We start from the raw sequence: 56370 nt of genomic DNA, 5'->3' as shown, positions 1-56370 counted from the left end.
AAGACGTTGTCGTCCTTGAGGAAGTCCAGCGGCGTCTGGTCGAGGCTCGAGATGGTCACGGTTTCCAGCGTGAGGCCGTTCTCCTGGAGGTCCTGGGTGACGATGCTCTGGACGGCGGAGGCGAACTCGTCGCGCTTCATGTGGAGTTCGATGAGGGGCTTGGTGGCGGCGACGGTGCGCAGCGACGAGATGAGCTTCTCCATCACCAGCTCGCGGATGCCCTCCTCGGAGACGGACTTCTCGCCGAGCGAGCGGGCGGCGTTGAGGATGTCGTCGGCCTCGGGTTGCACCTTGATGTAGAACTCGGCCGCGATGTCCACGCGCAGGTTGTCGCCGGTGATCAGGGCGTCCTCGCCGCGGCGCGAGACGTCGAGCCGCATGGTCTCGAGCGACACGGGCACGACGCGATGGACGATGGGGATGACGAGCGCGCCGCCGTCGAGCACGACCTTGGCCTTGCCCATGCCGGTGCGGACGAAGGCCTCGTTGGCCGTCGTCTTGCGGTAGAGCTTGGTGATGGCGACGAGGATGCCGGTGAGCAGGACGACGACGGCGCCGGCGCTCACCAGGATGATGCGGGTCATGATCTCGAGCCTCTCGACGGCGAAGCCGGCGGCGACGAGGCCCGCGCCGATCAGGATGCCGATGAAGGCGGCCATGCTTCCTCCTTCCTTGCGACGGTGGGGGCCGGACGGGATGGGGGCCTGGGAGTCGGGCCGGTCCTGGACAAACACCTGCTGCGCCGGCACCGGCCTCTGGACCTGGCCCGCGGCGGGCAGCGGCGGGCGCTGGGCCGGCCGACGCGACAGGCCGCCCGGCGGCCCGGGGGCGGAGCTAGGGGGCCGGGACATGGTAGGGCTCCACGACGTAGTAGCCGCCGGGCCGGCGGCCGGGCTCCTTCACGGGCACGTAGCGCACGAGGAGCACGGTGCTGCCCTTCGCGATGGGCGGGGCATCCTCGCGCGCGCGGCAGAGCACCTTGTGCAGGGTGCCGTACTCGTCGCGGACCAGCGCCGTGCCGAACTGGGCCGTGATCGTGAGGCTGGCCGTGGCGATGCGGCCCGCGAGCTCGCCGCGCCAGAGCGCCGCCGACTCGATGGGCCGCAGGTAGCGGCCCACGGTGGCGGCGAGGGCCTTCGTGCTGCCCAGGCCGCAGGCGATGGCCGCCGCCAGCGAGATGGGGAAGAACGCGATCGGCGCGGCGAGCGCCGGCTCGAGGAGCTGGTTGGCCGCCCAGCCCACCACGCCGAAGGTGATCAGGAACGTCATCAGGATCACCGAAAGCGGCACCTTGCCGATGCCGAAGAACGACAATGCCTGCTCGAACAGGCTCGGGGCGCTCTCCACGTGGACGCCGTGGTCCACGTGCAGATCGGGCAGGTGCTCGGCGTCGAGGCTCGCCCCTCCGGCCGCGGCGCCGAGGTCCACGTCGTGGTCCGCCTCCAGGTCGGCGCCCGACAGGATGCCGCCGTGGCCGCCGAGGCCGAAGGCGTTGAGCGCCGCGTACACGAAGGCGAAGAACACGGCCAGAACGAAGACCAGGTTCCACCAGTGGAGTATCTCGGGCATACCGGGCACCTCCGTCCTGAGTCCCCCGAGACAGAAGGCGTGGGAGCGCAGCCGGCGTCTTCCGCCGATGGGACTTCAGGACTCGCGGGTCTCCGCGTCGGGCTCGCCCGCCGGCAGCCGGCCGGCGATGCGTTGCTTGAGCTCGAGCAGGCGGTTCTCGACGGCCCGCCGGCGTTCGAGCTCGCGGAAGCGGGCCTCGGCGTCGCCGCCGCTGAGGTCGAGGGCGACCTCCGCGTAGGCGCCGGCGCGGGCCTCGGCCTCGATGACCTTGTCCTCCATGCGAGCCACGGCATCCAGGATGCTGGCCCCCGAGCCCGCCTCGATGCCGGCGAGGACCTTCTGGACCTCGGCCTGGCTCTTGGCGGCGCGGGCGCGGGCGAGGATCTCGTCGCGCCGGCGCTCGAGGGTGTGCAGCTTGTCGTGGAGGTCCTGTCGCGCCTCGCGCGCGCGGCTGGCGGCCACGCGGGCCTGCTCGAGCGCCCGCTGGAGGTCGGGCACGCGCTTCTCGCCCGCCATCTGGCCCTCGATGGCCGTGCGGGCCAGCGCGTCGTCGCCGTCGCGCACGGCCAGCTCGGCGCGCTGCTCCCACTTGGCTATCTCGGCCTGGAGGTCGTCATACTCCTGCTGTCGCCGCTTGAGCGCCGCGACCGCGATGGCCTCGGCGTCCACGGCCTTCCGGCACTCGTTGCGCAACTCCTGCACGAGCTGCGGGAAGATCTCTTCGGGGTTCTCCACCGCATCCAGGAAGGCATGGATCTTGCCCATGGTAATGCGGCGCACACGCTTCAGAAATCCGGCAGCCATGGCGGCTCCTCCTTTCTTCCGGGCTCCCTGGGAGGCTAATCCCGGGATCACCCCTGCACGCCGCGGGGTTAGCCGCGGCTACGCACTCCCTCGCCTGGAGCACCACTCGGTGGCTGCGCTCCCACTCGAAGCGTGGTGTCCGCGGCCGGGCACGGAGTGCTTGGCTCGGCCGTCCATCAGAATCATACCACACGCGGGCTGATTGTCAACCGGCCGCGGCCCGATTCGCCCTAACTGCCCGTTTCAGGCGGGCTTGCGCCTTGATCCCCCGCGCGCCCACGGCTATAATGCATGATGAGGGCCGACGGGTTACCACGCCGGAGAACCACGTGATCGGTTGTACCAAGCTGTTGTGCGGCACCGCCACCATCGCCGACCTGATGCGCCACGACGCCGGGCAGAAGGCGCACCTGCTCCAGTTCACCACCGAGAACCGCCCGCTCGTCGTCTGGAACACCACGCGGCGCTGCAACCTGGCCTGCGCCCACTGCTACCTTGATGCCAGCGACCGCGCGGCCCGCGACGAGCTGACGACCGAGGAGGCCCGGGCCTTCATCACCGACATCGCGGCGATGCGCTGCCCGGTGCTGCTGTTCTCCGGCGGCGAGCCGCTCCAGCGGCCCGACGTGTTCGAACTCGGCCGCTTCGCCATCGCGCAGGGCCTGCGAGCCGTGCTCTCGTCCAACGGCACCCTCGTGACGCCCGAAGTGGCGCGCCAGATCGCCGACGTCGGCTTCTCCTACGTCGGCGTATCCATTGATGGCACGGCGGCTACCCACGACGAGCTGCGGCGCAAGAAGGGCGCGCTCGAGGCCGCGCTGACCGGCATCCAGAACTGCCTCGCCGCGGGCGTGAAAGCCGGCATCCGCTTCACCCTCAACCGCCGCAACGTGGCCGACCTCGACGCCGTGCTCGACCTCGTCGAACAGCGCGGCGTGCCGCGCTTCTGCCTCTACCACCTGGTTTACGCCGGCCGCGGCCGCGAAATGGTCGCCGACGACCTCGACCCCGCCCAGACCCGCCGCGTGATCGAGCACCTGCTCGACCGCACGAAGGACTGGCACCGCCGCGGCATCGAAACCGAGGTGCTCACCACCGATAACCACGCCGACGGCATCCTGATCGAGCAGCGCCTCGCCGCCGAGGCCCCCGCGCGCCTGCCCGAGGTGCGCGAACTCCTCGCCCGCCACGGCGGCTGCTCCGCCGGCACCAAGATGGCCAACGTGGACGCCAGCGGCAACGTGCACCCCTGCCAGTTCTGGAGCCACGTCACCCTCGGCAACGTCCGCGAGCGGCCCTTCTCCGCCATCTGGACCGACGAGAAGAACGAACTCCTCGCCATGCTGCGGCGCAAGACGCAGCACCTCAAAGGTCCCCGGTGCCGTTGCTGCCAGTACAACGGCCTCTGCGGCGGCTGCCGCATCCGCGCCGAAGTCGTCCACGGCGACCCCTGGGCCGACGACCCCGCCTGCTTCCTCACCGACGAGGAGATCCGCAAGACGTGATGCGTGCCGTGTCCCGCGTGAGAAGCCCAAGAGATGCCTGAATTCCGCACTCCGCACTCCCCACTCCCCACTCTAGGCCGCCGCGCCTTTCTCAAGACCAGCCTCGCCGTCGGCGCCGCACTGCCCGCCTGGGGCCTCGCGGCGGATGACAAGAGCCGCGTCGTCGCCGCCACGAGCAGCAAGGTATTCGGCGATGGCAATGCGCTCAAGCAGGACGCGGCGCAGGACCTGGTGGACGCCGCGGTGTGCTCGCTCACGGGCGAGAAGAGCGCCGCGGCCGCCTGGCGGCACTTCGTGAAGCCTAACGACACGGTGGGCATCAAGGCCAGTTGCCTCGCCGGCGAGCGCCTCTCTACCCGCATCGAAATCGTCCGCGCCATCGCCCGCGGCCTCCAGGCCGCCGAGGTGCGCCCGCAGCGCATCCTCGTGTGGGACCGCAAGCTCAGCGACCTCACGCGCGCCGGCTACCCCGCGGAAGGCGGCGACGACTTCCGCCTCGTGGGCAACGACGACCGCGTGCTCGGCTTCGCCCCGCCCCTCATCGAGGTCGGCGAGATCGGCTCGTTCTTCTCCAAGCTCGTCACCGACACCTGCTCCGTCATCATCAACGTCCCCGTCCTCAAGGACCACGACCTGGCCGGCGTGACCGTCTGCCTCAAGAGCTTCTTCGGCGCCATCCACAACCCCAACAAGTACCACTTCGCCAACCTCCACCAGGCCATCGCCGACGTGAATCGCCACGACGACATCCGCCGCAAGACCGTGCTGCACCTCTGCGACGCCACCTTCGGCTGCTACCACGGCGGCCCCACGCCGCCGCCCAAGTGGATCGAGCGCCTGGGCACCCTCTATGCCAGCCGCGACCCCGTGGCCCTCGACCAGGTGGCCTGGCAGAAGATCGAAGAACTCCGCAAGGCCAACAACCTCGAAACCCTCCTCGGCTCCAAGCGCGAGCCCAAGCACATCGCCCTCGCCGCCGAGGCCAAGCTGGGGACGAATGATCCGAACCGCATCGAGCTAGTGAGGGCGGCCGTCTGACGCGTGACGTGTGACGCGTGAGAAGGGACCGAAATGCCCGCAATCCGCAACCCGCAATCACCGGTCCGCAATCTGTCCCGCCGCGAGTTCGTGCGGCACTGCGCCCTGGGCGGCTGCGCGCTGGCCGCTGGGGCCGGCGCCACTGCGCTGCTGCGCCCGGCCTCGGGCCAAGACGAGCCTGGGCTCGCCACGCTCGGCGGCATCTGGCAGGCGCCCGAGGCCCGCTTCTACGAGAAGCTGCCCGAGGGGCGCGTCCGCTGCACCCTGTGCCCCAACCTCTGCGAAGTGGGCGACCAGGAGCGCGGCTACTGCGGCGTCCGCGAGAACCGCGGCGGCGTCTACCACACGCTCGTCTACGGCAACCCCTGCGCCCGCAACGTGGACCCCATCGAGAAGAAGCCGCTCTTTCACTTCCTGCCCGGCACCTGGGCCTACTCGATCGCCACGGCCGGCTGCAACGTCGAGTGTCTGTTCTGCCAGAACTGGGAGATCTCGCAGGTGCGGCCCGAGCAGACGCGCAACCTCAACCTCCCGCCCGACGCGCTCGTGGCCGACGCCGCGCTGCCGCGCCGCAGCTACTTCACCGACGGCCCGCTGCGCGCCCGCACCATCGCCTTCACCTACACCGAGCCGGTCGTCTACTACGAGTACATGTTCGATACGGCCAAGGCGGCCCGCGCCAAGGGCATCGAGAGCGTGATGATCTCCAACGGCTACATCACGCCCGAGCCGATGGAGAAGCTCTGCGACGTGCTGAGCGCCGTGAAGATTGACCTCAAGGCCTACACCGAAAGGTTCTACAAGAAGCTCGTCCACGGCAAGCTCCAGCCCGTGCTCGACACGCTCAAGCTCCTGGCGAAGAAGAAGATGTGGTTCGAGATCGTCTACCTCGTCATCCCCACGCACAACGATGACCCGAAGGAAGTGCGCGAGATGGCGAAATGGATCTGCGGCGAGCTGGGCCCCGACGTGCCGCTGCACTACAGCGCCTTCTTCCCCACCTACAAGCTGCGCGACCTCGAGCGCACCCCGCCCGAGACCGTTGAGCGCCTCTGGGAGGTCAGCCGCAAGGAGGGCCTGCGCTACGTCTACGTCGGCAACGTCTCGCGTCCCGGCGGCCATCCTGGCGAGAGCACCCGCTGCCCCAAGTGCGACCGCTATCTCATCCGCCGCGTGCGCTACAGCATCGGCGCGGTAGAGCTCAAGGACGGCAAGTGCCCGGGCTGCGGCACCCCGATCGCGGGCGTGTGGGCGGGCGTGGCGGGGAAGACGGAGAAAGGCTGAAGTCGGCAGCTACCAGTCGGCAGCGCGGAGGGCAGGGAGCTGGAGACCCATCGGCTGTAGGCAGGCGCGACCAGATCATGTCATCGTGGCTTGAGTTCCCACCCGATCCCGCGAGAGAGGATACGGCAACCGAGGAGATCCCGAGCCCGCATCCTGCCGACGGGCTGATGCGCTCGGGCGAGCGGCGGTTCTACGAGGGCGAGTTCGAGGCGGCGGCCCGCGACTTCCGCGCGGCGCGGCGCCACGACCCCTCGCTCTTCGAGGCCTGGGCGGCCGAGGCGGACGCCTGCCTGCGCGCCGGCGACCTGCCCCGCGCCGACGCCGTGGCGACCGAGGCCCTGGCCTCGTACGGCAAGGTGCCGCTCTTCTACGCCGCCAAGGCCCTCGTGCTGGCACATCAGGGCCACTTCGAGGCGGCCTACCACCACTCCGACATCGCCGTGAAGCACCAGGGCGCCGGCCTGTTCACCTGGCTCGCGCGCGCCGAGGTGGTGCTGGCCACCAGCGTCTGGGGCACGATCGAGAGCGCCGAGGCGTGCTTCGAGAAGGCTCGCCAGGCCGACCCGAGCCACTGGCGGGCCGACTTTCGCGCGGCCCTTTGCCTCATGCGATGGGGCCGCCACGGGCGCGCGCTCGAGCGGCTCGCGCTCGCCGCCCAGGCCGTGCCGGCCAACCCCTTCGTGTGGAAGCTCACGGGCGACTGCCATCGCGCCCTGGGCCACCTTGCCGCCGCGCGCGACGCCTACCGCCAGGCCCTGGCCCGCCGCCCGGGCTATGCGCCGGCACTCGAGGCGCTCGACGAAATGACCGCCTGGGGCCGGTTCCGCAAGTGGGCGGCGCAGATGTTCTCCTGGCAGCGACTCGCGAAGGCGACCGGCAGTCGGCAGTAAGAGAAGGACCACTGTTACGGGGGGCAGAAGCGCTCCGGGCGTTCGATCATGCCGCCCAGCATTCGGCCCACCTCTTCGTAGCCGGTCACCAGTTCATTGCGCTGCTCCGCGCTGATGTAGCCACAATCGCGCAAGAAGTCCAGCCACACTTGCGTCTCGGCAGCCTCGCCATCCGAGTCGGTCAGCTTGAGCACGAAGACGTTCACGTACCTGCGCTTGCGATAGCCTTCCGCGATGTTGGCCGCCACGCTTCGCGACGTTCGGCGAATCTGGTCCGTGAGCGAGTACCGTTCCGCAGGCGGGAACCTCTTGGTGATTCGGAAGATCTCCATGGCCAGTTGGTATGCCCGCTGATAGACCTTGAGACCCCTGAAGCCCGCCGCGCTCCCTCGCTCAGGCATCGGGTCATCTCCTACCGTCAGGGATGCATTCTTGATCTTGCTGCTGACCGCTGCCTGCCGACTGGTCTCCGCTATCGCGGCAGCTCTCGTTTGATGTTCAGCCCGCCGTCGTGCTCCAGCGTGATGCGGTAGGTGGCGCCGGGCACGGGGCGGATGCCCACGGCCTCGATCTGGGCCACGCGGATGCCCTCGGCCTCGGCCTCGTCGGGGTGCTCGGCCCAATGCCAGAAGCGCAGCCACAGGGCCTGCTCGAAGGCCGAAGGCGCCGCACCCGAACGATAGGCGTCGGGCACCACGCTGCCCGAGGCGGCGAGCATGGGGCCCTCGCGCGGCTCCTGGGCCGAGCCGAAGGCCCGGCGGAAGAAGTGCAGCGACCGCCCCCGCAGCGGGTCCCCCACCTTGACGAGATCGTCGGTGAACTTGATCACGAGCGCGTCGAAGTACACCTCGGCGCCGCGCACGGTGAGCACCTTGGCGGCCAGCGGCTTGCCCGCGCGGTCGTTCTCGGTGAACTCGAAGGTCCAGAGCGGCACGTTCTGCGAGTCGAGGCGCTGGCCCACCACGCGCACCTGCGCCACGCGCGATTCGGCGCCCAGGCGCGCCACGAAGGTGCGTAGCTCGGCGTTCTGGGCCTCGAGCTGGCGCACGGCGCGGCGCAGGGCGTCGTTGCGCTGCCGGAGGTCGGCAACGGCCTCCTCGAGCTCCCGCCGCTCGCGGTCCAGCCGCGCCTGGCGGTAGCTGGCCATCAGGTAGGTGATGCCGATGTACGAGAGGGTGAGCAACACGACGACGGCCAGGAGGTTCGTGGGGCGCAGCAGGTCGCGCAGCAGGGCGCCCATTCCGTTGATCGCGGCTCGCGCGCGGCTCAGGGGAGCGCCCATGGCTCACTCCTTGACGGCCGGCGTGGCGGCGGCCGGCGTGGCGGGCGCCTCGGGGGGCGGCGCGTAGGGGTCCTTGATCTCGAGCAGCAGGTCCCACACGGCGCGCGGCTCGATGTGCTGGGTGGCGCGGGCGTGGGCGGGGTTGGTGGCGTGCCAGGCCTGGGGCGTTTCGAAGGCCCAATAGGGCTTGTCGGGCTCGACGGCCCAGGTCTGGTAGTAGGCGCCGAAAGCGGTCTGAAGGGCATTGGCAACGAGCTCCTGGTCGCCACGCTGGCGGCCGACGTGGTAGAGCGTGGCCGCGAGGCGGTAGGTGTCGGCCACCGAGACCTCGAGGCAGCGCCCGATGCCGGGCGGGCAGCGGTCGGTGCCGACGACGTTCAGGGCGCCCACGTCGGGCGCACCGTCGCCGGTGGCGTCGCGGAGCGGCTTGACGCAGCGCAGGTAGACCTGCCGCAGGTGCGGCTGGAGGCGCTCGGCGGGAAGCAGGGGGGGGAGGCCCGCCCCCTGGGCGAAGCGAATGCCCGACAGGGCGCCGGCGGCGATGGCGTCGGACTGGCGCGAGTGGGTGTCGATGGCGTAGTAGCCGAGCCGCGGGCGCCAGAGCTGGCGATCGAGGTTGGCGCGGGCCAGGGACGCCAGGCGGCGGATGGCATCGGCGTCGCGGTCCTCGCAGGCCGTGGCGAGCTGCGCCAGGGCCTCGAGGGCGGCGGCGCACAGGCCGCCGCCCAGCAGCGACACGCCCTGGAGCGGGCAGGGCGAGGTGAGCGTGTCGTCGCCATTGTGGCCGGGCAACCCGTAGCCATAGGTGTCGGCGGCGCGCAGCGCGGCGAAGCACTTCTTGCAGGCGGACCAGACGTGGATGAGGAAGTCCCGGTCGCCCGTGGCGCGGTAGTAGGCGTAGGCCTGGAGGATGAACAGGGCGGGCAGGTCCTTGGCCTCGCGGGCCGCGTCGGGCGAGGCGTTGCCGGCCAGGAAAGGGTTGCCGCTGGGCGTGCCCAGGTCGCAGGCGAAGGCGGTGGTGGCGTCAATCAGGTCGGCGTAGGCCAGGAGCACGTCGCGCTCGATCTGGGGCCAGAGGGCCAGCCGCGCGCGCTGGGCGGCGAAGCGCCACGCCAGCGGCTCGCAGAACGGCTCGGAGGGGCAGGCGAGGAGGAAGTGCTTGTTGTCCTCAGGGTGGAGGCCCCGGAACTCCTCGGGCGTGGTGAGGCAGCCGGCCTCCCAGAAGGCGCCGCCGAAGCTCTCGTAGTAGAGCTCGTTGAAGGCGGCCTGCTTGAGCCAGTCGGGGTAGAGCGGCTCGTCGAGCACGGGGCGCATCCAGGCGTCCACCCCGGCCTCCCACTCGGCGTGGCGCGTCAGGGCCTCGCACGCCAGGGCGAAGGCGTTGCCGTCGGCCTGGCTGAAATACTCGGTGTAGCGCCGCTGCCACTGGGTGGGCCCGAGGGCCACGCGGGGAAAGTCCCAGCTCAGGGCGAACGGCACGGTGATGGAGGCCTTGGGCTCGAGCGTGGCGCGGAAGGCCACGGCCCCGGCGCTCGCCGTGGCGTCGAGGGGCTGGTTGGGCAGCCGGCCGTCGGCGGCGAAGGCGCCCAGCACGTCGCCCCCGCTGGCCATGGCGTTCCACGAGGCGGCGTGGGAGACCTCGCCGCCCCGCTCGGCCCGCGCGGCGAGGCACCATTCGGTGCCCTGCGTGGTCGGCGGGTTGCGGTCGTGGCGGGCGCCGAGCACGACTCCCACGATGCCCTTCTCGGGGGCGGCGCGGGCGACGCTCAGGAAGCCGGTGCGCAGCTCGGCCGTGTGCGCGGCGGCATTGGGAAAGGTGAAGAGCACGGCCACATCGAGTTTGCGCGCCGTGGGGTTGGCGATGGCGAACTCGAAGAGGGCCACGGGATAGCTCGTCTCGCGCGCGTTGCCGCGCAGGATGGGGCTGAGGAACTTCATCGCCAGGTCGGCCGCGAAGCCCGAATACGTGAACCAGCCCTTGGGATAGAGCGCGGCGTAGGAGCCCGAGCCGGGCGGCAGCGGCGCCCATCCCGGCATCGGCGGCTGGGCGGCCAGGGTGGCCACGCGCGCGGCCCCGCCCTCGGGCCTCTCGTAGAAGTGGAACGCGGCCCCGGCAAGCCGGCGGCCCGACTCGGGCGCCCCCGGCTGGAAGTGCCAGGGGCCGAACGAGCCGCCGGAGTTCAGCATGAAGCTCCCCGCCCCGAAGCCGCCCAGCGGCACGCCCCGCTCGCAGCGGCCCAGGGGCACGCGCCAGGCCGCCGCGGGAATGGGCCAGGCCACCCGCGCCAGCGGGGCCTCGGCGGCGGCACCGGCCCGCGGCGCCGCCAGCGCCCCCACGGCCCCCAGCAGCAGCAGAATCCAGCGTGCCATCGGCGTGAGTCCTCCGCCCGCGATGCTCCACCCCCGATGGTAGCAGAAGGGATCGCTGGATTCAAGAACGCTGTTTGCAGTTGATCGGCACCCCCCGAAACGCTATAATGTGACGAACACTGCACGAGCGGGCGCGCGTGGAAGCCCCGCGCTAGGTGAAGGACACGCTGTCTATGACGATGGACGGAACGAAGAAGAGCGAACTCATCGGCACGTATCGGGTGCATGACCAGGACACGGGGTCGCCCGAGGTGCAAGTGGCGCTGCTGACGGAACGCATCAACCATCTGGCCGAACACCTGAAGTCCCACCGCAAGGACCACACCTCGCGACGCGGCCTGCTGCTGATGGTGGGCCGGCGCACCCGGCTGCTGCGGTATCTGCACCGCGTCAGTCCGGACCGGTACACGTTGGTGGTGAAGCGGCTGGGGATCCGCAAGTAGGCGCGCGGGCGACTCGCAACCTGTTCCGAGCCAGAGCGAACCCCGCCCGGTGAGCGGTCTGAGAACGGAAGAGAGAGCAGATCGGCAAGCGACACGAGCTTTCCCCACCACGTGTGACGGGCAAGGACAGGCCTATGGGTAGGCCGGCGTGCGGAGAAGGCACACAGGAGGCAAGAGACGCGCATGGCCATTCATCGAGTTGAGAGAGTCATCGGCGACCGACCCCTGATCATCGAGACCGGCAAACTCGCCAAGCAAGCGGAAGGCGCCGTGACGGTGCGCTACGGCGACACCGTGGTGCTGTCCACCGTGAGCTGCGCCGAGGCGCGGCGCGAGACCGACTTCTTTCCGCTGACGGTGGAGTACCGCGAGAAGTTCCACGCGGCGGGCAAGATCCCCGGCGGACGCTTCATGAAGCGCGAGGGGCGGCCGAGCCGCAAGGAAATCCTCACCTCGCGCATGTGCGACCGCCCCCTGCGCCCCCTCTTCCCCAAGGGCTTCCGCGAAGAGGTGATGATCCACTCGATCGTGCTGTCGGCCGACAAGGACAACGACCCCGACGTCCTGGCCATGGTCGGCTCCTCGGCCGCCCTGTCCATCTCGTCCATCCCCTTCCTCGGCCCCCTGGGCGCCGTGCGCGTGGGGCGCATCGGCGGGCGCTTCCTCATCAACCCCACCTACAAGCAGGTGGCGGACGGCGACCTGGACCTCGTGATGGCCGCCTCGAAGGACGCCATTGTGATGGTCGAGGCGGGCGCCAAGGAGATCCCCGAGTCGAGCGTCATCGAGGCCCTGCGCTTCGGGCACGACGCCTGCCGCCAGATCGTCGAGATGATCGAGGAGCTGGTGCGCGATTGCGGCGTCACCGCGCGCTTCTTCGAGGCCGCCGGCGTGCCCGAGGACCTCAAGGCCAAGCTGAACGCGAAATACCGCGGCCCGCTCCAGGAGCGCCTCCAGATCCGCGCCAAGCGCGAGCGCGGCGCCGCCGTCATCCAGTTACGCCAACAGGCCTTCGAGGAGTTCGCCCAGAGCGAGACGAACGAAGACGGCTACCCGAAGGGCGACGTGGCGGCCGCCTTCGAGGAACTCGAAGGCAAGGTGATGCGCAGCCTGATGGCCTCGGGCACCCGCTGCGACGGCCGCGGCCCCAAGGACATCCGCCCCATCGCCTGCGAGGTCGCCGTCCTGCCCCGCGCCCACGGCTCGGCGCTCTTCACCCGCGGCGAAACCCAGGCCCTCGTGGCCACCACGCTCGGCACCTCGACCGACGAGGAATGGGTCGAGAGCCTCTTCGAAGACTACACGCGCAAGTTCATGCTCCACTACAACTTCCCCGGCTTCTCGGTCGGCGAGGTGCGGCCCGAGCGCGGCCCCGGCCGCCGCGAGATCGGCCACGGCGCCCTCGCCGAGCGGGCCTTCGAGCCCGTGCTGCCCTCCTGCGAGGACTTCCCCTACACCATCCGCATCGTCTCCGAAATCCTCGAATCCAACGGCTCCTCCTCCATGGCCACCGTGTGCGGCGCCACGCTCTCGATGATGGACGCCGGCATCCCCATCCGCGACCCCGTGGCCGGCATCGCCATGGGCCTGATCAAAGAAGGCGACAAGGTGGCCATCCTCACCGACATCCTGGGGGATGAGGACCACTTCGGCGACATGGACTTCAAGGTGGCCGGCACCCAGCACGGCGTGACGGCGTTGCAGATGGACATCAAGATCGGCGGGCTGAGCGACAGCGTGATGCGAGCCGCCCTCGAGCAGGCGCGCGAGGCGCGCATCCACATCCTGCGCGAGATGCTCCGCACGCTCGACCGCCCGCGGCACGACATCTCGCCCTACGCGCCGCGCCTGCTCCGCGTGCAGATCGACCCCGCCAAGATCGGCACCGTGATCGGCCCCGGCGGCAAGATGATCCGCAGCATCGAGGCCGAATCCGGCGCCAAGGTGGAGATCGAAGACAGCGGCGTGATCACCATCGCCTCGCCCGACGTGCGGGCCGCCGAGCGCGCCCGCGACCTGATCCTCGGCCTCGTGGCCACCGCCGAGATCGGCAAGGTGTACAACGGCCGCGTCGTCTCGACCAAGAACTTCGGCGCCTTCATCGAGTTCCTCCCCGGCCAGGAGGGCCTCTGCCACATCTCCGAACTCGCCGACCGCTATGTCGAGAGGGTCGAGGACGAGGTGCGCGTGGGCGACGAGGTGAAGGTCAAGGTCATCTCCATTGACGACCAGGGCCGCGTGAAACTCAGCCGCAAGGCCGTGGGGCGCGACGACGGGCCGCCCCCGAGCCCCAACGGCGGCAGACGCTGATCGCGCGGCGCGCCCCCGGCCCCGCCGGGGGCGCGCCGCCGCTTCCCCCGCAGGGAGACGCCCGGATGGCTCAAGGCATCGTGAAGTGGTTCGACCCCAAGAAGGGCTATGGCTTCATCACGGTGGACGGGCAGCCCGACATCTTCGTCCACTGGCGCAACATCAAGGACTCCGAGGACTTCAAGACCCTCGAGGATGGCGAGGCGGTGCAGCTCGACATCGTGCAGGGCAACAAGGGCCTCGCTGCCGAGAACGTCATCCGCCTCGCCTGAGCCGCCGCGCCGAGTGCCTCCGGCCCCGAGGCAGGCCCTGGCCATCGCCCCGGAGACCGCCCGATTCCGCCCCCGGCCCGGTGCCAGGACGGCCATGAGCACGCACCCCGCTCCGCACGACAACGCCTGGTCCCACGTGGTCACCCTGGCCGCCGGCCTGGCCCACGAGATCAAGAACCCGCTGAGCACCATCAGCCTCAACCTGCAACTCATGCTCGAGGACTGGCAGCGCGACGCCACCACCCCGCGCGAGCGCCGCACCCTGAAGCGCCTTCAGACCCTCGAGCGCGAGACCACCCGCCTCGTCGGCCTCCTCGAGGACTTCCTGCGCTACGCCCGCACCCCGCACGCCAGCCCGCAGCCGTGCGAAGTGAATCTCCTGGTCCAGGAGCTGCTCGACTTCATCGCGCCCAAGGCCGCGCAGCTCGGCATCCGGGTGCGCAGCCAGCTCGCCGCCGACCTGCCCGTGATCCAGGCCGACCCCAAGCTGCTCAAGCAGGCCCTGCTCAACCTGCTCATCAACGCCGAAGAGGCCATGCCCAAGGGCGGCGAACTCATCGTCGCCACCTCGGCCAGCCCGCCCGGCGTGCAGATTGACGTCACCGACACGGGCATCGGCATCCCCGACCACCAGCTCGGGCGGATCTTCGACCTCTACTTCTCCACCAAAGAGGGCGGCAGCGGCCTGGGCCTCTGCACCGCGCGGCGCATCCTCGAACTCCACGGCGGCTCCATCGCCGTCGAGAGCGACGTGGGCAAGGGCACCCACTTCACCGTCCGCCTGCCGCTCGCCCCGCCCGGTTCCGCCACCCCGGAGGGCCGCCCATGACCGCTCCACGCCCCGCGATCCTGCTCGTGGACGACCGCGCCGACCACGCCGAGACTCTCGCCGACGCCCTGGAGGCCCTCGACGCCGTGTGCGACATCGCCACGGGCGGGCGCGAGGCCCTCGACCGCCTCTCGGCCAAGCCCTATGATCTGGTGATCACCGACCTCAAGATGGCCGATCTCGACGGCATGGAGCTGCTGCGCGAGGCCAAGGGCCGCAGCCCCGACACCGAGGTGATCGTCGTCACCGGCTACGCCACCGTCGAGAACGCCGTCGCCGCCATGCAGCAGGGCGCCGCCACCTACCTGCGCAAGCCGGTCAACCTCGAGGAACTGCGCGCCGTCGTCCGCAGCGTGCTCGAAAAGCAGGCCCTGCGCCGCACCAACGCCGAGCTGCGCCGCGAGCTCGACCAGCGCTACGGCTTCGAGGGCATCATCGGCAACAACCCGAAGATGCTGCGGCTGGTCGAGACGCTCCGCCAGATCGCCCCCACCGACGCCACGGTGCTCATCTACGGCGAGAGCGGTACGGGCAAGGAACTGGTCGCGCGCGCCATCCACAACAACAGCCCGCGGCGCGCCAAGCGCTTCGTCGCCCTCAACTGCGCCGCGCTCTCCGAGGGCATCCTCGAGAGCGAGCTGTTCGGCCACGAGAAAGGCTCGTTCACCGGCGCCGCCGCCGCGCGCCAGGGGCGGTTCGAATACGCCGACGGCGGCACGCTGCTCCTCGACGAGGTGGGCGACATGCCCGCCTCCACCCAGGTCAAGCTCCTGCGAGTCCTCGAACAGAACGAGATCGTCCGCGTCGGCTCCAACGCGCCCATCCATGTGGACGTCCGCATCGTGGCCGCCACCCACCGGCGGCTCGAGACGCTGATCAAGGAAGGCAAGTTCCGCGAGGACCTCTACTTCCGCCTCAAGGTGGTCACGCTCTACATTCCGCCGCTGCGCGAGCGGCCCGACGACATTCCGCTCCTCGCCGACCATTTCCTGCGCGAGATCGCCACGGCCTACAAGAAATCCGTCACCGAGATCGCTCCCGACGCCCGCCGCCGCCTGGCCGCCTACGAGTGGCCGGGCAACGTGCGCGAACTGCGCAACGCCATCGAGCACATGGTCGTCGTCACCACCGACCCCGTGCTGGGCGCCGACGACCTGCCCGACCACATCGCCCCCGGCGAGGCCCAGGCCGCCGAGGCCCCCCCGCTTGTCGGCATCTCCATCGAGCACGCCGAGCGCGAGCTGATCCGCAACACCCTGGCCGCCGTGGGCGGCAACCGTGTCGAGGCCGCCAAGACCCTCGGCATCGGCGAGCGCACGCTCTACCGCAAGATCAAGGAATACGACCTCAAGTAGCCCCTCGGCGACGGCTTCCTGCATCGAGCTCCACCGGCAGCGCAGGAACCCCAACCCTGGTTGCGCGCCCGGGCATCCTTTGATCTTCGCCCCCCAATCCCGTATTCTCATAGCAGAACAGCCCTCTGTGAGCACAGGCCCCCGCCGAGGCGTCCGATGGCCCAGCCCCCCACACTGCCCCAGCCCCCCTTCCTGCCCATGAGCCGCGCCGAAATGGACCGGCTGGGGTGGGACACGCTGGATGTTCTCCTGGTGACGGGGGATGCGTATGTGGACCACCCCGCCTTCGGCGCCGCGCTGCTGGGGCGATGGCTGGTGGCCCATGGCTTTCGCACGGGCATCATCGCCCAGCCGCAGTGGGACACTCCTGCGGGCATCGCCGCGCTGGGCCGCCCGCGCCTCTTCGCGGGCGTGACGGCGGGCGCCCTCGACTCGATGCTCGCCCACTACACCGCCTTCCGCAAGAAGCGGCACGACGACGCCTACACCCCCGGCGGCCGGGCCGGGGCACGGCCCAACCGAGCGACCATCGTCTACACCAACCTCGTGCGGCAGGCGTTTCCCGGCCTGCCCGTGATCATCGGCGGCATCGAGGCCTCGATGCGCCGGGCGAGCCACTACGACTTCTGGACCGACAGGCTCCGCCGCTCGCTGCTCCTCGACAGCAAGGCTGACCTGCTGGTCTACGGCATGGCCGAGCGGGCGGTGCTGGAGATCGCCCAGCGGCTGGCGGGCCGCGGACCGGGTGCCGCCTGCCCAGACGCCGCGCTGCGCGGCGTCCGAGGCACCGTGGTGGCCGCGGGCAAGCCCCACGAGTCTGACGAGTCTGGTAGAGTCTGGCTGACGCTGCCCTCTCACGAGGAAATGGAGGCGGACCCGGCGAAACTCATGGCCGCCACGCTGCTCCTCGAGCGCCAGGTGCATGGCGGCTCGGCCTGGGCCGCGCAGAGCACGCAAGGCCGCACACTGGTGTTCGCCCCGCCGTCCGAGCCCCTCACAACCGCTGAACTCGACGCGCTTTACGCCCTCCCATTCTCGCGCGCGCCCCACCCCTCGTACTGCGAGCCGATCCCCGCGGTCGAGATGGTGCAGTTCAGCCTCACCACCCACCGCGGCTGTGCGGGCGGCTGCTCGTTTTGCGCCCTGGCGCAGCACCAGGGCCGTCGCATCCGCTCGCGGAGCCGCGAGTCGGTCCTCGCCGAGGCTGCCCGCCTCACGACGCACCCGGCCTGGCGCGACAGCCTGTCGGACGTCGGTGGCCCCTCGGCCAACATGTGGGGTGCCACGTGCGCGGGCGACCCCGCGAGTTGCTGTCGCGTAAGTTGCCTTACACCAAGCATTTGCCCGAACTTCGCGGCCGACCAGCAGGCCCTGGCCGAGCTGCTTCGCGCCCTCGCCAAGGTGCCGGGGGTGAGGCACGTGCGAACCTCGAGCGGGGTGCGGCACGACCTCGCATTGACCGAGCCCGGCTATGTGGAGGCGCTGGTGGGCGAATTCACGGGCGGCCAACTCAAGCTCGCGCCCGAGCATTGCGTGGGCCACGTGCTGCGCCTGATGCGCAAGCCGGCCTTCGCCGCCTTCGAGCAGTTCCTCACCGTCTTCGAGCGTGTCTCGCGCGAGGCGGGCAAGGAACAATACGTGATACCTTACCTCCTCAGCGCCTTCCCCGGCTGCACCGACGCCGACATGCGCGCCCTGGCCCACTGGCTGCGCGCCCGCGGCTGGAGGCCCCAACAGGTGCAGTGCTTCATCCCCACCCCCGGCACCGTGGCCACCGCAATGTACTACGCCGGCATTGACCCCGATGGCCATCCCATTCCCGTCGCCCGCACCGACGCCCAGCGGATGCGCCAGCATGCCATCCTGGTCGGCAAGTGGGGCGGCGGCAGACCGGGGCAGCCGAGACCGGGCCAACGTAGAAGGTTTCGCAACTTGTAGCCTCGCGCTCTCTTGCGCCCCGCCCCCTCCATGCTAGAATGACGGCGAGGAGCAAAGGAGCGGCACCCTTGCCCGACGCTGTGGACCTCTCGATCATCGCCCCGATGTTCAACGAGGAGGAGAGCATCGCCGACACGGCGCGCCGCGTGCGCGAGGCGATGGCCGGCTTCGCCGGCTCCTGGGAACTGGTGATGGTGGACGACGGGAGCACCGACGCCTCGCGCGCCCGGGCCGAGGCCGAGGCGGCGCGCGACCCGCGCGTGCGGGTCGTCGGCTACACGCCTAACGCCGGCCGCGGCCGCGCTTTGCGCACAGGCTTCGCAGCCGCGCGCGGAGCATTCGTCGTAAGTGTTGATTTCGACCTGAGTTACGAGCCGTCGCACATCCTCCGCATGCACGAAGCGCTGAGACGCGCGGGCGGGCCCGACATCGTGCTGGCCTCGGCCTACATGCCCGGCGGCACGAGCGCGGGCGTGCCGTGGAAGCGCCTGCTGCCCAGCCGCCTGGGCAACTGGCTGCTGCGCTTCGCGTGGCCCGAGCGCATCTACACCTCCACCTGTATCGTGCGCGGGTATCGCCGCGAGGCGCTCGAGCGGCTGACGCTCACCGAGGATGGCAAGGACATCCATCTGGAGATCCTCAGCCAGGCATTCGAGCGTGGCCTGAGGATCGAAGAGATCCCCGGCCACCTGCGCGCTCGGGCGCGCGGCAAGTCGAAGGCGCGCCTCGGCGGCACCATCGGCAGCCACCTCGGGTTCCTGGCCCGGCGGCGGCCGGGCTTGTGCGCAGCCGTGGCCGCCGCAACCCTGGCGTTCCTCGCCGTGGCCGCCTGGCTGGCTCTTCGCAGCCTCAGATGACACCCATGGCTAACAAGAGCCGCACTCGCGGCACTTAGGGATAGAGCGAGTCGCAGCATGGAGCCCGACCTGGCGAGCATGGTGGCCGCAGCCAAGGCCGGCTCCGAGGTGGCGTGGCGGCAACTGGTCGAGGCGTTCCAGGCGCCGCTCGTGCGGCTGGCCTGGATGCTCACGGGCGACCGCGAGCTGGCCGCGGACGTGGCGCAGGAGGCCTTCGTCGAGGCCTTCGTCCGCCTCCGCCAGCTTCGCGAGCCCAAGGCGTTCGGCGGCTGGCTGCGGACGATGGCCGTGCGAATCGCCCAGCGGCGCCGCGAGCACCGCAAGTGGCAGCCAGAGCAGGAGATAGAGCACCATCGGACGCCGGAGACCGAGCTGGCCGGCGTCGAGTTGCGGCAGAGCGTGGACCGTGCCCTCGCGGCGCTGTCGCCCCTGTGCCGCGAGGCATTGGCCCTGGCGATGGAGGGCGGGCTGACCTCGGCCGAAGCCGCCACGCTGCTGGGCTGCTCGCCCGAGGCCTATCGCGTGAGGCTGCACAAGGCCCGACAGCAGATGCGGCGGCACCTGGCCGCCTTCCTCGAGGAGTGAGCGATGGACGAGCGCGACGACGCCCAACTCGATGCCCTGCTGCGGCAGGCCGCGCCCGACGCCGCGCCGGCCGGCCTGGCCCACCGCGTGGTGGCCGCCACGCGCGCCCGGCGCGCCCGCAGGCGGCTCATCCGCCTCGCCGCCGCCGCGGCGGCCGCGCTGGCCGTGGGCGGCGCGGTCCGCCTCGGGCTCGAGAGCGGAGCCGATGGCGCGAAACCCCTCGCAACGAACGCGATGAGGGCGCCGCTCGAGCCCGAACCGGTGAGCCCCGCGCCCACGCCCTCGCCCGCTTTCGCCGCCGTGTTGGCCTCCAGCGGCGAGGCCGCCCATCGCGTGATCCTGGGGCACTTCGACAACAAGCTCGTGGTGTTCGCACGGCCCAACGTGCGCGGGGCCGATGCTCCGGCCCCGTCGCCCCGCGCGTTCGCAGCGACCGTGGGCTACGAAACCCTGGACTAGGAGCCTGGAGAATGAGACTCACTCTCGTGGCGTTGCTGGCCGCCTTGTGGATGCGTGCGGGCCTCTGCGGCGAGCCGGCTGCGCCCGACAAGAAGCCGAAGCCCGCCGCCGGCGCCGAGGAACCCGAGGCCGACAAGAAGATCAAGGAACTCCTCAAGACGAAGAAGGTGACCTTCGACTTCGTCGAGACGCCGATTGTGGACGTGATGAACTTCATGCAGCAGCTCATCGGGGTGAACCTGATCGTGGATCCCGGCCTCGACAAGCAGATGCCGCTCACGCTGCGGGTGAACGAGATGCCGGTGGGCCAGGCGCTCCAGTGGATCGCGCGCCTCGCCGGCGGGAAGATGGACGTCCGCGACGGCGCCGTGGTGGTGGAGGTGGCCAAGGAGGGCGAGCGCGAGTTTGCCGCCCTGAAGCCGAAGCAGGAGAAGGCCCTGCTGAAGGCGGACCACGAGAAGATGATGCGCAAGGGGGGCCAGCCCTTCGGCAAGGTGAGCCTGCCCATCGGCAACGGCGGCACGCTCGAGATCGCTCTCGACGAGGACGACATGGGGCCGGAGATCCGCGCCCTCGTGCTCCGAATGCTTCATCGCCAGCTCATCGCCGAACTGGCCAAGCAGGACCCCGAGGGCGCCGCCCGGCTGCGCGAGGCGATGGAACACCGCATGCGCATGGAGACGGAGGAACGCCTGCGCGCGCTCCAGAGAGAGGCCGACATGCGCCGCCGCGCCGCCGAGGAAGACGCCCGCAGGGGGATGGAGAAGCGCGAGAAGCCCCAGAAGCCCGAGGCGGATAACAAGGGCCAATTCTAGGGTCTGTGCGGGAATCCACGCGGGACTGCGACGCCGCGAATTCTGGCCGCGAGCAAGGAGCGCGGAGGAGGCGATGCGGCGGAGAGCATCGTTGACGACGAGCGACACAGCTCGAGGCCATAGGTCGCGGCTTCCCTTCGGGTTGCGGCGGCAGCGGGGTGTCTGCCGCGTTGCGGCTCCTCAGCGATGCGCTCCGTAGCATCGCCTGCGTCGCCGCGCCTTGCATCCGCCCCGCTGGCGCCGGCAACGCAGCCCGCGTGGATTTCCGCACAGACCCTAGTAGAACACCGTGCGGGTGCGGTGCCGCGGCTGCGCCTTGTAGTGCGGCTGCTGCCCGCGGTTCCAGAGCACGTAGTCCAGCCCCATCGCCGTCACGTCGCCGCGGCCCGCCGCGCGGAGCGCGCCCACCATCCGCTCCACCGCATGAAGGGCGCAGGCGCGAATCTCCACCTCCTCGGGCGAGCCGGCGGGGACAAGCTCGCCGGCATCAATGCGCGCGGCCAGGCCCTCGTCGTAGGCCAGCACGCCGTCCACGCGCAGCACGTGGGGCACCAGGTTGTCGGCGAAGATCGTCAGGCGGTCGAGGTCGCCGAAGCGGCCCGGCCCCTCGCCGCCGAAGGCGATCGCGAGGTCGGCCGCCGCAAGCTGCGCCCGCTTGTAGAACGGCACCTGCCAGGCGCCGTACGGCTCGACGTCCTGGAAGTACGCCATCTCGGCGAGCAGGGCGGCGAGCCGCTCGGCCGAGCCTTCGGCCGCCGCGACCAGCCGCAGGAAGTCGCCGCCGAAGCGCTCGAGCAGGAACCGCCCCAGGTCGTTCAGCGCCCGGGCGAACAGGCGCATCAGCTCGCCGATCGGCTCGGCGGCGTCCTCCTGGCCGAAGAGGGCCGCGCAATCGGGCGCGGTGAGCCGGGCCAGCTCCTCCGCGGCGAATGGCCCTCGGGCGCGAAAGGCATCGGCGAGCGACGCCGCGACGGTGAAGTAGCCGGAGTGGCCGGGCCGCTTCCGCAGGTGGGGGAAGTAGCCCGAGCCGAAGTTCACGGTGTCGAGCGTGAGGAAGAAGGCCACCGTCTCGCCGCCGCGGCCGAGATAGTGCGTGGCCGGGTCGTGTTGCGGGCGCGCCGCCTGGTCGAGCGGGAGCGAAGCGGCGTAGTCCGCGATCCGCGCCTCGCGGATGCGCACGCGCGTTGCGCACTGCGCAACAGCCTGGCACGCGGCTCGAATCCGGTCTGCGATGCTCACGAGCGCGCCCCGCTGCCTGTGGGTTCGGCGCTCCGTCCCGGAACGCCTGCGGCAATGAGCGTGAGCCCCGCAGAGCACGGCCCCACCCACGGACCGCGGCGGCGATGGAGTGGGGGGCGGCCGAGCCAAGTGGCCTCTCGCTCCACCGCCATGCTATTGGCCTGCCCGCGCGAATTCAAGCCGAGGTTTCCCGGGGGGTGTGGGCCGGAATTGTAGGCAGGGTGGTTCTCTCTGGAGCCTGAAGGGCTCGCATGGGATAGCCCAGGGCAACGCCCTGGGTTCAGTGGGATTCACGGGTCCAGCCCTGAAGGGGCGAGATAGAAGCTCTCTATTCCGCCCTGTCAGGGCTGCCGCGGGGCGGTCTGGTTCCCAGGGCGTTGCCCTGGGCTATCCCATTTCGCTCCTTCGGAGCTCCAGCAGCCACCTACAACTCCGGCCCACACCCCTTTCCGGGGGTGCAGGCCGGAATCGCAGGCAGCTTCTATTGCGGGAATCCCCGGAATAGGGGAAGCGGCTCGCTTCGTCCGTTCGACAAGCGGGACGCTCGTCGCTATGAGAGTCCGCAACGGAAACTACCTCCAGAGATGGCCCACACCCGTTTGCGGGTACACGTGAGGCCCTGGCCGACGCCGCGCGGTTCCGACGACCGGGTTCCGGTGTTGACATCCACGGGATGCTTGGTATCTTAGGGGCAGTGCGGGAATCCACACGGGACCGCGACACAGGAGGAGCCATGAGCCGCAAGGAGTGCCCGAAGTGCCATGCGGCCCTTCCCAGGAAGGGGCAGTTCTGTCTCGACTGTGGCTTCGACCTCTACGCCGCGGGGCTGCACCATCGGCCCATCCCGTGGTTCCACATCCTCGTTCTCCCTCTGGTGCTGGCCGGCCTGGCGGCCCTGCTGATCGTGGGGCCGGGCAAGGGCGACACGGCCCCCGAGGTGAAGGTCGTCGTCGAGCAGACCCAGGGGCTGCTCGCCCTGCTGGCGCAGAAGGACTATGCGGGGGCGGTGGAGCAGTACTTCAGGGCCAATGCCGCGCGGTTCGCCGCGGCGGAGGAGAAGCTGCGCGACATCGCGCGCGGCGAGGGGGCGCAGGGCCTCAGGAACGCCCAGTCGCACGGCTTTCGCAACCTCGACGAGACGCTGGCCTACGTGCGCAAGCACGGCACCAAACACCCCGACTACATCGCTCGGCTGCTCTACGCCATCGTGTCGCGGCCTGAGCCCAACCCCTGGCTCTCGCCGCGGCGGGCCGAGCTGTTCTTCGAGTGGTATCTCGAGCAGTCGTTCGGCAGGGCCGACACGGCGCACGCCCAGATCGCCGCCCAGGACGCGCGCTGGGAGGACGGGCTGATGACGGTGAATGTGCGGTACCCGGAGCCTCCCGAGCTGGTGCCCGGGGCGGCCGACCCGTCGGTGTTGCGCTGGCGCCTCGTGGGCAGCGCCTGGGGCGGCTGCGGCAAGCAGCGGGCGGTGCTGGACTTCGGCACCGACGACCACCTGGCCGAGTTCCTGGACCTGCTGACGCGCCTGCCGGCGGACTGAGGCCCTTCTCTCCTCCACGCGCCTTGCGTGCGGCCAGAATCGCGGGCGTCGCAGTCCCACGCGGATTCTTGGACAGGCTCCTAGCGGGTCTCGAGGTCCTCGTCGGTGTGGAACAGATGTGAGGCGGGCACGATCTGCCTGCGGCCCCCGATGGTCCAGTAGAGCTTCGCTGGATCGTGGTCGTCCTTCTCCAGGCTCTGGCCCTGGAAGTACTCGATGACGATGCGGTGGTAGCCGGGGGTGAGGGTCGCGGCGGCCTTGCGGCGCGACTGGGGCGTCTTCTCCCAGCGGGCGCGCCAGTCGTCAATGAGCTTCTGGCCATCAATGAAGAGCCGCGCGCCGTCGTCGGCCCACAGCTCGAAGCCCACGTTCACAGGGTCCGAGGCCTTGTGTTCGCCCGAGGCGCCGGGCTCGATGTTGATGTAGCCGACCCACCGGATGCTGAACCAGCCGTTGCGGATGAACAGGTGGTTGATGAGCGGCTCCACGCGGCTGTAGGCGTAGGTCGTGAACGTCCAGTCGGCCGGATTCACCTTCGGCACGCTCACGCCGTCGGGCCAGTTGCCGCCCCAGAACTGGGGGTCCTGGTAGTAGTGCGCGACGAGGCCCTGCTTGTACTCGCGCGGGCCCTCGGCCCGCGCCAGCGACGCCAGCCCCACCATCAGCACCGCCGCCCACAGCGCTCTCATGTGTGCGCCTCCTGACCCTCCGCGTGCCGAGAACCGCCAGCCTGAAGAGTCTGCTGCTCCTCAGGTCAGTACTTCATCTCGGGGAACGGCTCGACCACCAGTTCCGGGGTATCCCTGTCCGCTCCCTGCCTGATCTTCACGCCCGCGGCGAGCGGACGGAGTTGGGTGGCGGTTGGCTCGCGGAACGGCTTGCCCGCGAGGGCCGCCTCGTAGCGCTGGAACATCTGGCCGTCGGTGAGGAAGCGGCCCGCCTGCACCTCGAGCCGGATCTGCTCGGCCATGGCCAGCACCAGCCCGGCCCGGCCCCCGGCCTCGCGGGCCTTGGCCCGGAACTGCTGGCAGAGGGCCTCGTTGCGGGCGAGGGAGCGTTTCTTGGCCTCCACCTCGTCGGGGGTGAGGGGACGCGCTCGGGGCGTTGGGTTCTCGGGGGGTGCCGCCGCGGGCGCCGCCTCTGGGGCGATGGGAACCCCATCCAGTGTCACCGCTCTAACCTTCGACCTGGCAATGGCATAGAGCTTGCCGGCGCAGCGGAAGGTCACCGAGATGACCGCCCCGCGCACCGTGGAGCCGTCGGCCAGCTCGACGCCGTCGCCCTCGCGCGACAGCGCCGCGGACTTGAGAACTGACCGGGCATAGGCGCGCGGAACCCCGTCCACACGCACGAGGAGTTCCTCGAGCGAGCCATGGAGGCGCCCCTGGTCGGCGAGTTGGAGAACATCGGCGCGCGAGCCGCACGCCAACAGGAGGGATACCGCTGCTGCAACCGCCCCGCGTCCCATGGCACCGCCCCGCCAAAGTCGGGCCAAAGTACGGACCGGCTTCTAATACAGTTCCGGGATAGTATAGCCCAGCAAATTAGTGATGTCAAGCGACCGGTCGGTCAATCCGTGCGCATTGCCCCAGACGGATGGCTCGCTGTAAGCGTATATATAGCAGGTACTTGAGAGGTACAGCGCGGTTCTTCATGGTCTGGCGATCTTGGCTCGGCGGGCCTGGTGGTTCCTCGGGAGGGCGCAGCCGGGTGCTTGGGGGGCGCAGCGTGCCCATGTTGTATCAACCCTGTGAGGGGGAAAGTGATACAGCAAGGCCAGAAGGGCGAGGATTGGCGATTCTCGCGGTTCCGGCCATACTCGCTCACCCGGGCGATGAGCAAGTATGCAAGGGGGGAATGCGGGAGGGCGTAAGGTGTTGCAACATAGGCGGTTATGGCGTGGTTTCGCCGGCGCCGCGGCACCGGTTCCGCGCTCCCGGCGGTCGGCAGGTCACGATCGCCAGGCCCTGGTGAGCCCGCAACCCGCCGCTACAGGCACGCAGCGAACCACTCGCGGACGCGCTCCTCGGCCTCGGGTGGCACGCTGTGCCCCTTGCGGTGATTGAACAGGCCGACCCGGGCGGGGCCGCCGTAGAGGCGGTAGACGGGCAGCGCCGCCTCGATGTAGGGCCAGCTCCGCGTCCCATCGGCGTCGTCGCCGCCCAGGAGCAGGAAGGCCCGCGGCGCGATCAGGCCGACCAGTTCGTGGTGGCTGCGCGCGAAGCCCGGGTCGCGCACCTCCTGGCCGAGGTACCAGGGGGCGTCCCAGTTCGAGAAGGAGATGCCGATGCCGCCCTCGCTGGAGACGGCGGCTTTGACCCGCTCGTCGAAGGCGGCGAGGTAGAGCGCCTCCTTGCCGCCCAGCGAGTGGCCCACGGCGCCCAGGCGCGCGGCGTCCACCTCGGGCAGGGTCTCGAGCACGTCCAGGGCGCGCGCGGCGTCGAAGAGCATCTTGGCCATGCCCTTGGCGCCGGGGTGGCGCTGGTGGAAGGCGGCCACGCGGGCGAGGTAGTCGCCCTCGCCCACCCACAGGAAGCACTTGGGGCAGAAGGCCACGAAGCCGCGCTGCGCGAGGCCGAGGCCGAACGCCTTTTCGGGCGTGTCGGTGAGGCCGGCCGTCTGGCGGATCGTGGCGTTGGTGGTGGAATGGAGGGCGACGATGCCGGGCCGCGGGCCGGTCTGCCTGGCGGGCTTGAGCAGGTAGGCCTCGACGGGGATTCCCGGCTCGCTCTCGTAGCGCACGAGCTGGCGGATGCAGCCCTCGGGGCGGTCCTCCTCCAGCACCTCGAGCTTGGGGCGTGCGCGCTCGGCCCGCACCGTGCCGAGGAAGTCGAGCCAGGCCTGGCGCAGCTCAGCCCGTCGCGTGCGCCAGGCCCCGAGCGTGGTGATGGGGCGCCCGTGTGCATCCACCAGCAGCGGCGCCAGCCGGGGTGTATCCGCCGGCAAGTCGGCGGGGGCCGCCTGCACTTCCGACAGCCAGGGCACAATCGGTCGCCTCTTCATGGTCCCGCTCCAGTAGCATCCGGGGAATGCGGCCAGAGCCGTGGCCGAGGCCAGGAACCGCCGCCGGCTCGTTCGCATGGTTCGCCTCCTGGGCATGACTCTGGGGTCTGTGCGGAAATCCACGCGGGCTGCGTTGCCGGCGTCAGCGGGGCGGATGCAAGGCGCGGCGACGCAGTCCCGTGTGGATTCCCGTACAGACCCTGGTTCGGCTCAGATACCATAGCGCGCGGCGGCAGGAATGCAAGGGGCCTGGCGGGGGCCCGCGCATGGACGCGGGCAGGCGACGAGCGTGTCATCGCCTGCCCGCCCTGCTTCGTGCGGGCTGGGCTTCCGCGTCCCGCGAATCTGCCGAGGCGGGACGCAGAGGTCCCGCCCACGGAACCGACGCGACGGGTCACTTCTTCGCGACGAGGGCCTGCCAGCCCTGGGCGTCCTTGGAGGCGGCCAGGATGATCTCGAGCACGGCGCGGCCCTCCTCCACCGAGTGGAGCGGGCGGGTGCCGTTCTGGAGGCAGGTGGCGAAGTGGGCGATCTGGTCGGCGAAGGTGTCGCCGCCGCTGAGCACCATCTTGGCCGGCTCGCGGAAGCCGTCGGGCAGCAGGAACAGGTCGTTGCCCGAGCCGAAGAGCTGGCCCTTCTCGCCCACGACGTGGATCTGGTGGGTGCCGTAGGGGTTGGGGAAGGCCCACGAGGTGAGGATTTCGCCGAGCGCGCCGCTGGCGAAGCGCACCTGGACGCTCGCGGTGTCTTCGCCTTCGATCTGCTGCACGAAGCGGCCCATGCTGCCGCGCACGCCCACGGCCTTCGAGCCGCCGAGATAGAGCAGGCGATAGGTGGGATGATAGCCCGTGTCAATCAGTTCGCCGCCGCCCTGGGTCTTCAGGCTGGCGCGCCAGGTGCCGGGGAACCACTGCACGCCGGCCAGGAAGCAGTCCTGCGACCGGATCCAGCGGATGGCGCCGATGGCGCCGGCGTCGAGCAGCTTCTTGGCCTCCTGCACGGCGGGCAGGAAGAGCTGGTTGTGGGCGGACATGTAGGTGATGCCGGCTTTCTGGACGGCGGCGGCGATGGTGTCGGCTTCCTTGAGGCTCATGCACATCGGCTTCTCGCACAGGATGTGCTTGCCGGCGGCGGCGGAGTCTACGATGGCCTTGGCGTGCAGGTGGTGGGGCAGGCAGATGATCACGGCGTCGAGGCCGTCGGCCAGGTCCTTGAGCATCTTGCGCCAGTCGGTGAACCAGGGGCGCTCGCCGCCGAGCTGGTCGTTGCGCGCCTTGAGGTTTTTCTCCGAGATGTCGCACAGGGCGACGCACTCGACCTTGTCCTTGTGCTTGAGCATGCCGGCGCAGTGGGCGCCGGCGATGCCGCCCGAGCCGATGATGGCGACACGGACTTTCCCTTCGACCTTCTTGGGCATGGCGTTTGCCTCCTATAAGGGCCCGATGATTGGGGGGAAATGGTACAGGAAACGGGCGTGGCGTGCAAGCGCGCTATTGGGCGGTGATCTCGAGCGTGCGGCCCTCGGGGCGGCGGATGCGGATGAATTCGCCCTGCGGGTCGAAGTCGGCATGCGGGCGGCCGTTGACGGTGACGCTCTGGAGCGGGGGGGCGCCCGGGCGGCGCAGGCGCAGGCGCAGTTCGGCGGGCCGGCCCTGGTCGGGCAGGTGCACGCGGGCGGCGACGAGGCCGCCGCTCTTCGCCTCGAGTTCGAAGCCGGCAAGGCCCCAACGCGTGGTGGCGCGCTCGACGCTGATTCGCTGGCCTGCGGCCAGCCAGGCGCGGGGCAGGGCGCGGCCGAGCCAGAGCAGGTCGGCGTCGGGCTCCTCGAAGGCGAGCATCCAGCGCGTCATCAGCGGGGTGACGAGCTGGGCCGGGACGCAGTAGTCGGCGGCAGGCCGGCGGGTGGGGGCGCCGCGGATGGCCACCTGCTCGTAGGCGGTGTAGGTGCCGGGGGTGCGGTGCACGGCGAGGTCGCCGTAGTAGCCGAGGAGGAAGTGGCGCACGCGGTCGCGCAGCAGCAGGCCGTAGGCGTAGCCCGCGTAGGGCCAGTCGTCCAGGCGGTCGAGGAAGCGGGTGGTGCCGAGCAGTTCGCCGCCGTGGGCGGCGCGGTAGGCGATGAGGGCGTCGTGCCATTCGGGGCGCAGGAAGCCGGCCGAGAGCATCTCGGGCCAGTAGCGGTAGTTGGTGTAGGAGGCGAAGCGGTCGGCGGTCATCGAGTGGAAGAAGCCGCCGCGGCCGGCCACGGGGGGCACGAACGGGGGCGCGGTGATGGGCACGACGCAGGCGCGCAGGCTGGCCTCGAGGTCGGCGTGGAGGGCGTGGCACTCGGCCGTGAGCTCGGCGGCGCGGCGGCTCAGGGTGTCGTCGCCCAGCGCGGCGTAGGCGCGCGCGGTTTCGAGCCAGCCGCGCCAGGCCCAGCCGCTGCCGGAGTAGTAGTAGTCGGGCTCGGCGGCGGTGTCGGCCTCGGCCGGGCCGAAGAGCAGGCCGTGGCGGGGGTCGTCGCGGGGCCACTTCTCCTGCGCGGCGCGGCGCAGGGCCAGCAGGTGGCCGGCGATGCGCTCGACGACGGGCACGCGCTCGCGGAGCCAGGCGTGGTCGCGGCTGCGCCGCGCGTAGCGGGCGATGGCGTCGAGCATCTGGCCGTACTCGGAGACGGCGGGGGCGTAGTAGTCGAAGGTGCCGTCGGGCCGCACGAGGCGATCGAGGTAGTCGTCGAGATGGGCGCGGGCGCGGGCCAGCAGGTTCCACTCCACGCAGGCGTTCACGGTGCTCAGGGTGGCGGGGGGGAAGGCGTCGTGGCGTGGCTCGCGGTAGAGGCCCACGCCGTAGCGGGCGCGCGGGCCGTCGTGGGTGATGAAGGCCCGCACGAGCGAGGCGAGGCAGGCGTTGGACACGGCGGCCTCGGGCCCCTCGAGGCGCAGGGCGGAGCCGAGGGCCCGCGTCCAGTGGGCGCCGAGCTCGCGCAGATAGTCCTCGAAGCGCTCGCTGGAGACGGGGATCTTGCCGCGCTCGCCGATCTGGAGGCGCAACACGGCCTCGCGCCCGCCGGCTCTCACGATGCGCAGGAAGACCAGGAGGTCGGGCCTCGTCGGGCGCACGAAGGCGATCTCCTGCCAGGCCAGCGACTGGGCGCTGTCGAAGAACGAGTAGTCAATGGCCGGCAGGTAGCCGCCGTACAGGCGCCGTTTGGCGCGGTCGCACGTCGCGGGCGGCAGGAGCTCGCGCGGGTCGAAGAGCGCGGAGTCGAATTGCACGGGGCCGAACTCGCCGGCGGTGACGCCGAGCCGGCCGTCGGGCTCGACGTAGAGGATGCGGCTCGACAGCTCGTTGCCGAGGAAGGTGTAGCCCACGAGCTCCGGCAACTGGGCCGCGCAGGCGGCGAGCGACGGGTCGCCGCCGCCGGCGAGCACCTGCTCGCCCAGGAGGTCGGCCTGGCTTTCCAGGAGCCGTTGGGCTTGGTCCTCGGCACACATCCCCAGGTCTCCCCGGCAAGGCCGCCGGCGCGCAGGGGCCGGCGGCGGGTCTTGCGGCGCCGCGCCCGCGGCCCGGCCGTCAGCCCAAGAAGCGTTCGATGTAGCGGCGGCCGCGGTACTCGGCGACGAGGCGTCGGTCGAGCGGGTATTGGCCGAAGCGGCGCGCGGCGGCGAGCATGGCCCGGTAGTTGGCGGGGCGGACGGCGGGGTGGATGCTGTTGGACGAGGCGAGGATGTGGCCGCCGCCCGGGCTGGCCTTGGCGATGGTCTCTTTGACGGCCTCGACCACGTCGTCGGGCGTGCCGCGCGAGAGCAGCTCGCCGCAGTCTACGTTGCCGCACAGGGCGATGCGGCGGCCGTACCGGGCCTTCACCTCGCCGATGTCCATCCCCGCGATCGGCTCGATGGGGTCGAGCGCGTCAATGCCCGCGCCCACCAGGTCGTCGAGGATCGGCCACAGGTTGCCGTCGGTGTGCTTGATGAAGGGCTTGCGCAGGCGGTGCGCGGTGTCCACCATCTCCTGGAGATAGGGCAGGCAGAACTCGCGGAAGTGGGCGGGCGACATGAGGGGGGCCTTGCGGTTGGCGTAGTCGTCGCCCGTGAGCAGCACGTCGGCGCCGAGCGCGGCGGCGCGTTCGCACACGCGCTTCTTGTAGTCGGTGACGATGCGGGCGAGGCGGTGGGCCACCTGGGGCTCGGCCACGTAGGCCATGAGCAGGCGGTCCATGCCGTAGAGGTAGCAGGAGAACTCGAAGGCGTCGTGGCTGAGGAAGACGATGGCGCGGCGGCCCTGGAAGCGGCGCACGGCCTCGGCCAGGGTGAGCAGGCGGTGGTCGGCGTCGGGGTCGGGCGCGCGATAGGCGTCGAGGTCGGCGGGCGACTTGATCGGGCCGTCCACCCGGTAGGGGATGCCGGTGGCCTCGTCGGTGCGCCAGAGGATGCCCCACTCGTCGCGCACGGTGTGCGGGTCGAGGCGGGTGACGCGCTGGTTCTCGAAGGTGGTGACGCCGTCGAGGTCCTCGCGGTCGCAGAAGTCGTGGTACGAGACGCCCGGCCCGTGGAGGGCGCGGATGATCGGCTCGTTGACGATGAGTTCCCACACCGGCACGCGGTCGGGCTGCTGGCGGCGGAGGGCTTTGAGGAAGCGCTGTTGACCCGTCATGGCATTCCGGGGCGAATCGCGGACTGCCGACCCGCAGTCCTACATGGGGACGCCGATGATCTTTCCCTCGAAGACCATTCTGGTGCCGACGAAGGCCTGGGCCTGCATGACGGCATAGGCGCGGCGCAGGCTCTCGATCTGGCCCACGACGATGAAGCGGTCGCCCGGCTTCACCTCGCCGCGGAAACGCACCTCGTCCATCCCGCCGAAGCCGACGAAGTCCTTGAGGTCCTTCACGCACTGGGCGATGAGGAAGCTGGCGGCCTGGGCGACCGCCTCGCACATCACCACGCCGGGCATGAGCGGACGGCCGGGAATGTGGCCGCGGACCCAGAACTCCTGGTCCGAGACGTCCTTGTAGGCGATGATGAGGCGCTTCTCGGTGTCCACGTGCACGATGGCCGTGAGCTGCTCCATCTCGAAGCGCTGGCGGTTGCACTTGCGGATCGCCTCGATGTCGTACTGGATGCGGCTCGTGTCAATCGAGGCGGGGTCCACGATGGGCGGCTTGGGCACGGCGAGATTCTCCTGTGACGGGCGCGGGCCTGCCCCGCTGGCGCTCAATCGAGGATCTTGGGCACCACATAACAGCCGCAGGCCTGCGCGGGGGCATTCGCCAGCATCGCCTCGCGAGGGGCCGAGGGGCGCTCCACGTCGTCGCGGAAGACGTTGCGCAGGCCCATGACGTGCGCCGTCGGCGCCACGTCCGAGGTGTCCAGCTCGGCGAGCTTCTCGAAGTAGGCCAGCACGCTGGCGAGCTGAGAGCCGAAGAGCTGGCGCTCGGCCTCGCTGAGCGCGAGGCGCGAGAGATGCGCCACATAGTCTATCTGGTCTCGGTTGAGGTCCATCGTGCTCGTGCTCTCGGCTCGCCTGCCCTGGCCACGACGCGGCCATTCTAGCAAAGCCGGGCCAAAAAGCAAGCGCCGACCCGGCCGCAGGAGAGACGAGGCTTACGTTGGGCAGGCGAGGGCGCTGAGCAACGGCTCGGCGATGAACGGCTTGGGGATGACGGCGTCGAAGAGCCGGTCGCGTTCGGGGCCGGCACGGTGCTCGGCGAGGCTGTCGAGCACAAGGAGGCGCGTGGTGGGGCTTGTCTCGCGCAACTGGCGAGCCGTCCCCGCAGGCTCGCTGCCCAGCAGATCCAGGTCCACCACCGCCACCGGACACGAGTCCCGACGCAACGCGTCCAGGGCCTCCGCCAAGGTCGAGACGCACTCGCACATATACCCTTGGCGCGCGAACAGGCGTCGCAGATGCTTCAGAACCGTCGGCTCAGCTACGACGAGCAGCAGCCTTTGGGGCATGGGGCACCTCTGGCGGAGCCAGTTGCGTCGTCCCGTGCCCTCTCCCCCCGGCTCTACTGCGCCAACGCGCGAGCGGGGGTCAGAGGGACTTAACGGCGGCAGGGGGAGGAACTGCCGCCGCTGTTGCCGTGCCCCCCGCTCTATCCTTTATTATACACCAACCCGCGGCTGCAAGAGCCATGCCGGCGTCATCGCTCGAGCTTCGCAAGCCATAACAGCCGCATCAGGAAGCACTTGTATGGCCTGCCGTTCGAGCAGAAAGGGCGCCGGAACACGGGCCTTCGCCGCACAGTGTGCGAAAACACACAGGCGAATGGAGGTGGCGAGGCCGCCGACGATGCCGTGGCGCGAAGCCGCGCTACAGCGCGCGGGCCTCTTCCGGTATACTACAGGCACTCGCAGCAATCGCCAGCCGCCTCGTGTCTACAATGATAAGTGGGAGTAACGGATGGAAAGCCGGTCGGCAGGCGACCCCTTGGCTCCGGAGGACGGCCAGCTTGCCGAACGGGCCAGAGCCGGCGACCGGCGGGCCTTTGCCGCGCTCGTCGAGCGCTATCAGGGCCTTGTGATCGCCCGCGCCTACGCCGTCCTGCACGATCGAGCCGAGGCCGAGGATGCGGCTCAAGACGCGTTTCTGCGGGCCTTCCGCTCGCTGGGTCAGCTCAGGCAGCCGGAGGCATTTGTCTCCTGGCTCCTCAAGACCGTGCTCAACGTGGCCCGCCGGCGCGCCTCGAAGCGCGCGCGGCACCCCACGAGCCTGCTCGACGCCGCTGTTGCAGACCGCCGTGAGCCGCACCCCGAGGTGCTCGACGCCGTCGCCACGCTGCCCGAGGGCTATCAGCAGGTGATCCACCTGCACTACTCCCAGGGCTGCTCGTGCGAGGAGATTGCGCGGCTCCTGGGGCTCCAGACCGGGTCCGTGACATCTCGGCTGACGCGCGCACGGCAAATGCTCCGCAAGATGCTGAGTGAGGATCGGCACAAGCAATGACCTGCAAAGAAGTTGTGGATCAACTGGACGCTTTGGAGCTCGGCGCCCTCACCGAGGAGGCCCGCGAGGCTGTCGAGGCCCACTTGGCGTCGTGCTCCGCCTGCCGCACGGCGCTGGCCGAGGTGCGCCGAGTGGATGAGGCGCTGCGTTCGGCGTTCGCCTGGGCCGAGCCCTCGCCCGCCTTCGCCCAGAGCATACTGGCCCGTGCGCGCACGCAAGTGTCGTGGCGGCGGTGGCTTGCGGCGGGCGCTGCCGCAGCGGCGGCGGCGGCGTGCCTCACTGTGGCTCTGCTTCGTCCCCACCGCACACAGATCTCCCCGTCGGTTGAACCGGTCTCGGCCCGCCGCGAGGCAGCATCCATTCCCGGCGGGCTGCTGGCCGGCGAACTGCTCGATGGCTACGGGCTTCCCGCTCGGCGGCTGGTGCAGGGCCGGCCCTACGTGGCGGCCGAGCCGGCCGCCGTTGGCCTCGCCCCCGACTCCCTGCTCCTGGTGGCCAGCGGCAGCCAGTTCACGGGAATGCCCGGCCCCACGGGCGAGGGGACCGGCCTGAGTCTGCTGGCCGGCAGCCTGATCGGGCAGGTGGGCGGGCGCGGCAGGGAACTGGCGATCGAGCTCGCGCCCGAACTGGGCGGCGCCATCGCAAGAACAAGAGGCTGCGAGTTTTACAGCGCGGGCTTCCCCGCCAACCGGCTCGCCGCCGGCATGGCCTTCCCCGAGGGCGCGCTGGCCCACTGGCCCGAGAGCATCCGCATCCATGTCTTCAGCGGGCACCTGGACCTCGACCTCGGCGCACAGAAGCTCACCCTGGCCGAAGGCGATTCGGCCATCATCGCGGGCGGCGTATCGGCCGGCACCGCGCGCGTCGTGGAAGAGCGGGCGCGCGCGCTCCGCGCGGCACTCGGCGAGGCCCTGGTCGAGAAGCGGGCGCGCTACGCCCGCCTGCGCGACGAGTACGCCCGCCGGCTCCTTGAGCTTCGTTCGCCCGCGGTGCAGGAAGGGCTGCCCCACCTGAGCCAGCGCGTCGAGTTCGTCGAACGCCTGCTCCACGCGCACGCCGCCACCTTGAGCCGCCTCGAGGCCAACCATCCCGAGTTCTTCGAGCTCGACGCCGCGGCGGCGGAGTTGCGGCGCCTGGAGCAGGTCCGCGAGGAGGCCGATCACTCCCTCGAGCGCTTCCTGGTGCTCATGGCGGCCTTGAACTGACTGGCGGCCCCATCACCATCCCCAGGCCGGGCGTTGCCCGGCCCCATCGAAAGGAGCGTGAGTCGTGAGGAAGCTAATGTGGTGGAGCCTGGCGCTGGCCCTGGGCGCGCAGGCCGTTCTCGCCGGCGGCCCGCCCGGCCGCCGGGACGGCGAGCGCGGCGGCGCGCCGGACCGCGGGCGCTGGGACGCCCTGAGGGGCAGCGACTTCTTTGGCGGCCGCCCCCACGGCAACGCCTTCGACGCCCTGCGCCGTTACTTCGACCTCACCCCCGAGCAGCAGGCCGCCGTGGCCAAGCTCGACGAGCAACGGAGCCTGGACGAGCGCGAGGCCCTGGTGGAGCTGGCCAGGACCCTCGACAAGAAGTACGCCGCCCTCCTCGTCGAGGCCCTGCCCGCCGACCAGAAGGCCAAGTACGAGCAGGTGCTCGCCGCGCTCGCCGCGCGCGACGAGGCCCACGAGGCGGCCCAGAAGGAGTTCCGCGCCGTCCTCCTCAAGACCCGCGAGGCCCAGGGCGTCACCGGCCGCATGTCCATCTACAACCTGCCCAACAGCAAGACCGACATCGTGCGCACCTGCATCAACGTGACCGAGGACCAGCGCGCCGCGATGGACGGCGTGCAGCGCGACGCGTGGGCCGGCATGCGCGACAAGATGCGCGACGTCGCGCGCCCGCAGAACTGGGGCGACGCCGAGGCCCGCCAGAAGTTCGGCGAGGCCATGCGCAAGGTGCGCGAGCAGGTCGAAACCCAGGCCGCCGAAGGCATGGTGATGCTGCTCAACGAAGAGCAGAAGAAAGCCTACCAGGCCGGCGCCGCCGCGCTCGACGTCTACAACAAGAAGGTGGCCGAGGCCGACGACGCTTGCGAGAAGAAGCTCACAGAGATCGTCGGCGCCGAGAAGGCCAAGGCCCTGCGCGCCGGGTGGTGGCAGCAAGTGGCGCCCGTCGTCCAGCCCGGCGGCCCGCCCCCGAAGGCCGACGCCCCCAAGGCTACCGAGTTCTAGGCGGGTAAGCCCTGCCCCCGGATTTCCCCGCCCCGAATCCCCCGCCGGGAACGCCCCGGCGGGGGATTCGCATGCGGGCGCTTGACGCCCTGCCCCCTGCGCGGTACGATCCTCGGCGTCCGTCTCCCCTGCAACCAGCAAAGGGCGCCCGACAGAAACCATGCCAGATGTCAAAGTCGCCGTGATCGGCGCAGGCTCCTACGTCTTCGGCGCCAGCATTCTCAAGCAGGCCTTCGTCGAGAACCGGCTCGACGGGCTCGAGCTGGCGCTGATGGACGTCCACCCCGAAATGGTCGGCCTCATGGGCAGGGTCGGCCAGCGCCTGGTCCGCGAGTTCGGCCTCAAGAGTCGCGTGACCGTGCACACGGACCGCGACGCGGCGCTCGACGGCGCCGACTTCGTACTCTGCGCCGCCGCGGCAGAGCTGCGACGCCGGCTTGATATGGACTGCGAGATCGTCGCTCGCCTGTATCCCGGCCACTGGGTCACCGAGTTCGGCGGCGTGGCCGGCATCAGCTACTCGCTCCGCCAGATCGCCCTCATCAGCGGCCTCGCCGATGCAATGAAGCGCCGCTGCCCCAACGCCTGGCTGCTCAACAGCGCCAACCCTTTGCCGCGCGTGTGCCAGGCGGCGCACGAGCGCGGCGTGCGAACGGCCGGCTTCTGCTCGGTGGCCGTGGGCGGCCTCAGCGGCGTGTGGCACCTGCTGCACGGCGAGCATCTGCCGTGGCCGCCCACGCGCGCCGAGGTCGCCTGGAACGTGACGATGGCGGGCGTGAACCACTTCAGTTGGCTCCTCAGCCTGCGCGACAAGGCCACGGGCGCTGACCTGGTGCCCGAACTCCGGCGACGCATCGCCGCGAGCGACAACCCTTCGCGCTCGTTCGTCCTCGCCCGCGAGACGGGGTTCCTGCCCATGTCGGGCGACAACCACATCCGAGACTTCCTCGAGCCCCTCGGCCCGGCGCCGCGCGGCCAATCGCTGCACCACGGCACCGCCGAGGAACGCGAGGCGCGCCTCGCCCTGCTGCGCAACGTGGCCGACGGCCGCTGCGCCTGCGACCCGCTCTTCGAGCACCCCGCCTGGGAGCGTCCGATGGACCTCGTGGCCGCGATGGCCTTCGGCCGTCCGTGCCGCTTCCACGCGCTCAACCTGATCAACCGCGGTCAGGTCCCCAATCTGCCGCGGGGCGTCTTCGTCGAGACGCCTGCCGAAGCGACCCCGAGCGGCCCCGTGCCGCAGGCCGTCGAGCTGCCCGCGAGCGTGCTGCCGTATTGCGAGCGCACGGCGCGCGTCACCGACGCCATCGTGCGTGCCGCGACAGCGCGCAGCCGCACGCTGCTGCGTGAGGCCGTGGAACTCGATCCCACGATTCTCGACAAGCGGGCCGGCATGGAGGCCGTGAACGCCTGCCTCGCGGCCCACGCCGACCTCGTGCCTGCGTTCGGCGAGTAGGCGCCAACAAGCGCAGGAAAAGAGCACGAACATGGCGGGCCGTGTTCGGGTCCACTCCATTCCCCTGGCCCTCGCCGCCGCCCTTTGCGGCTGCGGGATCGTCCTGTGGCGCGTGGCTCCGCCGCAAGGCGGTCGCGCGGCCGGCCAATGGAGCGCGTCGGCGTCGCGCGAACGCCGCGCCTACCGAGGCCACGCGCTTGCGCTCGGGGTGGCGATGCGGCATATTCCGTTGTGGAGGTGAGATACATGCGGATCGAGGTGGAACGGGAAGAAGACGGGCGCTGGATCGCGGAGGTGCCTGAGCTGCCGGGGGCGCTGGCCTACGGTCAGACCCGCGAGGACGCCATCGCCAGGGTGGAAGCTCTGGCACTGCGCGTCATCGCCGATCGCCTTGAGCAGGGTGAGCCTATTCCTGAGCTGGATGAGCTGTTCGCGGTACCCGCGTGAGCGATTGGCCATCGTGCAAAGCGCGAGACGTGTTACGGGCCTTGCTACGCATTGGCTGGGCAGTCAAGCGCAGGGCTGGGGGTTCACTTCAGGTGCTATCCCGTCCGGGATGGCCTGACCTCGTTTTCGCCTTCCATGACCGCGAGGAGATCGGCCCTCGCATGCTCGCGCGGATTGCCAGGCGAACGGGGTTGCGCCCCGAAGACCTGTGATCTCGCGCGGGACACTTGCGCCCTCACGATTCGCTGGCACCGTGGATCAGGTCGGCGAAGACGAAGCCCTCGCGCTCGACGGTTTCGCCGACGCGCACGGGAATAGGCTGAGCGAACATGGGGCCGGCGCAGGCGAAGGTGTGGAACTCGCCCCGCTCGGCACAGGGGTCCACGCCGTCGGGCAGGGCGTCGAGGAATGCCTGGTCGAAGGGCCGCCCGGCCAGCTCGCGGGGCAGCTTGCGCGGGTCGAGGCAGGTGACGTAGGCGCGAAGGCCCGCTGCGATCATCTCGCGGGCGAGAGCGCGCGTGTCGAGGCCCCAGAGGGGGAAGACGGGCTGGATGCCCGTGGGGGCGAGCTTCTCCTCGCGGTAGCGGCGCACATCCTCCAGAAACAAGTCGCCGAAGACCATGCGGCTCACGCCGAGCGACTTCGCGGTCGCCATCGCCTCGGCCATGGCGGCCTCGTAGGTCTCGTTGGAGCAGGGCGCGGGGATGAGCACCTTGTGCAGCGGCAGCCCGGCTGCGCGAGCCTGGGCCTCGACGAGTTCGCGTCGCACGCCGTGCATGGACACGCGGTCGTACGGCGCAGTGATCGTGGTGAGGAGGCCGATGACCTCGATCTCCTCCGTCATTGTGGGCGGCGTGTCCCCACGCCGCGACACGCGGGATGAGGACGTCCCGCCCACAGCGTGCAGCGCCCAGGCAGCGTCCTTGCCGCTGCTCCAGGCGAGCCAGGCCTTCGGTCGTGCCGCGTGTGTCATTCGTAGAGCCAATCCACGGGGAAAAGCGTGATCTGCGTGAGGTTGAGTCCGCCGGTCTTCTGCTGGCCGGCGCAGTGGCCGAGGACCACGCGGTCGCCCACGAACTCGATGGCGGTGTAGCAGTACCAGCCGCCGGGGTCGTCCTCGAGGGTCTTCACGTGCTCCCAGGTCTGGCCCTCGTCGCGCGAGATGGCGGCGTTGAAGGGCGTGCGCTTGCCGCGGCGGGCCGCGTCTATCTTCTCGTGGTTGTTCCACACGGCGAGCAGGTCGCCGGTCTTGGGGATGCGCTCGATGGAGGCGGGCGAGAGCGGCGAGATGAGGTTGGACGGTTCGGCCGGCGACCAGGTGTCGCCGCCGTCCTTCGAGAACGAGCGGAACTGGCAGCCGGCGTTGGTGCGCATGAACATCAGCAGGCGGCCGTCCCTGAGCTCGATGACGCCGGGCTCCTGGAGCATCACGCGGCCCTTGTCGGTCTCCCCTGTGAGCCGGCTGGTGCTGGGGCGCCAGGTCTGGCCCTCGTCGTCGGAGAGGTAGCACACCATGGTGCCGTGCGAGGAGTATTTGCCGCCGGGCTGGTTGTGCTGCGAGGCGGGGATGATGAGCCGACCGCTGCGGAGTTGCACCACGCGGTCGTTGTTCACCACGTAGTAGCCGCCCGGCTCGATGCACAGGCGTGGTTCGCTCCAGGTCTTCGCCTCGTCGGTGGAGAGGCGGAGGTAGGGGCGGCAGTCGTCCCAGCCGTTCTTGCGCAGGTAGAAGAGCGCGATCGGGCCGGACTTGAGGCGGAGGAGCGAGACGCTCATCACGTTTTCCCTGCCCTCGTTGGGCACGACGAGCACGTCGTCCCTCGACCAGGTGAGGCCGCCGTCGGCGGAGACGCGGCTGGCGAGGACCGCGGCGGCGTTGTCGGCCCCGCCGCCGGTGAAACGGGTGTAGACGAAGAGCAGGCGGCCGTCCTGGAGCTGGACGAAGTCGCCCTCGGAGTTGCGGGGGTTGCCGGGGCCGGGCGGCAGGAGCTGGATGCGGGTCACGGGGGCCTCCTTGGGCTTGGCGGGTTCGGGCGCGGCGAGGCACAGGAGCGCGGCGAGCGGGACGTGCAGGACCATCGGCGCGGTCTCCGGGTTACTGGGCCAGGGCGTCGTCCACGAGCTTCTTGAGGCTGGGCTGGAGCTCGATGGCCTGGGCGAGTTTGGCGATGGCCTCGTCGCGTTGGCCGAGGCGGAGCAGAGTCATGCCCCAGTTGTAGAGGGGCGTGGGCGACGTGGGGTCGAGCCGGGCCGCGGCGGCGAACTTGTCGCAGGCCCAGCGCAGCTCGCCGAGCTGGACGAGCGAGGTGCCCCAGTTGTTGTAGGCGTCCAGAAACCCGGGGCGGAGCTGGGTGGCTCGGGCGAACTTGTCGCAGGCGAGGGCGTGCTGGCCCTGGGCGGCGAGCGCGGTGCCCCAGTTGTAGTAGGCGCCTTCGTAGCGGGGGTTGACCTCGATGGCGCGCGTGAAGCAGCGGGTGGCCTCGGCCGTGCGCTTGTGGTCGCCGAGCATGCCGCCCACGTCGGCGAGCAGCATGGTCATCGTCTGGGGCTTCGAGAGGAGGGTCCAGCCGATGCCCTGCGGCTGGCCGTAGCGGCGCAGCATGTAGGCCTCGTCGCGGAAGACCATGCCGCCCATGCTGGGCTCGACGTTGAACTGCTCCTGGCCGTCGTCGTAGCGGATGAGGGCGTGGCCGGGGAAGGGGAGCATGTGGAAGGCCATGCCGAGCTTCTCGGCGGCGCACAGGTAGAGGAGCGAGAGGCCGAGGCAGTTGCCGCGGCGCTCGCGGAGCACGCGGTCGAGGGTGCGGGGCGTCACGTCGTAGCGGAAGCCCTCGGTGCCGAAGAGCTGGAGGCTGATGCGGAGGGCCTTGTCGCGCGGCGCGGCGCCCTCGGCCGCGGCCCGGGCCACGCGGGCCGCCAGGGCGTCCACCTCGGCGCGCAGGGCCTTCACGTCCACCGCGGGGTCGAACTCGCGCGCCAGCTCCAGGGCTTGGGCGGCCAGGTCCACATCGCCGTCGGCCAGCACGCGGGCGTCGGCGGCGCGCACCCAGCCCTGGCGCAGGTTGCGGCCGCCGAAGAACTGGATGGCCAGCAGGTCCTCCTTGCGCTCGCGCACGCCGAACCACTGGCCCCTCTTCACCGTGCCGAGCACGGTGCCGGCCAGCGTCACGGGCGCCTCGGGCGCAGTGATCTCGATGGTGTCCATGGCCCGGGTGTAGGGGGCCTGGGGCTCGCGGGGCGGCGGCGCGGCCGCGGAGGCGATCGCGGACATCAGCGAGGCCGCAAGGAGGAGAGCAGGGCGCGGGGCTCGCATCGGAGGTCTCAGGCATCCCGTCGGGCTAGCCGATCGCCGTGCGCACCTGGGCGATCATCGCGTCGGTGGCCAGGGCCACCGCCTCGCGCCAGTGCGTGGGCCCGAACTGGCGGTCGTAGGGCGCGCGGGAGTGGGCGAAGAGCACGCTGCGCGACGCGCTCACGATGGCGCCGCGGCCCCGGGCGTCGAAGGCGCGGACGACTTCGGCCGGCCCGGCCCCCTGCGCGCCGAAGCCGGGCACGAGGAAGTAGGCCTGGGGCATCAGGCGGCGGAGCTTCTCGGCGTCTATGGGCTGCGTGCCGGCGACGACGGCGCCGACGCAACTGTAGCCCGAGCGGCCCACGTGCTGGCGGCCCCACTCGTGCACGAGCGCGCCGATGCGCATGAAGAAGGGCACGCCCTTGCACGAGAGGTTCTGGATGCGGTCGGCGCCGGGGTTGGTGGTGCGCACGAGCACGAACACCCCGCGGTCGCGGCGCACGGCCTGGCGCACGAACGGCTCGATGCCGTCCTCGCCGAAGTAGGGGTTGATCGTGCAGGCGTCGGCGCCCAGGTCGAAGAGCTCCGCGCCGTCCACCGTCGTGCCGCCCAGGTGGGCCTCCGCGTAGGCGGCGGAGGTGGACCCGATGTCGCCGCGCTTGACGTCAGCGATGACGATCAGCCCCCGGCGCTTGGCGTGGGCCACCGTGTCCACATAAGCCTGGTAGCCGGGCGGCCCGAAGCGCTCGTAGAAGGCGGCCTGGACCTTCACGGCGGGCACCTTGGGCGCCACGATGTCAATCGTGGCGCAGGAGAAGGCCCGGAGCACGTTGGCCGCCGCCTCGCAGGTGAGCGGGGGCGCGCCGGCCGCCTCCTCGCGCAGCGGCGCCGGGATGGCCTCCAGCAGCGGGTCCAGCCCCACACAGCACGGGTTGCCCTTGGCCTCCACCGCCTCGGCGAGCCGGTCCGCGAAGTGGGCCATCCGATCCTCCTGCCAGGATGCGTCACATCGCCAGGAAATTCCGCAGCAGCTTCGGCCCCTCGGTGGTCAGAAACGACTCGGGGTGGAACTGCACGCCCTCGAGCGGGAACTCGCGGTGGCGGAGGCCCATGAGTTCGCCCTCCGCGGTGTGGGCGGTGGCGACCAGGCACGCGGGCAGCGTGTCCTCGCGCACGACCAGCGAGTGGTAGCGTGTGGCCTCGAAGGGGTTGGCCAGGCCCTGGAAAACCCCCTGGCCGTCGTGGTGGATCATCGAGGTCTTGCCGTGCATCAGGCGGCCGGCGCGCACCACGTCGCCGCCGAAGGCGTGGCCGATGCACTGGTGGCCCAGGCACACGCCCAGCAGCGGCACCCGGCCGGCGAAGTGCAGGATCACGTCGTTCGAGATGCCCGCCTCGCGCGGCGTGCAGGGCCCGGGCGAGATGATGATGTGGGTGGGCCGCCGCCGCTCGATCTCGTCGAGCGTGACCTTGTCGTTGCGGAACACCTCCACCACCGCGCCCATGCTGCCGATGCACTGCACGACGTTGTAGGTGAAGGAGTCATAGTTGTCAATCATCACCACCACGGCCACTGACTCCTCGAGGGGGGACCGAAGGTCCGCCCCGTCTCGTCCGGCCCGGAGCAATATACCGCCCGCCTGGGGCGAAGTCAACCGCGGGCGGCCTCAGGGCTTGACGAGCACGTCGAAGCCTTCGGCCTTGAGCTTCGCGGCCACGCGCTCGGCGTCGGCCCGCGAGGCATAGGGGCCGGCGCGGACGACGAACAGGTCGCCCGAGCGCGAGGGGGCGGTGGAGACGGCGGCCGGGTAGCCGCGCTCGGCCAGCAGGCGCGCGTGCTCGGCGGCGCTGGCCGAGGAGCTCAGCGCGGCCACCTGAACGTAGAAGCTGCCGCTGGGGCTCGCCGGCGGCAGCGCCGCGCTCGCGCCGCCGAGGCGGGCCTCGGCCCGCGCGGCCCAGGGGCTGGAGCGGAACTCGTCGGCCACGCGGCGGAAGTAGCCTCGCGCCTCCGTGCCCCGGCCCAGCCGCTCGCAGGCCTCGCCGAGCAGGAAGAGCACCTCGTCGGCGCGCGGCGTCGCGGGGTCCTTTCGCAGGATGTCCAGGCAGGCGGCCTGGCATTCGGCGTAGGCGCCGCTCTGGAAGTGGCAGCGGGCCAGCCCCACGGCCGCTCCGGCCGCCAGGTTCGGGGCGGGCGCCGAGCGCAGGCACTCGCGGAAGCGCGCCTGGGCCTCGTGGGCCTGCCCTTGATGAAGCGCGATGCCGCCCAGCGCGTAGTGGGCCTCGGCGGCCCGCGGGCTCGAGGGCTGCTCGCGCACGAAGTCGCGCAGCAGCGGCGCCGCCGGCCCGTACTGGCCGACGAGGAACAGGCGCATCCCCTCGCGGAAGCGGGCGTCCTCGCGGGGCCGTGGCACGCACGAGCAACCGGGAAACAGCGGCGCGAGCGCCAGGAGCGCCGCGGCCGCGGCGGCCCGCCAGAGCGAGGCGTGAGGAATGCCGGTCCTAGCCATGAAGCCTCTTGGTCAGCGTGGCCAGGCGCTTGCCATACTCCCTGCACTGGGCGCTGGCGCGACGGTCGGGCGAGCCGATGGCCACCGGCCCATAGTGGTCGCCCGCGGGCACCCCGGGCACGACCATGCCGTGGATGAGCAGGGCCTGGAGGATCGCCAGGATCGTGGTCTCGTTGCCGCCGCCGACGTTCGCCGACGACGCGAAGGCCCCGCCCACCTTGCCCTCGAGCTGGCCGTGCAGGGCCACGCTCTCGTCGAGCAGCTTCTTGACCTCCGAGGCGGGCAGGCCGTAGTAAGTCGGCGAGCCGATCACCACAGCATCGTAGCCGTTCAACTCGTTCGCCGTCACGCAGGTGATCGGCTTGAGGTCCACCTCCAGGCCATTCAGGGCCTGAGCGCCGGCCTGGATCAACTCCGCCATCTTCTTCGTGTTCCCACCGCGAGAGTGGTACGTGATAAGCATCTTGGCCATTCGGGCGTCCTTTCTCAGCCGGCCGCGGCTGCGGCGGCTGTCTCTTCCTATTATCACAGAGCGCGCCGCATGGTGTCAAGCCGAATGATGGCCCCGGGTGCGGGCCGGAATTGTAGGTGGTCTCTGATGCGAGAATCCCCGGAACAACAGGGGAAGGCCCGCGGCAGAGGTAGCCGCGGGCGTCCCGCTTGCGGCTCTCTTCATTCGTTCGACAAGCGGGACGCTTGTCGCTACGAGAATCCGCAGCAGAAGCTACCTACAGAAATGGCCCACACCCGATGGCCCCGCCCCGATCGTTCGGCACGCACGAAGGACGAGAAGCCGCGTGGGGCTGGAGGGGGGTTCGGCTCGGGGCGGGACTAGGAGCCTGTCCAAGAATCCGCGTGGGGCTGCGACGCCCGCGATTCTGGCCGCAGGCTAGGAGCACGGAGGAGGCGATGCAACGGAGAGCATCGCTGACGACGTGCGACAACGCCTGCGGCCAGAAGTCGCGGCGTCCCTTCGGGTTGCGGCGGCAGCGGAGCGCCTGCCGCGTTGCGTCTCCTCAGCGATGCGCTCCGTAGCATCGCCTGCGGAGCCGCGCCTTGCATCCGCCCCGCTGGCGCCGGCAACGCAGCCCACGGGGATTCTTGGACAGGCTCCTAGCGGGGGGGCTGGGTGAAGTCGGCGGGCACGCTCTGGCGGAGTTCGGCAAGGAAGCGCTGGAGGGGCTTGCTCTCCTTGTTTCGCTGCCAGACGCCGTGCAGGGCGGCGTGAAGGGCATTGCGGACGGCGTCGAGCTGGAGACCGCCGCCGAACTGGAAGGCCTGGCCCCAGACCTTGGCGATCTCCTGCGCGAGGCGGCCGCCGTAGCTGCTGGTGTCGGCGCCGTGGGCCATCACCTCCACGCCGGCGGCGAGGGCGGCCACCGCCTTGTCCAGCTCGCCCCGCACGAGGCAGTAGTGGGCCAGTTCGGTGTGGGCCGAGACGTCGTTGGGGTTCTCCCGGAGCCGCTCGCGGTACCAGCCCTCGACTTTGCTCTTGAGGGTGGCCTGGGCCCGTGCCTGCTCGCCGGCACGGACCTCGATCTCGCCTTCCCAGGGGAGGAACTGCTCTTTCTCGACGCGGACGGAGTAGGGGTTGGCGTCGAGGTTCTTCTTCTCGAGCGGGGTCTTGCCCTCGTACTCGCCATCAATATAGACGTCGGCCTGGGCGGGCTCGGAAGTGATGAGGAGGGTGCCCTTGGGCTTGAGGGCGAGCCGGGCCTCGAGCTTCTCCTCGGGGTAGAGGAGCTCGACGAGCTTGGTCCAGGGCAGGTGGTCGCGCTTGGTGAGCTTGACGAAGTGGTGGCCGGGCACGAGGTCGGGCACGGTGAGGGGCGTGAGGCCCACGTACTTGTCGTCTATGAAGACAGTGGCCTTGTCGGGCGCGGACTCGAGGGTGAGTGCGACGCTCTTGGGGAGGACGGCGGGCCGCGGCCGCGGGGGGGCCTGGGGCTCTTGGACGGCCTGGCGGGCCTGGAACTCGCGGAACTGGGCGGCGACACGCGGGTCGGCCACGCCTTCGAGGACCCAGGCGATGAGCTTCTTCTCGTCGGCGCGGCCGCTGGTGCGCAGGACGGCGAAGAGGCGGTCGCTGGCGGCGGGGCCCATCTTCTGGAGGGCGATGGCGGCCTTCCAGCGCACCTGCTCGTCGGCGTCGCGGAGGGCCGCGAGGAGGCTGGGCACGGCGTCGGGGTCGAGGGTGTTCTGGAAGACCCAGGCGGCGCAGCGGCGGCACTCGATGGATTCGCTCTGGAGCTGTTCGAGGACGGCGCGGGTGGCCTGGTTGCCGAACTTGGTGAGCGAGGTGGCGGCCTTCCAGCGGGTGTCTTCGTCCTTGTCGGCCATGGAGGCGGCAAGGGGCTCGATGGCGGCGGGGTCGGCGATTTCGCCGAGGAGGTAGGCGGCACTCTGGCGCACGCGGCCGCGGCGGTCTCGGAGGGCCTCGACGAGGCCGGGCACGGCGGCCTTGCCCATCATCTTGAGGGCGGTCTCGGCCTTCCAGCGGGGGCGTTCCTTCTCGAGGTTCAGGCCGTCAATGAGGCGGGGGATGGCCGGCTCGCCGAGGGCGCCGAGGGCGACGGTGGCCTTCCATTGGGCGTCATCGTCGGGGTCGTCGAGCATGGCGTAGAGTTTGGGGATGGCGGCGGCGGCCTTGGCCTTGCCGAGGGCCTCGGCAGCGGCCGAGCGGCGCGGGGCCTCGGGCGAGTCGAGCTGGTCGAGCAGCTCGGTGAGCTTCTCGGGCTCGAGCCGGGGCGGCGCGGCCGCGTCGTCGCCGCCCCGGGCGACGGCGAGGGCGGCAAGGGCGAGCAGGGCGGAGAGGGTCCGGCACATGGCGCCTCCTCGTGGGTTCGTATGCCACGTACATCGTACCCGGCCAGCCGCGTGGGTTGTCAGGCATTTGTAAAACGATGTAAAAGAATGCCTGCCCCTGGCCCGCCGCACGCCTTCCGCTGTCGAGCAGCGCTCCGATAGCGGGCCGGGTTCACTGTGCGGGCTTCAGCCCGTGCCTTCAACCTCCCGCGGGTTTGAAACCCGCGGGAGGCTCCGCTCGAATGCCAGCCTCGCGCCGTCAGCGCAGGGCGAGGAGGACGGCGAAGCGCCCGGTGGTGCCGCCGGAGGCGCGATGGGAGAAAAAAAGGTCGGGGTGGCAGCGGGTGCACAGGCGCGGCGTCTCGATGCGGCAGGGATCGAGGCCGGCCTGGGCGAGCTGGGCCGCGTTGGCGGCCCAGAGGTCCAGGTGCCACCGGCCGTGGCGGCGGGCGAGGAAGCGGTCGCCCCCGGGCAGCGCGGCGCGGGCCTCGGCGGCCACGTCGTCGCCCACCTCGTAGCAGCATGGGCCGATGGAGGGCGCCACGGCGGCCACGAGGTCGGCGGGCCGGCAGCCGAAGAGGCGCTCCAGGGCCTGCACCGTGCGCCGGGCGATGCCGCCCAGGGTGCCGCGCCGGCTGGCGTGGGCGAGGCCGATGGCGCGCCGGGCAGGGTCGGCCAGGGCCACGAGCGGGCAGTCGGCCGAAAAGGCCGCGAGCACGAGGCCGGGCGTGTCGGTGATCAGCGCATCGGTGTCGGGCAGGGCGGCGGCGAGGTCGCGCGCGCCCCGGCCGCGATGGACCTCGGTGGCCCAGGCCACGGCGTTGCCGAGCACCTGGGCGCCGGCGACCACCGAGTCGAGGTCCACGCCCAGGGCGGCGCAGACGCGGCGGCGGTTTTCGAGCACGGCGCGGGGGTCGTCGCCCACGTGGAGGCCCAGGTTGAGGCTCTCGAATGGCCCGCGGCTCACGCCGCCGGCCCGTGTGGAGACGGCATGGACCAGGCCGTGGAGGCCGGCGAGGGATTCGAGGTGGTGCAACATCGGCGCTTCCCGCTCTCCACCGTCAGCGGGGGCGGATGCAAGGCGCGGCGTCGCAGTCCCGCGTGGATTTCCGCACAGACCCTAGCATCTTGGCCGCCCCTCATCAAGCGCCGGTTGCCCACTGGGCGAACTCGCTGGGAGTTCCGCCTTCAGGCGGTCTGCTGCCCTGGGGCGAGCCGCGCCAGCCGCTGAGGGCCGCCTGAAGGCGGGACTCCAAGCGGGGGTGATGCTCCGGCGGTGTTTGGGCGATGCGGCTTCAAGTTGCGGACGCGGGCCGGGGCGGCTATAATCCGGCTCGGCGCGGGAGACGCCACGGAGACGGCCTTGCGGCAGAAGCCAGAGCTGGTGATCGGCCTGATGTCGGGCACGTCGTACGACGGCATCGCGGCGGCGCTGGTGGCGGTGCGCGGCGCGGGCCTGGCCACACGGGCCGAGCTGCGGGCCTTCGAGACGTATCCCTACCCGCCCGCCGTGCGGCGGCTGGTGGCGGCCGCCTCGGCCCCGCCGACGGGCACGGTGGACCTCGTGTGCCGGGCGAACTTCGTGCTGGGCGAGCGGTTCGCCGAGGCGGCGGTGCGCATCGCCCGGAGGGCGCGGGTGGCGCTCGGCCGCGTGGCGCTGATCGGCTCGCACGGGCAGACGATTCACCACCTGCCCGCCGCGTCGCCCCCCTCGACGCTCCAGATCGGCGAGCCGGCGGTGATCGCCGAGCGCACGGGGGTGACGACGGTGGCCGACTTCCGGCCGCGCGACGTGGCGGCCGGCGGCCAGGGCGCGCCGCTGGTGCCCTATGTGGACTATCTGCTCCTGCGGCATCGCACGCGGGGCCGGCTGGTGCTGAACATCGGCGGCATCGCCAACTTCACGCACCTGCCTCCCGCCTGCCGGCCCAGCGACGTGCTGGCCTTCGACACCGGGCCGGGCAACATGCTGCTCGATGCGCTCGTGGGCCTGCTCACGCGCGGCCGCCGCACCTTCGACCGCGACGGGGCCCTGGCCGCGCGGGGCGCCGTGTCGCAACCGCTTCTCCGCAGGCTCTTGCGCCACCCCTACCTGCGGCGAGAACCGCCGAAGTCCACGGGCCGCGAAACGTTCGGCGTGCCGTTCGCCGAGCGCCTGCTGCGCGCGGGCGGCCTGGCGCCCGAGGATCTGCTGGCCACGGTCACAGCCTTCACGGCAGCGAGCATCGCCGACGCGCACCGGCGCTTCGTGGCCCCGCGCGGGCGGGTGGACGAGGTGATCGCCAGCGGCGGCGGGTGCCACAATCGCACGCTGATGCGGCGGCTGGCCGAGACCTTCGCGCCTGTGCCGGTGCGCCTGTCGGACGACTTCGGCATTCCCGCCGATGCGAAGGAGGCGATGGCCTTCGCCATCCTGGCCCACGAGACGATGGCCGGCCGCCCCGGCAATCTGCCGAGCGCCACCGGCGCGGCCCGCCCCGTGGTGCTGGGCAAGATCGTGCCGGGGAGATAGGAACGCCCTATGAATGGCCACCCCCTCGACCAGGCGGCGACCGAGCAGCGCAACCCCGCCAGCGAACGGCTCGACGAGATGAGCGCGCTGGAGATCGTGGACCTGATGAACGCGCAGGACCATCTGGTTCCGGCGGCGGTGCACGCCGCGCGCGAGGCGATCGCCCAAGCGGTCGAGATCGTGGTCGCAGCATTCCGCGCCGGCGGGCGGCTCTTCTACCTCGGGGCCGGCACCAGCGGGCGCCTGGGCACGCTCGACGCGGCCGAGTGCCCGCCCACGTTCGGCACTGACCCCGAGCAGGTGCAGGCCGTGATCGCGGGGGGCCGGGAGGCGCTGGTGCGGGCCGTCGAGGGTGCCGAGGATCGCGCGGCGGACGCGGCGGCCGCGCTGCGCGAGCGCGGGTTCGGGCCGGCCGACGTGCTGGCCGGCATTGCGGCCTGCGGCCTCACGCCCTTCGTGCGCGCGGGCCTCGCCTTCGCCGCCGGCCTGGGCGCGCGCACGCTGTTCATCACCTGCAACCCCCGCCTGGACCCGATGCCGGGCGCCGACGTGGTGATCGCGCTCGACGTGGGGCCCGAGGTTCTCACGGGCTCGACGCGCCTGAAGGCCGGCACGGCCACGAAGCTGGCACTCAACACCCTCACCACGGCCGCGATGGTGCGCCTGGGCAAGTGCTACGGCAACCTGATGGTGGACCTGCGGGCCACGAACGAGAAACTGCGCGTGCGGTCGGTGCGCATCCTGCGGCAGTTGTGCGGGCTCGACGACGCGGCGGCCCGCCGCGTGCTCGCCGAGGCAGGCGGCGGGCTCAAGGTGGCCATTCTGATGGCCCGGCGCGGCCTCGCCCGCGACGAGGCGGCGGCCCTCCTGGCCCAGCACCAGGGCATCCTGCGCCGCGCGCTGGAGGGCTGACTCTCAGCCCGACGAGCGGTGCGTGTGCGCCACGGTGGCCACGAGGACCTCGGCCGCTCCGCCCGCGCGCAGCACCCGCGCGCATTCGTGGGCCGTGGCCCCCGTGGTGAACACGTCGTCCACCACGAGCACGCGCCGGCCGAGCACGCCCCGCCGCCATGGCGCGCGAAGGGCGAAGGCCCCGCGCACGTTGGCCCCGCGGCGCAGGCCCGAGAGGGCGGTCTGAGTCTCGGTGGCCCTTCGCCGCACGAGCAGGCGCGGCGCGAGCCGGAGGTCGAAGCGGATGGCCAGTTCGCAGGCCAGCAGCATGGCCTGGTTGAAGCCGCGGCTCAGCCGCCGCCGCCAGTGCAGCGGCACGGGCGCCACGAGGTCCACCGCGCGGCTCAGGCCGCTCTCGGCCAGGAAGTCGCCGAGCAGCGCGCCCAGGGCATGGGCGAGCGAGGCCCTGCGGCCGAGCTTGAACTTCAGGATCAGCTCACGAGCCTTGCCCTCATAGCGCAGCGGGGCCACGGCGCGCGCGAAGGCGAGATGCCGGTTCCGGCAGGCGGCGCACCCGGCCGCGGTGCGCGCGTGGGAGCCCACTGCGTCGCCGCAGCGCGGGCAGGCGTGCTCGCCGACCCACGGGAGAGCTCGATGGCACGCGGCGCAGAAGTGGCGGCGCGGGCGCTCCAGCGGCACGCCGCACGCGACGCAGGACTCGGGGAAGGCCAGGCGCCAGAACGGCTCGAGCGCGAGCAGCAGCCCCGGCCGCCGCGCCGCTTCAGGTGGGCAAGGGCAGGCCGAGGGTGAGGAGGAGGCGCTGCCAGGTGACATAGTCCTCGTAGCCGATGGGCGAGGTGAAGGTAAGGTCGTGCCAGTTCTCCTCCTCGTGGTCGGCCAGGCGGCGCACGCCGGCGGCCAGGCGCGGCCGAGGGGCGAAGCGGACGATCTCGCGCGCCAGGCGCGCCACGCGGCTGAAGCGCGCGGGCCGGCGCTGCATCGCGTGGAAGTCCAGCTCGTAGGTCAGCAGGCGCAGCCGACGCGGGGGGGCGCCGGCGAAGACCTCGATGACGTAGTCGTAGACGGGCTCCTGCTCGGTGCGGCTCTGGGCGCGCGGGCGGAGCGGGCGGCTCAGCGGCGACCAGCTCTCCTCCAGGGCGTCGGGCTCGAGGTCCAGCTCCACGCGGGCCGCCACCACCAGCTCCACGGTGGGCCAGGGCGCGCTCTCGTCGCCGCTGGGGAGGAGCTGGCCGCGCAGGCCGTCGGGCGCGAAGTTCGGGTTGCGCAGACGCAGCGGCTTGAGGGGCTCGGGCAGGGCGCGCATGGGCACCGCGCCGGCCGTGACGCCGGCCTCGGCGAGGCGCGCCACGAGGCGGCGGGCCGTGTCGGCGGGCACGTCGCGCGCGAGGAAGCCCTTGGTCATCTGCACCCCGCGCGTGATCTCGAAGGAGGGCAGGCCCACGGCCGAGGCGACGAGGCGGGCCACCCGTCGCAGGTTCAGCGCGTCGCCCGTCAGCCGCACGAGCGCGCACGGGCCGTCGAAGCCCTCGGGCGGCTCGAGCGGTTCTGCGGGTCTGGGGGGGCGTTCCGGGCGGGGCGCCTGGGCGGGGGCCTCGCCGCGCAGGCGCTGGGCCTCGGCGGCCAGGGCGGCGGCCACCCGCTCGGCCTCCTCGAGCAAGGCGGCGAGCGGGCCCCCGCGGTCGCGGCGGCAGAAGCCGCTGAGGAGCGCCTCCGCGCGCGCCCGCACCGCGGCGTCGGCGTCGGCCAGGGCGCGCGCCAGAGCGGGCGCCACGCGCGGGTCGTCGAGCTCGGCGAGCGCCTCGGCCGCCTCGAGCCGCGCGCGCGCCTCGGGCGCGTGGGCCAGCCGCTCCGCCAGTTCCTCGAATCCGCTCACGCCGGTCTCCTGCCGCCTGCGCTGATTCTAGCGGGGGCCGATCGCCCTGTCAATGGCCGACGGGGGACGTGAATGGATGGGGCGTTCGGGCGACGGGGGAGAGCCGACATGGGCCCGCCGGCGCCCCGCGGGTGCGGGACGCCGGCGGGCGGTGGGACGGGAGATGCCTACGACTTCTTGCTGGTCTTGACGAGCATCTCGCCATAGACCTGCTCGACCTTGCGTTTGCCGCACTTGGGACACTTGGGCTTGCGCTGGTCGAATTCGGCCCAGGTCATGGTGACCTGGAACTTCTTGTTGCACTCGAGGCACCGGTAGTCGTAGGTCGGCATGGTGCAGGGCCTCCTCGCTTAGAAGTCGCCGCCGCCGTACTCGCCGCCCGGGCCGCCGGGGCCGCCGGGGGCCGGCTTCTTCTCGGGAATCTCGGCGACCAGGCAGTCGGTGGTCAAGAGCAGGCCGGCGACGCTCGCGGCGTTCTGGAGCGCGCAACGCACGACCTTGGTGGGGTCAATGATGCCGGCCTCGATCAGGTCGCAGTACTTGTCGGCCAGGGCGTCGTAGCCCTCGGTGGGCTTCATGTCGCGAGTCTTCTCGAGCACGACGGCGCCGTCGAGGCCGGCGTTGTCGGCGATCTGCTTGAGGGGCGCGGTGAGGGCGCGGCGCACGATGTCGGCGCCGATGGCCTCGTCGCCCTTGAGCTTGAGGGAGTCGAGGGCGTCAATGGCGCGGCACAGGGCCACGCCGCCGCCGGGCAGGATGCCTTCCTCGACGGCTGCGCGGGTGGCGTGCAGGGCGTCTTCGACGCGGGCCTTCTTCTCCTTCATCTCGACCTCGGTGGCGGCGCCCACGTTGATCTGGGCCACGCCGCCGGCCAGCTTGGCCAGGCGCTCCTGGAGCTTCTCGCGGTCGTAGTCGCTCGTGGTGATCTCGATCTCGTGCTTGATCTGCTTGATGCGGCCCTGGATGGCGTCCGACGAGCCGGCGCCCTCGATGATCGTCGTGTTGTCCTTATCCATGACGACCTTCTTGGCGCGGCCCAGGTCGCCCAGCTCGATCTTGTCGAGCTCGATGCCGAGGTCCTCGAAGAAGGCCTTGCCGCCGGTCAGGATGGCGATGTCCTGGAGCATGGCCTTGCGGCGGTCGCCGTAGCCGGGGGCCTTGGCGCAGGCGCACTTGAGGGTGCCGCGGAGCTTGTTGACGACCAGCGTGGCCAGAGCCTCGCCCTCGACCTCTTCGCAGATGATCACGAGCGGCTTGCCGCTGCGGGCCACCTTCTCGAGGAGCGGGATGAGCTTCTGGACGCTGGAGATCTTCTTCTCGTGCACCAGAATGTAGGGGTCCTCGAGCACCGCCTCCATCGAGTCGGGGTCGGTGACGAAGTATGGGCTCTGGTAGCCGCGGTCGAACTGCATGCCTTCGACCCACTCGACCGCGGTCTCCATCGTCTTGCCTTCCTCGACCGTGATCACGCCGTCCTTGCCGACCTTTTCCATGGCGTCGGCGATCATCGTGCCGATCTCGGAGTCGTTGTTGGCCGCGATGCAGCCGACCTGGGCGATCTCCTTCTTGCCCTTGACGGGGATGGACATCTTCTTGAGGCGCTCGACGACAGTTTCGACCGCCTTGTCAATGCCGCGCTTGAGGAGCATGGCGTTGGCGCCGGCGGTGACGTTCTTGAGGCCCTCCTCGAAGATGGCCTCGGCCAGCACCGTGGCCGTCGTGGTGCCGTCGCCGGCCGTGTCGGACGTCTTGGACGCGACCTCGCGGACGAGGCGGGCGCCCATGTTCTCGTACTTGTCCTTCAGGTCAATCTCTTTCGCGACCGTCACGCCGTCCTTCGTGACGGTGGGCGCGCCCCAGCTCTTCTCGAGGATGACGTTGCGCCCCCGGGGGCCGAGCGTGACCTTCACGGCACGCGCCAGGATCTTCACGCCCCGGCGAATGCCCTCGCGCGCTTCCTGGTCGAATGCAAGTTGCTTGGCTGGCATCGCTGTCTCTTCCTCCGAAAATGCCTGTCGGATGGCCGGACGCCCGGCGGATCAGCCCTGGACGATGCCCAGGACGTCGTCTTCCTTCATGATGAGGTACTCGTTGCCGTCGAGCTTGACCTCGGTGCCCGAGTACTTGCCGAAGAGGATGGTGTCGCCCTTCTTCACCTGCATCGGGATGAGCTTGCCGTCCTCCGTGCGGCGGCCTTCGCCGACCGCGATCACCTTGCCCTGAATCGGCTTCTCCTTCGCCGTATCGGGCAACACGATGCCGCCTGCCGTCCGCTCCTCCGCCTCCAGCCGCTCCACGAGAAGACGGTCGCCCAGCGGGATCAGCTTCGTTGCCATCCTTGCCTCACTCCTTTCTCGTCCTCTGACGGAACCTCGCAGCGAGCGGGGCGGCCCAATCCGCCACGCGCCTCACCATTTCCCTGCGACCAGCGTTTCCACAGAGCAAAAACCGTGCCCTTCTCCAATGGCTCCGGCGGCTCTCGGCCTCAAATCCCGATTCCACAGGCTCTTACGCAACGCCGTCGAGACGGCCCGTGGCCCGGCGTCCCCTGCCACATTGGCAGCGCCCCCCCAACGCCCCGGCGGCCGCCTGCCAAGCTGACAGCCGCCCGGGCCACCGGCTCGCGAGCGGACGCCCGCGGGCGGCCGCCCGCCGCGCCCTGCCCGGTGCTGCCCCAGGAACTCCGGGCTGCGACCCGCCCCCAACCGCGTCCAATCGCCAGTTCCCTGCCCTGCGCCCATACTTGCTCATCGTCCGGACACGGCCGGTATGGCCGGAACAACGAGAATCGCCCATTCTCCTCCTTCCGTCCATACTTGCTCACCCTCTCCCCCTCAAAGTTGAGCAAGTATGGACGCGCGCCTTGGGGCCGCACCGCTCCAGCGACATTTCCCCTCGCCCCGCGAGGCGGCCTCGCCACTCATAACGGCCTGTTATCACACGGTTTACGTCTTCACAGTGCTCCATCGTGTCCATTCCGTGCCCGTCCGCCGCGCCAGGCACCGCTGGTTTGCCGACCCGCGGAAGGTGGATGCGCGAGGGCGACGGCCCGCCTCCGCCGCCTCTCTCGCCGTACGCTCCGCGTGAGGGCGAGTCTCCGCACGCTCCCGTGGCCATTCTCTCCTCCCCTCGCGTCTACTCCAACGGGGACGTGCGGCGGCTTCAATGGGGCCACGCCCATGAGGACGTGGAAACTGCGGCCCTGGGAGGGCGGGGCCGCGTCGCCCGTGTGCTTCAATGGGGCCACGCCCATGAGGACGTGGAAACGCGACATCCTGGCCGGCAGGGGCTACCTCGGCGACATGTGCTTCAATGGGGCCACGCCCATGAGGACGTGGAAACTGCTGCGCGATGGCGACGTGCTGTTTGACGATGATCTGCTTCAATGGGGCCACGCCCATGAGGACGTGGAAACGCGAAAGGCCGACGTTGGCGACACACACCTGACGGTGAGCTTCAATGGGGCCACGCCCATGAGGACGTGGAAACTGTGGTATGTTCTACTCATTGTAGGAGCAACGAGAATGCTTCAATGGGGCCACGCCCATGAGGACGTGGAAACCTGATGAAGACGGCTGTGGTGGACACGGTGAATGTGCTTCAATGGGGCCACGCCCATGAGGACGTGGAAACGGGGAAGTCGCCGGGATCGTCCGAACCCGTGGCATCCAGCTTCAATGGGGCCACGCCCATGAGGACGTGGAAACTCGCGCTGAGGGCGCCGCGGATGGATTGGCCGATGCCGCTTCAATGGGGCCACGCCCATGAGGACGTGGAAACAACGAGTATCGCACAAGCCACTGTTACCTGGAGTGCGCTTCAATGGGGCCACGCCCATGAGGACGTGGAAACGCATGCTCGTTCTCTCTTCACTCCCGCCAGGAATCACGCTTCAATGGGGCCACGCCCATGAGGACGTGGAAACGGTAGTGCGGTATGTTCGTCATCATAGGAGACACGAGCTTCAATGGGGCCACGCCCATGAGGACGTGGAAACGTGGGTCAGCCTCACCATGCTGGACACGTTTCGCGCCGCTTCAATGGGGCCACGCCCATGAGGACGTGGAAACGAAGGGCACTACCTGCTAAACGGAAGCGTCACTGTGGGCTTCAATGGGGCCACGCCCATGAGGACGTGGAAACTCCAATCGTCTCCCGGCTGTGCAAAGTCCAGTTACTGCTTCAATGGGGCCACGCCCATGAGGACGTGGAAACCGGCTTCCTCTGCGGCTTTTTTGAGGCCAAGCACAAGGCTTCAATGGGGCCACGCCCATGAGGACGTGGAAACTGCGATGATTGCCAGCACATCAGCATCTGCCGCGAGCGGCTTCAATGGGGCCACGCCCATGAGGACGTGGAAACCCCGAATGAGGCCCACACGGTCCCCTACAGCGCCCGAGCTTCAATGGGGCCACGCCCATGAGGACGTGGAAACAGTGCCCACCTCAAAGGCTTGGGGCTGGGCAGTTTGCGTCGCGGTTTGCGAGCGCGACGCGAAAACGGGCCATGAAAGAAGCGTTCCTGATAGGCCCCCTTCGCAAAACATTGGAGAATCAGGGCTTAGGATTGCGAGAGGGTGCTGGGGTTCTGGGGGCCACCCTCGCGCTCGCGCGGGCGAAGTGATGCGCTGGGGGTCTGAGCGTGCTGGCAGGAGGGCGTTGCGCGTCATGGGTCGCCAAGCCTTTGAAGCGTGCCTCGACAGATCGGTTCCGCGTGCAGGCGTGCGCGGCCAGCCGGCTGGTCCGAGTCAGATCAAAGGCCCCAGAAGGCCACGCTACGAACGCGCCGCCAGGGGGCCGATGGGACGCGGGACGTGCCGCTCACGATCCGAGCCCCGGGCGCAGGGCTCATCGGTGGTCCAGCAGCCGGGTTGGCCATGGCGCGCGGCCTTGATCCGGGTGCTGCGCGAGCTATTGCCCACTTCGACCCGTGCAGTATACCAAAGGGCGGGCGGGGAAGGCAAGAGGGCGATGACGCCGCGGCGCGGGCCGGAATTGCAGGCAGGGTGATTGTCTCTGGAGCCTGAAGGGCTCGCATG

The 56370-nt window shown here is 70.7% G+C and carries 53 protein-coding genes and 1 CRISPR repeat array (1 of these 54 only partly in view); of the genes, 23 read left to right on the top strand and 30 right to left on the bottom strand.

What is annotated here, in order from left to right:
- From PLE19_08545 to PLE19_08535, 3 genes are all read right to left on the bottom strand, one after another.
- Window positions 1-659: the 5' end (the start) of an SPFH domain-containing protein gene (locus tag PLE19_08545; protein HPD14985.1), read on the bottom strand. The gene continues 1267 nt to the left of window position 1, outside the view; the window shows 659 of its 1926 coding nt (coding positions 1-659); its start codon is at window positions 657-659; its stop codon lies off the left edge, out of view.
- A gap of 175 nt (window positions 660-834) precedes the next feature.
- Window positions 835-1569 carry a DUF1449 family protein gene (locus tag PLE19_08540; protein HPD14984.1) on the bottom strand — a complete coding sequence of 245 codons (735 nt, stop codon included), beginning with the start codon at window positions 1567-1569 and terminating at the stop codon, window positions 835-837.
- Window positions 1570-1644: 75 nt separating this feature from the next.
- The gene (locus tag PLE19_08535; GenBank protein ID HPD14983.1) at window positions 1645-2373 is read right to left on the bottom strand and encodes a PspA/IM30 family protein; all 729 of its coding nucleotides are present in this window, start codon (window positions 2371-2373) and stop codon (window positions 1645-1647) included.
- A gap of 329 nt (window positions 2374-2702) precedes the next feature.
- On the opposite strand from PLE19_08535, the gene PLE19_08530 reads away from it, so the two are divergent.
- The 4 genes from PLE19_08530 (at window position 2703) to PLE19_08515 (ending at window position 7090) form a co-directional block, all read left to right on the top strand.
- Window positions 2703-3878 (top strand): radical SAM protein, encoded by a 1176-nt coding sequence (locus tag PLE19_08530; GenBank protein HPD14982.1) that lies wholly within the window; start codon window positions 2703-2705, stop codon window positions 3876-3878.
- A 33-nt stretch (window positions 3879-3911) separates the two neighbouring features.
- Window positions 3912-4916, top strand: coding sequence for a DUF362 domain-containing protein (locus PLE19_08525; protein HPD14981.1), 1005 nt, complete (start codon window positions 3912-3914; stop codon window positions 4914-4916).
- A gap of 33 nt (window positions 4917-4949) precedes the next feature.
- Complete coding sequence (gene amrS, locus PLE19_08520; protein ID HPD14980.1) at window positions 4950-6200, top strand: AmmeMemoRadiSam system radical SAM enzyme; 1251 nt, start codon at window positions 4950-4952, stop codon at window positions 6198-6200.
- 77 nt (window positions 6201-6277) lie between these two features.
- Window positions 6278-7090, top strand: a complete 813-nt coding sequence (locus tag PLE19_08515; GenBank protein HPD14979.1) for a tetratricopeptide repeat protein — start codon at window positions 6278-6280, stop codon at window positions 7088-7090.
- 14 nt (window positions 7091-7104) lie between these two features.
- On the opposite strand, the gene PLE19_08510 is transcribed toward PLE19_08515, so the two are convergent.
- The 3 genes from PLE19_08510 to PLE19_08500 form a co-directional block, all read right to left on the bottom strand.
- Entirely contained in the window at window positions 7105-7491 is a 387-nt protein-coding gene (locus PLE19_08510; protein ID HPD14978.1) for a four helix bundle protein, read from the bottom strand.
- 71 nt (window positions 7492-7562) lie between these two features.
- The gene (locus PLE19_08505; protein HPD14977.1) at window positions 7563-8372 is read right to left on the bottom strand and encodes a hypothetical protein; all 810 of its coding nucleotides are present in this window, start codon (window positions 8370-8372) and stop codon (window positions 7563-7565) included.
- Window positions 8373-8375: 3 nt separating this feature from the next.
- Window positions 8376-10742: a GH116 family glycosyl-hydrolase gene (locus PLE19_08500; protein ID HPD14976.1), complete on the bottom strand. Its 2367-nt coding sequence runs from the start codon at window positions 10740-10742 to the stop codon at window positions 8376-8378.
- 179 nt (window positions 10743-10921) lie between these two features.
- Between PLE19_08500 and rpsO the strand changes: the two genes are divergently transcribed.
- From rpsO to PLE19_08450, 10 genes are all read left to right on the top strand, one after another.
- On the top strand, window positions 10922-11185 hold the full coding sequence (gene rpsO, locus PLE19_08495) for a 30S ribosomal protein S15 (GenBank protein HPD14975.1): 264 nt from the start codon (window positions 10922-10924) through the stop codon (window positions 11183-11185).
- Between the two features lie 183 nt (window positions 11186-11368).
- Window positions 11369-13495: a polyribonucleotide nucleotidyltransferase gene (gene pnp, locus PLE19_08490; GenBank protein ID HPD14974.1), complete on the top strand. Its 2127-nt coding sequence runs from the start codon at window positions 11369-11371 to the stop codon at window positions 13493-13495.
- Window positions 13496-13560: 65 nt separating this feature from the next.
- Complete coding sequence (locus PLE19_08485) at window positions 13561-13767, top strand: cold shock domain-containing protein (GenBank protein HPD14973.1); 207 nt, start codon at window positions 13561-13563, stop codon at window positions 13765-13767.
- A 94-nt stretch (window positions 13768-13861) separates the two neighbouring features.
- Window positions 13862-14596, top strand: coding sequence for an ATP-binding protein (locus PLE19_08480; GenBank protein ID HPD14972.1), 735 nt, complete (start codon window positions 13862-13864; stop codon window positions 14594-14596).
- Window positions 14593-15951 carry a sigma-54 dependent transcriptional regulator gene (locus tag PLE19_08475; protein HPD14971.1) on the top strand — a complete coding sequence of 453 codons (1359 nt, stop codon included), beginning with the start codon at window positions 14593-14595 and terminating at the stop codon, window positions 15949-15951. Before PLE19_08480 ends, PLE19_08475 begins: the two co-directional genes overlap by 4 nt.
- 156 nt (window positions 15952-16107) lie before the next feature.
- Window positions 16108-17889: a YgiQ family radical SAM protein gene (locus tag PLE19_08470; GenBank protein ID HPD14970.1), complete on the top strand. Its 1782-nt coding sequence runs from the start codon at window positions 16108-16110 to the stop codon at window positions 17887-17889.
- A gap of 68 nt (window positions 17890-17957) precedes the next feature.
- Window positions 17958-18746, top strand: coding sequence for a glycosyltransferase (locus tag PLE19_08465; protein HPD14969.1), 789 nt, complete (start codon window positions 17958-17960; stop codon window positions 18744-18746).
- A gap of 57 nt (window positions 18747-18803) precedes the next feature.
- Window positions 18804-19331, top strand: a complete 528-nt coding sequence (locus PLE19_08460; GenBank protein ID HPD14968.1) for a sigma-70 family RNA polymerase sigma factor — start codon at window positions 18804-18806, stop codon at window positions 19329-19331.
- A gap of 3 nt (window positions 19332-19334) precedes the next feature.
- The gene (locus PLE19_08455; GenBank protein HPD14967.1) at window positions 19335-19790 is read left to right on the top strand and encodes a hypothetical protein; all 456 of its coding nucleotides are present in this window, start codon (window positions 19335-19337) and stop codon (window positions 19788-19790) included.
- Window positions 19791-19801: 11 nt separating this feature from the next.
- Entirely contained in the window at window positions 19802-20605 is an 804-nt protein-coding gene (locus tag PLE19_08450; GenBank protein HPD14966.1) for a hypothetical protein, read from the top strand.
- A gap of 276 nt (window positions 20606-20881) precedes the next feature.
- Here the strand turns inward: PLE19_08450 and PLE19_08445 are convergent, their stop codons facing one another.
- The gene (locus PLE19_08445; protein HPD14965.1) at window positions 20882-21844 is read right to left on the bottom strand and encodes a queuosine salvage family protein; all 963 of its coding nucleotides are present in this window, start codon (window positions 21842-21844) and stop codon (window positions 20882-20884) included.
- A gap of 733 nt (window positions 21845-22577) precedes the next feature.
- Here PLE19_08445 and PLE19_08440 point away from each other — a divergent pair.
- Complete coding sequence (locus PLE19_08440) at window positions 22578-23387, top strand: hypothetical protein (GenBank protein ID HPD14964.1); 810 nt, start codon at window positions 22578-22580, stop codon at window positions 23385-23387.
- Window positions 23388-23467: 80 nt separating this feature from the next.
- Here PLE19_08440 and PLE19_08435 read toward each other — a convergent pair whose 3' ends face one another.
- The 9 genes from PLE19_08435 to PLE19_08395 all read right to left on the bottom strand — a co-directional run bounded on the left by PLE19_08435 (window position 23468) and on the right by PLE19_08395 (window position 32329).
- Window positions 23468-24076 carry a PA14 domain-containing protein gene (locus PLE19_08435; protein HPD14963.1) on the bottom strand — a complete coding sequence of 203 codons (609 nt, stop codon included), beginning with the start codon at window positions 24074-24076 and terminating at the stop codon, window positions 23468-23470.
- Window positions 24077-24141: 65 nt separating this feature from the next.
- Window positions 24142-24855: a hypothetical protein gene (locus PLE19_08430; GenBank protein ID HPD14962.1), complete on the bottom strand. Its 714-nt coding sequence runs from the start codon at window positions 24853-24855 to the stop codon at window positions 24142-24144.
- 521 nt (window positions 24856-25376) lie between these two features.
- Window positions 25377-26468 (bottom strand): dienelactone hydrolase family protein, encoded by a 1092-nt coding sequence (locus tag PLE19_08425; protein ID HPD14961.1) that lies wholly within the window; start codon window positions 26466-26468, stop codon window positions 25377-25379.
- Between the two features lie 316 nt (window positions 26469-26784).
- Window positions 26785-27807, bottom strand: coding sequence for a Gfo/Idh/MocA family oxidoreductase (locus PLE19_08420; protein ID HPD14960.1), 1023 nt, complete (start codon window positions 27805-27807; stop codon window positions 26785-26787).
- Between the two features lie 73 nt (window positions 27808-27880).
- A complete protein-coding gene (locus PLE19_08415) occupies window positions 27881-29863 on the bottom strand; it encodes a hypothetical protein (protein ID HPD14959.1) in 1983 nt (660 codons plus the stop codon).
- A 79-nt stretch (window positions 29864-29942) separates the two neighbouring features.
- Window positions 29943-31025 (bottom strand): uroporphyrinogen decarboxylase family protein, encoded by a 1083-nt coding sequence (locus PLE19_08410; GenBank protein ID HPD14958.1) that lies wholly within the window; start codon window positions 31023-31025, stop codon window positions 29943-29945.
- Window positions 31026-31064: 39 nt separating this feature from the next.
- A complete protein-coding gene (locus PLE19_08405) occupies window positions 31065-31541 on the bottom strand; it encodes a 3-hydroxyacyl-ACP dehydratase FabZ family protein (protein HPD14957.1) in 477 nt (158 codons plus the stop codon).
- A gap of 44 nt (window positions 31542-31585) precedes the next feature.
- Entirely contained in the window at window positions 31586-31873 is a 288-nt protein-coding gene (gene gatC, locus PLE19_08400) for an Asp-tRNA(Asn)/Glu-tRNA(Gln) amidotransferase subunit GatC (protein ID HPD14956.1), read from the bottom strand.
- Between the two features lie 102 nt (window positions 31874-31975).
- Entirely contained in the window at window positions 31976-32329 is a 354-nt protein-coding gene (locus tag PLE19_08395; protein ID HPD14955.1) for a hypothetical protein, read from the bottom strand.
- Window positions 32330-32777: 448 nt separating this feature from the next.
- Between PLE19_08395 and PLE19_08390 the strand changes: the two genes are divergently transcribed.
- The 6 genes from PLE19_08390 to PLE19_08365 all read left to right on the top strand — a co-directional run bounded on the left by PLE19_08390 (window position 32778) and on the right by PLE19_08365 (window position 37643).
- Window positions 32778-33320: a sigma-70 family RNA polymerase sigma factor gene (locus tag PLE19_08390; protein ID HPD14954.1), complete on the top strand. Its 543-nt coding sequence runs from the start codon at window positions 32778-32780 to the stop codon at window positions 33318-33320.
- Window positions 33317-34525: a zf-HC2 domain-containing protein gene (locus PLE19_08385; protein ID HPD14953.1), complete on the top strand. Its 1209-nt coding sequence runs from the start codon at window positions 33317-33319 to the stop codon at window positions 34523-34525. The genes PLE19_08390 and PLE19_08385 overlap by 4 nt, the downstream gene beginning before the upstream one ends.
- 64 nt (window positions 34526-34589) lie before the next feature.
- On the top strand, window positions 34590-35528 hold the full coding sequence (locus PLE19_08380; GenBank protein ID HPD14952.1) for a hypothetical protein: 939 nt from the start codon (window positions 34590-34592) through the stop codon (window positions 35526-35528).
- 160 nt (window positions 35529-35688) lie between these two features.
- Window positions 35689-36984 carry a hypothetical protein gene (locus PLE19_08375; protein ID HPD14951.1) on the top strand — a complete coding sequence of 432 codons (1296 nt, stop codon included), beginning with the start codon at window positions 35689-35691 and terminating at the stop codon, window positions 36982-36984.
- Between the two features lie 237 nt (window positions 36985-37221).
- Window positions 37222-37431: a type II toxin-antitoxin system HicB family antitoxin gene (locus PLE19_08370; GenBank protein HPD14950.1), complete on the top strand. Its 210-nt coding sequence runs from the start codon at window positions 37222-37224 to the stop codon at window positions 37429-37431.
- Window positions 37428-37643 carry a type II toxin-antitoxin system HicA family toxin gene (locus PLE19_08365; protein HPD14949.1) on the top strand — a complete coding sequence of 72 codons (216 nt, stop codon included), beginning with the start codon at window positions 37428-37430 and terminating at the stop codon, window positions 37641-37643. Before PLE19_08370 ends, PLE19_08365 begins: the two co-directional genes overlap by 4 nt.
- Window positions 37644-37666: 23 nt before the next feature.
- On the opposite strand, the gene PLE19_08360 is transcribed toward PLE19_08365, so the two are convergent.
- The 9 genes from PLE19_08360 to pgeF all read right to left on the bottom strand — a co-directional run bounded on the left by PLE19_08360 (window position 37667) and on the right by pgeF (window position 47074).
- Window positions 37667-38404 (bottom strand): adenine nucleotide alpha hydrolase, encoded by a 738-nt coding sequence (locus PLE19_08360; GenBank protein ID HPD14948.1) that lies wholly within the window; start codon window positions 38402-38404, stop codon window positions 37667-37669.
- Window positions 38401-39510 carry a sialidase family protein gene (locus PLE19_08355; GenBank protein ID HPD14947.1) on the bottom strand — a complete coding sequence of 370 codons (1110 nt, stop codon included), beginning with the start codon at window positions 39508-39510 and terminating at the stop codon, window positions 38401-38403. Before PLE19_08355 ends, PLE19_08360 begins: the two co-directional genes overlap by 4 nt.
- Window positions 39511-39526: 16 nt before the next feature.
- On the bottom strand, window positions 39527-40744 hold the full coding sequence (locus tag PLE19_08350) for a tetratricopeptide repeat protein (GenBank protein HPD14946.1): 1218 nt from the start codon (window positions 40742-40744) through the stop codon (window positions 39527-39529).
- Window positions 40745-40769: 25 nt separating this feature from the next.
- Window positions 40770-41705, bottom strand: coding sequence for an orotidine-5'-phosphate decarboxylase (gene pyrF / locus PLE19_08345; protein ID HPD14945.1), 936 nt, complete (start codon window positions 41703-41705; stop codon window positions 40770-40772).
- Between the two features lie 22 nt (window positions 41706-41727).
- A complete protein-coding gene (locus PLE19_08340) occupies window positions 41728-42291 on the bottom strand; it encodes an aminodeoxychorismate/anthranilate synthase component II (protein HPD14944.1) in 564 nt (187 codons plus the stop codon).
- A gap of 99 nt (window positions 42292-42390) precedes the next feature.
- Window positions 42391-43230, bottom strand: coding sequence for an SPOR domain-containing protein (locus tag PLE19_08335; GenBank protein ID HPD14943.1), 840 nt, complete (start codon window positions 43228-43230; stop codon window positions 42391-42393).
- Window positions 43223-43702 (bottom strand): flavodoxin domain-containing protein, encoded by a 480-nt coding sequence (locus PLE19_08330; GenBank protein HPD14942.1) that lies wholly within the window; start codon window positions 43700-43702, stop codon window positions 43223-43225. The genes PLE19_08335 and PLE19_08330 overlap by 8 nt, the downstream gene beginning before the upstream one ends.
- A gap of 641 nt (window positions 43703-44343) precedes the next feature.
- Window positions 44344-46056, bottom strand: coding sequence for a PEGA domain-containing protein (locus tag PLE19_08325; protein HPD14941.1), 1713 nt, complete (start codon window positions 46054-46056; stop codon window positions 44344-44346).
- Window positions 46057-46294: 238 nt separating this feature from the next.
- Window positions 46295-47074 carry a peptidoglycan editing factor PgeF gene (pgeF, locus tag PLE19_08320; GenBank protein HPD14940.1) on the bottom strand — a complete coding sequence of 260 codons (780 nt, stop codon included), beginning with the start codon at window positions 47072-47074 and terminating at the stop codon, window positions 46295-46297.
- 324 nt (window positions 47075-47398) lie between these two features.
- Here pgeF and PLE19_08315 point away from each other — a divergent pair, with 324 nt between their 5' ends.
- Window positions 47399-48547: an anhydro-N-acetylmuramic acid kinase gene (locus PLE19_08315; GenBank protein ID HPD14939.1), complete on the top strand. Its 1149-nt coding sequence runs from the start codon at window positions 47399-47401 to the stop codon at window positions 48545-48547.
- A gap of 9 nt (window positions 48548-48556) precedes the next feature.
- Window positions 48557-49459 carry an N-acetylmuramic acid 6-phosphate etherase gene (gene murQ / locus PLE19_08310; protein ID HPD14938.1) on the top strand — a complete coding sequence of 301 codons (903 nt, stop codon included), beginning with the start codon at window positions 48557-48559 and terminating at the stop codon, window positions 49457-49459.
- 3 nt (window positions 49460-49462) lie between these two features.
- On the opposite strand, the gene PLE19_08305 is transcribed toward murQ, so the two are convergent.
- The 5 genes from PLE19_08305 to groES form a co-directional block, all read right to left on the bottom strand.
- Window positions 49463-50272, bottom strand: a complete 810-nt coding sequence (locus PLE19_08305; GenBank protein HPD14937.1) for a ComF family protein — start codon at window positions 50270-50272, stop codon at window positions 49463-49465.
- Window positions 50220-51332, bottom strand: a complete 1113-nt coding sequence (locus PLE19_08300; GenBank protein ID HPD14936.1) for a hypothetical protein — start codon at window positions 51330-51332, stop codon at window positions 50220-50222. Before PLE19_08300 ends, PLE19_08305 begins: the two co-directional genes overlap by 53 nt.
- A 167-nt stretch (window positions 51333-51499) precedes the next feature.
- Window positions 51500-51664, bottom strand: coding sequence for a zinc ribbon domain-containing protein (locus PLE19_08295; GenBank protein HPD14935.1), 165 nt, complete (start codon window positions 51662-51664; stop codon window positions 51500-51502).
- An 18-nt stretch (window positions 51665-51682) separates the two neighbouring features.
- On the bottom strand, window positions 51683-53320 hold the full coding sequence (groL, locus tag PLE19_08290) for a chaperonin GroEL (GenBank protein ID HPD14934.1): 1638 nt from the start codon (window positions 53318-53320) through the stop codon (window positions 51683-51685).
- Window positions 53321-53371: 51 nt separating this feature from the next.
- The gene (gene groES / locus PLE19_08285) at window positions 53372-53668 is read right to left on the bottom strand and encodes a co-chaperone GroES (protein HPD14933.1); all 297 of its coding nucleotides are present in this window, start codon (window positions 53666-53668) and stop codon (window positions 53372-53374) included.
- Between the two features lie 823 nt (window positions 53669-54491).
- Window positions 54492-55767: direct repeats of the CRISPR family, unit length 36 nt; unit sequence GCTTCAATGGGGCCACGCCCATGAGGACGTGGAAAC.
- Window positions 55768-56370 lie beyond the last annotated feature (603 nt).

The sequence above is a fragment of the Planctomycetota bacterium genome (assembly GCA_035384565.1).
Classification (GTDB): domain Bacteria; phylum Planctomycetota; class PUPC01; order DSUN01; family DSUN01; genus DAOOIT01.
This window is presented reverse-complemented; position numbering and strand designations above follow the sequence as displayed.

Bases quoted from the DNA above. Each gene is read 5' to 3' on its own strand.
- PLE19_08355 (HPD14947.1), bottom strand. From the start codon at position 39,510: ATGGTCCTGCACGTCCCGCTCGCCGCGCTCCTGTGCCTCGCCGCGCCC.
- PLE19_08430 (HPD14962.1), bottom strand. From the start codon at position 24,855: ATGGGACGCGGGGCGGTTGCAGCAGCGGTATCCCTCCTGTTGGCGTGC.
- PLE19_08515 (HPD14979.1), top strand. From the start codon at position 6,278: ATGTCATCGTGGCTTGAGTTCCCACCCGATCCCGCGAGAGAGGATACG.
- PLE19_08410 (HPD14958.1), bottom strand. From the start codon at position 31,025: ATGACGGGTCAACAGCGCTTCCTCAAAGCCCTCCGCCGCCAGCAGCCC.
- PLE19_08425 (HPD14961.1), bottom strand. From the start codon at position 26,468: ATGCGAACGAGCCGGCGGCGGTTCCTGGCCTCGGCCACGGCTCTGGCC.
- pnp (HPD14974.1), top strand. From the start codon at position 11,369: ATGGCCATTCATCGAGTTGAGAGAGTCATCGGCGACCGACCCCTGATC.
- gatC (HPD14956.1), bottom strand. From the start codon at position 31,873: ATGGACCTCAACCGAGACCAGATAGACTATGTGGCGCATCTCTCGCGC.
- PLE19_08460 (HPD14968.1), top strand. From the start codon at position 18,804: ATGGAGCCCGACCTGGCGAGCATGGTGGCCGCAGCCAAGGCCGGCTCC.
- amrS (HPD14980.1), top strand. From the start codon at position 4,950: ATGCCCGCAATCCGCAACCCGCAATCACCGGTCCGCAATCTGTCCCGC.
- PLE19_08480 (HPD14972.1), top strand. From the start codon at position 13,862: ATGAGCACGCACCCCGCTCCGCACGACAACGCCTGGTCCCACGTGGTC.
- PLE19_08440 (HPD14964.1), top strand. From the start codon at position 22,578: ATGAGCCGCAAGGAGTGCCCGAAGTGCCATGCGGCCCTTCCCAGGAAG.
- PLE19_08485 (HPD14973.1), top strand. From the start codon at position 13,561: ATGGCTCAAGGCATCGTGAAGTGGTTCGACCCCAAGAAGGGCTATGGC.
- rpsO (HPD14975.1), top strand. From the start codon at position 10,922: ATGGACGGAACGAAGAAGAGCGAACTCATCGGCACGTATCGGGTGCAT.
- PLE19_08475 (HPD14971.1), top strand. From the start codon at position 14,593: ATGACCGCTCCACGCCCCGCGATCCTGCTCGTGGACGACCGCGCCGAC.
- PLE19_08305 (HPD14937.1), bottom strand. From the start codon at position 50,272: ATGTCACCTGGCAGCGCCTCCTCCTCACCCTCGGCCTGCCCTTGCCCA.
- PLE19_08435 (HPD14963.1), bottom strand. From the start codon at position 24,076: ATGAGAGCGCTGTGGGCGGCGGTGCTGATGGTGGGGCTGGCGTCGCTG.
- PLE19_08420 (HPD14960.1), bottom strand. From the start codon at position 27,807: ATGCCCAAGAAGGTCGAAGGGAAAGTCCGTGTCGCCATCATCGGCTCG.
- PLE19_08385 (HPD14953.1), top strand. From the start codon at position 33,317: ATGACCTGCAAAGAAGTTGTGGATCAACTGGACGCTTTGGAGCTCGGC.
- groL (HPD14934.1), bottom strand. From the start codon at position 53,320: ATGCCAGCCAAGCAACTTGCATTCGACCAGGAAGCGCGCGAGGGCATT.
- PLE19_08295 (HPD14935.1), bottom strand. From the start codon at position 51,664: ATGCCGACCTACGACTACCGGTGCCTCGAGTGCAACAAGAAGTTCCAG.
- PLE19_08535 (HPD14983.1), bottom strand. From the start codon at position 2,373: ATGGCTGCCGGATTTCTGAAGCGTGTGCGCCGCATTACCATGGGCAAG.
- PLE19_08330 (HPD14942.1), bottom strand. From the start codon at position 43,702: ATGGCCAAGATGCTTATCACGTACCACTCTCGCGGTGGGAACACGAAG.
- groES (HPD14933.1), bottom strand. From the start codon at position 53,668: ATGGCAACGAAGCTGATCCCGCTGGGCGACCGTCTTCTCGTGGAGCGG.
- PLE19_08500 (HPD14976.1), bottom strand. From the start codon at position 10,742: ATGGCACGCTGGATTCTGCTGCTGCTGGGGGCCGTGGGGGCGCTGGCG.
- PLE19_08360 (HPD14948.1), bottom strand. From the start codon at position 38,404: ATGACACACGCGGCACGACCGAAGGCCTGGCTCGCCTGGAGCAGCGGC.
- PLE19_08450 (HPD14966.1), top strand. From the start codon at position 19,802: ATGAGACTCACTCTCGTGGCGTTGCTGGCCGCCTTGTGGATGCGTGCG.
- PLE19_08505 (HPD14977.1), bottom strand. From the start codon at position 8,372: ATGGGCGCTCCCCTGAGCCGCGCGCGAGCCGCGATCAACGGAATGGGC.
- PLE19_08540 (HPD14984.1), bottom strand. From the start codon at position 1,569: ATGCCCGAGATACTCCACTGGTGGAACCTGGTCTTCGTTCTGGCCGTG.
- pyrF (HPD14945.1), bottom strand. From the start codon at position 41,705: ATGGCCCACTTCGCGGACCGGCTCGCCGAGGCGGTGGAGGCCAAGGGC.
- PLE19_08335 (HPD14943.1), bottom strand. From the start codon at position 43,230: ATGGCTAGGACCGGCATTCCTCACGCCTCGCTCTGGCGGGCCGCCGCG.
- PLE19_08470 (HPD14970.1), top strand. From the start codon at position 16,108: ATGGCCCAGCCCCCCACACTGCCCCAGCCCCCCTTCCTGCCCATGAGC.
- PLE19_08395 (HPD14955.1), bottom strand. From the start codon at position 32,329: ATGCCCCAAAGGCTGCTGCTCGTCGTAGCTGAGCCGACGGTTCTGAAG.
- PLE19_08510 (HPD14978.1), bottom strand. From the start codon at position 7,491: ATGCCTGAGCGAGGGAGCGCGGCGGGCTTCAGGGGTCTCAAGGTCTAT.
- PLE19_08415 (HPD14959.1), bottom strand. From the start codon at position 29,863: ATGTGTGCCGAGGACCAAGCCCAACGGCTCCTGGAAAGCCAGGCCGAC.
- PLE19_08325 (HPD14941.1), bottom strand. From the start codon at position 46,056: ATGTGCCGGACCCTCTCCGCCCTGCTCGCCCTTGCCGCCCTCGCCGTC.
- PLE19_08375 (HPD14951.1), top strand. From the start codon at position 35,689: ATGCCAGATGTCAAAGTCGCCGTGATCGGCGCAGGCTCCTACGTCTTC.
- PLE19_08390 (HPD14954.1), top strand. From the start codon at position 32,778: ATGGAAAGCCGGTCGGCAGGCGACCCCTTGGCTCCGGAGGACGGCCAG.
- PLE19_08350 (HPD14946.1), bottom strand. From the start codon at position 40,744: ATGCGAGCCCCGCGCCCTGCTCTCCTCCTTGCGGCCTCGCTGATGTCC.
- murQ (HPD14938.1), top strand. From the start codon at position 48,557: ATGAATGGCCACCCCCTCGACCAGGCGGCGACCGAGCAGCGCAACCCC.
- PLE19_08455 (HPD14967.1), top strand. From the start codon at position 19,335: ATGGACGAGCGCGACGACGCCCAACTCGATGCCCTGCTGCGGCAGGCC.
- pgeF (HPD14940.1), bottom strand. From the start codon at position 47,074: ATGTTGCACCACCTCGAATCCCTCGCCGGCCTCCACGGCCTGGTCCAT.
- PLE19_08525 (HPD14981.1), top strand. From the start codon at position 3,912: ATGCCTGAATTCCGCACTCCGCACTCCCCACTCCCCACTCTAGGCCGC.